Raw genomic sequence first — 56,345 nt, 5'->3', positions numbered from 1 at the left:
GACCTACCAGCACGGCGGATACCACTACGACGACAACCGGATCAGGGGATTCAGTCTGACCCACCTGTCCGGCCCGGGATGCGGCGACTTCGGCAACATCCCGTTCATGCCGGTCCTCGGCTCCTCCCCGGTAGGCAACTCGACCTTCAGTCATGCAGGCGAGTCCGCGTCGCCCGGCTACTACTCGGTGACGTTCAACAATGGCCTGCGAACCGAGCTCACTACGACGGCCCGGTCCGGGATGGGCAGGTTCACCTATCCGGCCGGGCAGCGGGCCTCGCTCTCGGTGGACGTCGCGAAGGCGTTCAATGCGGCCAGCGGATCGCTCACCATCGGCACCGACACCATCTCCGGATACACCGACAGCGGCGGCTTCTGCGGCACTGGAAACCGCTACCGGCTGTACTTCCACGCCGCGTTCGACCGCCCCTTCACCACCTCGGGAGTGGCTGCGGCGGACGGCAAGGTCGACGAGACCAAACGGACGATCGACGGCAAAAGCACCGGCGTGGCCCCCCCGGCACCGAAAACTGCGAAACAGCAAGGAGAAGCACGCGCCGCCACCGCCGAGAGCGAGGATGCCTCGGCGCTCGCCGCGTCGGCGTTCGTCTCCTTCGACACCGCCACCCGGCCAACGGTCACGGTCCGGGTCGGCATCTCCTTCGTCAGCCTCGACGGCGCCAGGGCCAACCTCACCGCCGAACAGGGATCGCGGGAATTCGATGAGATCAGGGCCGGCACCAGGACGGCGTGGAACGACTTGCTCGGCCGCATCTCGGTGGCCGGCGGGACCGACACCCAGCGGCGCACCCTGTACACCTCGCTCTACCACTCGCTGCTGCACCCCAACGTGTTCAGTGACGTCGACGGCCGCTACATCGGCTTCGACGGGCAGATCCGCACCGTGCCGGCAGGCCGCGCGCAGTACGCCAACTACTCCGGCTGGGACGTCTACCGGTCCCAGATCGCGCTGATCGCGCTGATCGCGCCGAAGGAGGCAGCCGACATTGCGCAGTCCGCGGTCAATCAGGGAGCGCACGCCGGCTACTTCGACCGCTGGACTGTCGCCAACGGCGGCACCGGGGTGATGAACGGCGACCCGCTGGCGATCATCATCTCGACCGCGCACGCCTTTGGGGCGACCGGCTTCGACAGCGCCGACGGGCTGCGCCGGATCGTCGCCGGCACCAGGGAGGTACGCCAGCGGCCGGGCTGGTTGCAGTACGACACCTACGGCTACGTGCCGACCGGGCTCGGTGACGTCTGGGGCTCGGCGTCGACCACGCTGGAGTACACCAGCGCGGACTTCGCCATCTCCCAGCTCGCCAAGAGAATCGGTGACAACGCGACCGCCGAGACGTTCCTGCGGCGGGCACAAAACTGGCGCAACCTCTTCAACTCCGGCAGCAAATACCTTCAGCCCCGCAACGCCGATGCCACGTTCCCCGCGTTCAACCCGCTCCAGCACAACGAGTACGTCGAGGGCAACGCCGCGCAGTACACCTGGATGGTGCCCTACAACCACCGCGGCCTGTTCGACGCGATGGGCGGCAACTCCGCCGTCCTGTCCAGGTTGGACACTTTCTTCACCGAACTGAACGGCGGACCGGACAAGCCCTATGCCTATCTCGGCAACGAGCCGACCCTGAACACCCCGTGGGCGTACGCCTACGCCGGCGCTCCGTACAAGACCCAAGACGTGGTGCGCCGCGCGTTGACGACGATCTTCAAGCCGACGCCGGACGGCCTGGTCGGCAACGACGACCTCGGCCAGATGTCGTCGTGGGCGGTCTGGGCGGCCCTGGGCATGTACCCGCAGGCACCCGGCAAGGCTGAGCTGGTGCTCGCCAGCCCGCAGTTCCCCGAGACCACCATCAGCAGAGGCAACGGCAAGACCATCACCATCACCGCGCCGGGTGCCTCCGACAGCGCCAAGTACGTGCAGAGCCTGCGGGTCAACGGGCAGACCTCGACCCGGCCGTGGCTACCGGAGTCGTTCGTCGCAGGCGGCGGGACGCTCGATTTCACCCTCGGCACGGCGGCGAACACCGGGTGGGGCAGCGCCGCGGGTGACGCGCCGCCGTCCTATGACGTCGGCCCGGTGCCACCGCGGTCCGGGGCGATCTCCGGGCTGTCGGCGAAATGCCTCGACGCCGATCCGGCCACCGGAGCCAACGGCGCCCAGGTCCGCCTGTGGGACTGCAACGGAACGCCCGCGCAGCAGTGGACCGTCTCTTCCGACGGGTCGATCCGCGCGCTGGGCCGCTGCCTCGACGTCTCACAAAGCGCCAGGGTGAACGGGTCGAAGGTCCAGTTGTGGGACTGCAACGGCACCGGAGCCCAGCAGTGGTGGCCGAAGTCCGGCGGGACGACGCTGGTGAACTCGCCGTCCGGCCGCTGCCTCGACGTGCCAGGCGCCAACCCCGCCAACGGAATCCAGCTGCAGATCTACGACTGCAACGCCTCGGCCGCCCAGGCCTGGCGCCTGCCGTAGAACATCGGGGTGGTCTGGCCCGCCGCGCTGGCGGGCCAGACCACCGGTCACGTCCCTCCGCCTTTCTATCCGTACTCCTCTGCACAACACAGAGGAGTACGCCGACAAGCAGTCGAGGAGGTCTTCCAGTTCCCGCTCGCGCCGCATCTCGGCACCCTTCTTCTGATGTGCCCCGAAGATCAGAAGAACGATGATTCGTAGTCATATTGCTACCGATCTGTCAATGGCCGGGTGCGTGTCGCCGCTGGTGGCCAGGAAAAAGTCCCCGGCTCTTCGTAGTTGACTACTTCTTGGTGGGTCGTCCTGGGCCTCGGGTTCGGGCCTGTCGCATGCGGAAGGACTCACCCTCGGTGACCACGACGATGCTGTGGTGTAAGAGCCGATCCAGCAGGCTGACCGCGGTGGTGTGCTCGGGCAGGAACCGCCCCCATTGGTCGAAGGGCCAGTGCGAGCCGATCCCGAGCGCGCGGCGCTCATAGGCGGCGGCGACGAACCGAAACAGCAACTGGGTGCCGGTGTCATCCAGCGGGGCGAATCCCACCTCGTCGATGACGACCAGGTCCGCGCGCAGCAGGTTTTCGATCACGCGGCCGACGGAGTTGTCGGCCAGGCCCCGATAAAGCGTCTCGACCAGCTCGGCGGCGGTGAAGTAGCGGACCTTGTAACCGGCCTGGATAGCGGCGACGCCGAACGCGATGAGGCTGTGGGACTTGCCGGTGCCGGCCGGGCCGACCGCGCAGTAGTTCTCCGCTGCATCGATCCACTCCAGCGAGGCCAGGTAGTCGAACGTCGCCCGGGGGATCGAGGAGGCGGCGACGTCGAACTCCTCGATCGTCTTGATGACCGGGAACGCGGCGGCCTTCATCCTCATCCGGGCGTTGGAGGCATCCCGAGCGGCCAGCTCGGCATCGAAAAGGCCATCCTCGCCAGTGGCCTGCCGTACACGCTGCTGCGTCACCCCTACTACAGCGAGGCGTTCCTCAACCCGGGCCTGCGCACCGCCGTCGCCACCGGCGAACTGACCGACGCCACCGGCGGACGCGGCCTCAACACCGCACTACGGGCCGACCTCGCCGAGGCCGCCGCCAACGTGCTGACCGGCGAGGGACACCTGGGCCGCGGCTACGACTTCACCGGCCCCCGGTGGACCTACCCCCAGCTCGCCCGGACCCTCACCGAGGTCTCCGGCGTCCCGGTGGCCTACCGCGAAGCACCCGACGAGGCGGACGGCGCCATGCGCTGGCTCAACGGCCAGGTCCGCGCCGGCGAACTGGAGGCCCAGACCGGCGACCTGCACCAGGTGCTCGGCCGTCCTGCCACCACCCTGCACCAGGCCGTCGCCGCCGCCCTCACCCCTTCCGCCGCCGACCAGTGGCCCGAACGCCTGAAGCCGCCGGTCGGCGCCGGCCGCGGCGAGCTCGGCCGCCTCGCCGTATCGTGCGCCGACCGTCAACGCCGAGGACTACAGGGAGGAGGCGGCGAGGACGGATTCGGCGACCGAGGTGCGGGCGTAGAGCACGGAGCGACCGGCCCGGTGGGCGCTGACCAGGCCCGCGTCGCGCAGCGCGGTCAGGTACTGGGACACCCCGGCCGGGGAGAGGCCGGTACGGCGGGCCAGTTCGGTGGTGGAGGCCGGAGTCTCCAGTTCGGACAGCAGCAGAGTCCGCGAGCGGCCGAGCACGGCGGCGACGGCGGCGGTCCTGGTGACGGGCCGAGGCTCCCACAGCGAGCCGACGCCGCGCGCCGGATAGGCCAGTTGCGGCGGCTCCGGCGGCGTCACCCGGGTGAGCGGGTCCGGTCCGGTGAAAGCCGAGGGAAGTAGCAGCAGCCCCGCGCCCGCCGTCTTCCGGGACAGGGCCCGCTGCCGGCGGAGCAGCCGCAGCGCGTTGTCGTCCCAGCTCACCGAGGGGTGCAGATCGTTGAAGAGATGGCCCGCACCCTGCTCGGCGACCTGCCGGGCCCGGTAGAAGACGTCGGCGTCGAGCACCGCCCGGATCCGCGCCCAGTAAGGAGCGAGCGCCAGCTCCCAGTAGGTCTCGATCTCTTCGACGACCCGGACGAGCCGGGCCTGCGGCTCGGCGTACAGGGTCCGCAACCGGGGACCGAGACGCCCCTGATCGTGCCCCACGCGATCCAGGTCCTGGCGCACCCGGCCGACGGGAGCCGCCAGGATCTCGGCCAGCTCCTCCGCCAGCGTGGGGGCCGGCCCGGCGGGTGCCGGGTTGAGGAAGTCGGGAACATAACCCGAGGACGGGATCAGCTCGGCGAGCCAGCCCCGATCCAGTCCGGCGGCCGCCACCCGTGGCCGTACCTGCTCGATCCAGGGCCGGTGCACGGGATGCGCGGAGCCGGAACTCAGCAGCCGGAAACTGGTCCCGACCTCCCACATCGGCGAGACGGCAAACCGCATCTGTGCCAGATCACTCGCCGAGAACGCCAGTTCCGCCGGGATGATCACTCCAAAGATTCAGATATGCCCTAATCAATGGCGGCCAGCCTACAGCGTGGAGATTATTCCGGACATGACTTCGAACATGACCTCAGAGACGATCACCGCGGCGGCCTCGGGCACCTGGAAGCTCGGCGACTTGACGGTCAACCGGATCGGTTTCGGCGCGATGCGCCTGACGCAGAACGGCGAGGCGTTCGGGACCGGCGCCGTTCCGAGCGATCGCGGCCAGGCGATCAGCGTGCTGCGCCGCGCGGTCGAACTCGGCGTGAACCACATCGACACCGCCGCGTTCTACTTCTCGTCACTGCGTTCCGCCAACGAACTGATCAACCAAGCTCTGGCCCCCTACCCGGATGATCTCGTCATCACCACCAAGGTCGGGCCGGGCCGGGACCCGTCGGGTGAATGGCTGCCCCATGCCACCCCGGAGCAGCTGCGCGGCCAGGTCGAGGAGAACCTGCGCCAGCTCGGCCGTGACCACCTCGACGTGGTGAACCTGCGCGTCGTCGGAACCGATTCGATCGCCGAACGTTTCGGCGCACTGACCCGACTGCGCGACGCCGGGCTCATCCGCCACCTGGGCGTCTCCAACGTCCGCCCCGAACACCTCGCCGAGGCCCAGGCCATCGCACCGGTGGTCTGCGTACAGAACATGTACGGCATCGGCGTGCGGCCCGGACACGACACGTTCCTACGCACCTGCGGCGAGCAGGGAGTCGCGTTCGTGCCGTTCTACTCGATCGCCGGTACCGGGCGCACCGCGGGCGCGAGTGGCGCCGACAGCGACGAGGTGCTCGCCGTCGCGCGCGCACATGGGGCGAGCGCGACGCAGGTCCGGCTGGCCTGGACGTTGCACCGAGGACCGCACGTACTGGCCATCCCCGGCACCGGCAACCCGGATCACCTGGTCGCGAACGTGGCCGCCGGCGCGCTGCGCCTCTCCGAGGACGAACTGGCCGTCCTGGACTCCGTCCACCAGGGCGGAGCATGAGCGAAAAAACCAACCACCGCTGCCCAACCGGGGCCGCCGCCACCGCCCGGCCGGCGGATCGGGCACGACCGAACCAGCTGTCACGCCACCGTCACCGGCCAGATCGACCCCGGCGCGAAGACGGACGGCGCGAACACGTCCGATCCCTGCAAGACGGCCGTGCCGCCGGGCTCCTACTGTGACGGGTATGGCACCTTCGTTCAATCTGATCGGCCTCGTCGTGGCCGACCTGCACAAGTCCCTGACCTTCTACCGCCGTCTCGGGCTGGACATCCCCACGACGGCGGACAACGAGCCGCATGTCGAAGTGACCCTTCCCGGTGGGCTGCGACTCGCCTGGGACACCGTCGACACCATCCGTTCCTTCGACCCGGAATGGGCCCCGCCACAGGGCGGTGCCCGGATCAACCTGGCCTTCGCCTGCGACGATCCCGCTGAAGTGGACCGGATCTACACCGATCTCGTCCACGCCGGCCACGAGGGGCACAAGCCGCCCTGGGACGCATTCTGGGGGCAGCGTTACGCGCTGGTGCGCGACCCGGACGGCAACGGCGTCGACCTGTTCGCACCGCTACCGGCGCCGTCCACCACCTGAGTCCGGTTCCGGGGGTGAACGGCGACCCGGCCGTCACCCCCGCCCCCGGCGGCCGGAAGCTCCGCCGGCCGCCACGCTGACGCCGGCCATGACATCGCGCCGACCCGCGCCACAGGCGATCATGGAGACGGTATCGTTCACGGTGTCGGGGGGTTGATCCACGACACCGAGGAGTGAGACGGCCATGACGGAGCCGATCACCTTGCCGGCCTTCCCGGCACCGCTGCGCTGGTTGAACCACCCGGCGGACTGGAAGATCACCAGTGCGGACACGCTCACCATCGGCGCCGGTCCGCGGACCGACCTGTTCACCGATCCCGGCGGTACGGACCGCTTCGCCAACGCGCCCGCCCTGGTCGGCCGTCTCGCCGGCGACTTCACGCTGAGCGCGCGGATCCGGCTGGACCTAGCCGCCACCTACGACGCCGGGGTCCTGCTGCTGTACGGGGACGGGGACCACTGGGCGAAGTTCTGCCTGGAGCTCTCCCCTCAGGGCAGGCCCACGATCGTGTCGGTCGTGACGCGGGGGGCGTCCGACGACTGCAACGCCTTCCCCGTCGACGGAGAGGACATCCGGCTACGGGTCTCCCGCGTCGGTACGGCCTTCGCCTTCCATGTCTCAACCGGCGGCAGGTTCTGGCACCTCATCCGCTACTTCGCCCTCGACGGCGACCCGGAGGTGGGATTCCTCGCCCAGAGCCCGCTCGGTGACGGCTGTACGGTCGCTTTTGAGGAGATCCGCCATTCGGTGAAGCGTCTGGCTGACATTCGTAACGGGGAGTGAACTCCGGCCTGCCCCTTTACGAAGTAAACTACGCAGGGAGCAGTGGAGGAGGCGGTGGAGGCACATCCCGCCGCCGTCAGCGGTCAACCCGGGTGTACGCCGTACCGGTCGGCGAGCTGGACGATCGTGGCGGCCATCCGGTCGCGCAGCTCGGCGGGCTCCAGGACCTCGATGTCGGCGCCCAGCCGCAGCAGCAGCCAGTGGGCGTGCCTGACCGACTCGATCGGCAGGCGCAGCACGACCCAGCCGTGCTCGTCGGGCGGACCGGCCCCGGCCAGCGCGGCGTCGCCGATCTCGGCGCCGACCGTGTAGCGCAGCATGTCCTCGATGCCGGGTGCCACCCGCACCAGGGCCTCGGCGGTGTACATCCGGGCCTGGAAGTCGACCGCGTAACTCTCCCAGTAGGCGGCCAGGTCGAAGTCGCCGGGCCGCTCGAAACGCCCGTCGAGGAGCCGGGCGGCGATGATCCGCGACACCCGGTAGGTGCGCGGCGCTCCCCCGTCGGCGGCGGCCACCATGTACCACGCCCCGCCCTTGAGGACGAGGCCGTAGGGGTGGGCCAGCCGCTCGACGTCGCGGGGGCCCCAGCGACGGTAGGTCATGCGCAGCGGCCGCTGGTCCCACACCGCCTCGGCGACCTCTCCCAGGAAGGGCACCCCGTCGGCGCCCCGGTACCAGCCCGGGACGTCCAGATGGAAGCGCTCACGCATCCGGGCGGCGTGGAAGCGCGGCTCGGGGGGCAGCGCGGCGAGCAGTTTCAGCTCGGCGTTGGCGGCCTCCTCCCCCAGCCCGAGCTCGGCGGCGGGACCGGGCAGCCCCGCCAGGAACAGCGAGGACGCCTCCTGGGCCGTCAGCCCGTTGAGACGGGTGCGGTAGCCGTCCAGCAGTTGATATCCCCCGGCGGGGCCGCGGTCGGCGTAGACCGGGACCCCGGCCGACGACAGGGCCTCCACGTCCCGGTAGACCGTACGGATCGAGACCTCCAGTTCCTGGGACAGCTCGGTGGCTGTCATGCGCCCCCGGGTCTGCAGGAGCAGCAGGAGTGACAACAGACGACTCGCGCGCATGGGAGCCATTGTCCCGCACGATTGCCAAAATAACATCCGCCATGTTCAAATGAACACATGGAAAGTGCTGATCGAATCCGGGCGATCACCTCCGCGCTGCGCACCAGCGACACCGTCTCGGTGACGGAGCTGGCGGTCGAGCACGCGGTGTCGGAGATGACCATCCGCCGCGACCTCGACGAGCTCGCCCAGCAGGGCGTGGTGCGACGGGTGCGCGGCGGCGCGGTGAGCCTGCTGCTGCGCGGGGAGGAGCCGCCCTTCGGGATCCGTGAGCGCGAGGCGGTGGAGGCCAAGCGGCGCATCGCCGCCGAGGTCGCCTCCCTGCTCGTCGACGGCGAGGCCGTGCTGCTGGACGGCGGCACCACCAACCTGGAGATCGCCAGGGCGATCCGCGACCGCCGGCTGACCGTCGTGCCGCTCTCCCTGCAGGCCGCCCAGGAGCTGAGTACGGCCCCGCGGATCCGGCTGGTCCTCCCCGGAGGCGACGTGCGCCCCGGGGAGCTCTGCTTCACCGGCCCTCTGACGGAGCACGCCATCCGTTCGCTACGCTTTGACACGGCGGTCATCGGCTGCTGCGGCCTGTCGGCCGAGCACGGCATGACCGCCCACGACCTGACCGACGTCGCCGTCAAACAGGCGGCGATCGCATCGGCCCGCCGCGTCGTCGCCGCAACCGACTCCGGCAAGTTCACCCGCACCGCCTTCGGCGCCGTCTGCCCTCTGGACCACCTCGACATGGTCGTCACCGACACCGCGCTCCCCCCTGCCGAACACGACGCCCTCACCGCCGCGGGTGTCATCATCCGCACCGTCTGACTGGAGCCCTCCCCCTCATGCACGTCACCACCCTCGACCGCGGCACACTCGTCCGCGGCCGGGTCGCGGTCTGCCTGCTCTTCATGCTGGCCGGCATGGCCATCGGCACCTGGACGGCCCGGATCCCCTCCATCAAACAAGGGCTGGAGCTGAGCGACGGCCGGCTCAGCCTCGGCCTGCTCGGCGTCGCCGCCGGGGCGATCACCGGCATGCAGGTGGTGGGCCGGCTGATCGACCGCTATGGCAGTGTCAGGGTGATGCTGCCCATGGCCTTCGCGCAGAGCGTGACCCTGGTCGTCCCCGCCTTCATGCCCAACCTCGTCACCCTGGCGATCGCGCTGTTCGCCTTCGGCGTGGTGCACGGCGTCCTCGACGTGGCGATGAACGCCAACGCCGTCGAGGTGGAGCAGGCCGCCGGACGACCGCTGATGTCCTCCTTCCACGCGGTCTTCAGCATCGGTGGATTCCTCGGCGCGGCCGCGGGCGGGCTGCTCGCGCATGCCGGACTGACCCCCGCGCCCACCTTCGCCATCGTGGCCGCCGTCATCGTCGCGCTGGCGCTGTGGGCCTCCCGCTGGGCGCTCACCCTCACCCCGGAGCCCGCCCGGGAGAGCGCCGCCGGCGGCACCGGCGGCACCGCGGGCAAGAACGGCGGGCTGCTGCTCCTGGGCGTGCTGGGGATCTGCTGCATGATCGGAGAAGGGGCCGCGGCGGACTGGAGCTCGGTCTACCTCCGTGACAACCTCGGCAGCTCGGCCGGGTTCGCCGCGGCGGCCTACGCCGCCTTCTCCATCATGATGACCGCCGGCCGTCTCGCCGGAGACCGGCTGACCACCCTCCTGGGCCCGGTGACGCTGGTGCGCGGCTGCGGACTGCTGGCCGCCTCGGGGCTCGGAGCCGCCCTGCTGATCGATCATCCGGTGGCCGGGGTCATCGGTTTCGGCTGCTTCGGTGCGGGGCTGTCGTGCATCGTCCCCCAGGTCTTCTCGGCCGCCGGACGCCGCGATCCGGCCCGCGCCGGGCAGGCTCTGGCCCGGGTGGCGAGCCTGTCCTACGTGGGCTTCCTCGCCGGTCCGGTGCTGATCGGCGGCCTGGCCGCACTCGTGGGACTGCCCCGTGCCCTGGCGGTTCCCGCGCTGCTGGCGGGTTTCGTCGCGGTGGCGGCGTTCGCGCTCAGGCCCGCGCGCTTTACAAAGTAGATCAGGAAATGGTCAGGAGAGGAACCGGTCGTACCCGAGCTTGGCCACCATCACGACCACCACGCAGAGCAGGACGGCGCGCACGAATCCCGCGCCCCGGCGCAGCGCCATCCGGGCGCCGAGCTGGGCCCCGACGATGTTGCAGACCGCCATGCCCAGTCCAAGCAGCCACAGCACGTGACCCTGATAGGCGAAGACGACCAGGGCGCCCAGATTCGTACAGGAGTTGATGATCTTGGAGTGGGCCGAGCCGGCCACGAAGTCCATGCCGAGGATCATGGTGAAGCCGATGATCAGGAAAGTGCCGGTGCCGGGCCCCAGGATGCCGTCATAGAAAGCGACGCCGACGCCGGTGACGGCGATCGCGGTCAGCTCCCGGGCCCGGGTGCGCAGATGGGGCCGGGGGTGGACACCGAAGGCCGGGCGGAAGGTGACGAACAGCGCCACCCCCAGCAAGATCACCATGATGAGCGGGGTGAGCACATCCTTGGAGATCGCCGCCGCCAACGACGCCCCGAGCCCGGCGGCGACCACCGCGGCCAGCCCGGCGGGCACCGCCACCCGCTTGTCGATCTTGGTGGTGCTCGCATAGGTCACGGCGGCCGACGCGGTGCCGAAGATGGCGGCGAACTTGTTGGTGGCCAGCGCCTGGACGGGCGAGAGTCCGGCCACGATGAGTGCGGGAAGCTGCAGCAGCCCTCCCCCGCCGACCACGGCATCCACCCACCCCGCGCCGGCTGCCGCAACGAGCAACAGGGCAATCTCCATCATGTCCACGCAAAACCCCCGAATTACGTATTCGCCGGGTAGATCGTACCGACACCTCCCCCGCCGGAGGGACGCGGTCCCTCCGCGGCGGGAGGGCGTCCGGCGGCGCTCCCTGAGACGATCGCGGCCGGCGCCTGGCCGTGCGCAACCGGCCCGCCCGGGAACTGCCCGACCCGGTCGGGCACGCGCTCAGCGTGGTGACGGGGCCTGAGCAGCAACCGAACGGCCAGTCACGTTAAGGAGCCCGGCGGACGCCTCTTATCGTGACCGGCCGTTCTGATGCGGATGGTCGTGGGATGGCTGGTAGAGCACCGGTCAGCCGATGAGGTTCACGGTGCGGCGGAAAGTGGCGGCGGCTTCCAGGTCCGCGAGGGTCCTGCGCCAGTCGGCGGTCTCGTCCTCGTCCATGTCGACCCCGTTCTGGGCGGCGAACTCAACGGCGTGCTCGGCGGTCTCGGCCAGCTTGTTCGGGACGGTGCCGGCGCTCATCCCGCCGCCATACCGGTGAGCTCGGGTAACCGACGTGCGCGTATTCGTGCGTGCTGCACGGGTAGCGGTCACCGTGAGTGGTGGCCTGAGGCATAGTGGACCCGGGTCTTGCCGGCTTCGGTGGCGACGCGGGCGGTGGTCTGGTCGTGGAAGCCGACCCCATGCTCCATTCGCCGAAGGCGACGAGACGGCGCCGCGGCTACGCACGAGCGGTAACCACCGATGGGCTCACCCCTGCCACCACCAGCCCCAGCAATCGCTCCGCCTCAGCCGCCGCGCCCGGATGGCGCTCCGTCGCCAGCGCGATGCCCGTGATCAGCGTGAGGAGGTCGGCTACGGCCACGCCAGGTGCTACCGCACCGGCCCGCTGGGCCCGCCGCAGCAGCGGCCCGCACGCCTTGATCAGCTTCGCCGAGCATGCGTTGTCACCGCCGTCCTCCGGGTCGAGCAGCCCCTCCTGAGTCAGCGCGAAAGCCATCCCCCGCGCCGAGGCGGCGTACGCGGCGAACGCGGCCAGCCACTCCAGCAGCGCCGCCCGCGCGTCAGCCATCTCGGCCAACTCGTCGGCACGGGTGCACAGGACCGCGATCCGCTCACGGAAGACCTCCTCCAGCAGCGCGCGGCGGCCGGGGAAGTGCCGTCGCACGGTGGCCGAGCCGACCCCCGCCGTGCGGGCGATCTGCTCCAAGGAGGCGTCGGCGCCGTGCGCGGCGACCTCCTCCATGGCCACGGCGAGGATGTGCTCGTAGTTGCGCCGGGCATCCGCACGCTGGGCGGACATCGCGTCACCTCCGGGTTTGCCTAAGTGGCGGGGGCCCTCATATATTACGGGCCATTAAATGGCGGGGCCCGCCACTTATCCGTATGCACTCCAGAGGAGCAGCCATGCCCATCGATCCCGCACCCGTCCTGGTCACCGGTGCCACCGGCCGACAGGGCGGCGCCACCGCCCGGGCCCTGCTCGCGGCGGGCGTCCCCGTACGCGCCCTGGTCCGCGACCCGACCACCGAGCGGGCCAGGTCCGTCGCGGCGCTCGGCGCCGCGCTGGTCACCGGCGACCTCGACGACCTCGACTCGGTACGCCGGGCCGCCGCCGGGGCGCGTGCCGTCTTCTCCGTCCAGATGCCCGACATGAACGACCTCCAGGGCGACTCCGAGTGGATCCAGGGGCGCAACCTGATCGACGGAGCGCGCGACGCAGGGGTGGCGCAGTTTGTGCATACCTCCGTCTCCGGCGCCGGACAGCACCGGAACGCACCCGGGTGGGCGGATGGCCGCTGGGCAGCGCAGGAGCACTACTACGAGACCAAGACGGCACTCCAGGACCGGGTCCGCGATGCGGGCTTCGAGCACTGGACGCTGCTCAAACCGGCGTTCTTCATGGAGAACTTCCTTATGGACTTCCTGTTCCCCCATGGCCCCGAGGGCGGAATCGTGACCGTCATCCAGCCCGCCAGCAAGATCCCCCTCATCGCCGTCGCCGACATCGGCACCGCTGCCGCGGCGGCCTTCGCCGCCCCGCAGCGGTTCCATACGGTCGAACTGGAGCTGGCGGGCGACCACTTGTCGATGACCCAGATCGCCGAGGTCCTCTCCAACGTCCTGGGGACCGAACTGACCGCGCCGTCCATGACGGCGGAGGAGGCCATCGCCGCCGGGATGCCGGAATGGACCGTTTCGCACGCGTGGTATAACGAGGCCGACCAGCCAGCCCGCCCCGCGTACGCCCGCGCGCTCGGCCTGCCGCTCACCGGCTTCGCAGAGTGGGCCGGGCAGCATCTGCGGCCCACGCTCTGACGCTGCCTAGACGGTTGACGTCACCATGGTCGGCGCGGGGCTAGACGGTTGACGTCACCATGGGCGGCGCGGGGTACGCAGCGCGGGCCGAGGCGGTCGCCGTCTCGGCCGTCTACTCGCATCGGAACGGCCAGTGACGATAAGAGGCGTCCGCCGGGTTCCTTAACAGTGACTGGCCGTTCGGTTGCCGCTCAAGCCCCGTGACCGGCCGGACGCCCCTCAGCGGGGCTCACCGTCGTCGAGCGGATCCCAGCCGTGGGCGTAGCGCAGCAGGGACCTGGCGAGGTCGGCGTGGCCGGCGGCCCACACGTCGTCGAACAGGAACCACTGCTGGTGACCGAAGAAGTCGTTCATGTGGACCGACATCTGGGCCAGGTGGCGGGAGTGGCGCACGAGGGACCTGCCGGGGTCGCGGCCCTGCTCCAGCCTGGCGGCCTCCAGCACCCGCAGGCAGGCGGCGTGCAGCGAACGGTGCTCGCCCATCGGGGCCGGCTCCGTCTCCGGCCACCGGTTGCAACGGCTCAGCGCCGGGCCGATCGTGTCCTCGGCGGGGGCGGTCAGCGCCCGCAGTGCCAGCAGCTCCCCCGGCCAGCCGCCCGCGCAGGGCTGGAGCGCGCGCAGGTGGCCGGCCAGCTCCGGCAGCCGCACGCCGGGAAAGGATCGCGGGACCAGTGCGCTGATGCTCTCGCTGTCGCAGAACGTCAGCAGGACCGCATAGGTGACGCCCTCTCCCCCGGCGCGGGCCGGTGCGAGCTCCTCGACCGGGACCGGCGAGGTGAACGGGCCGGGTGCCGCGCCGTCCGCGTCCTCGGGCAACGGCCAGCCGTCGTGCACCAGATAGGCCAGGCGATCCGCGCGGGTCCGCACGAGGGAGTCGTCGAGGAAGAAGTAGGCGAGCTCGACCTCGTCGTCGTCGGTCAGCACCCGCACGCTCAGCTCGTCCGCCCGCACCTCACCTTCGACGTACAGATGCCGCCGCAGGAGGTCACCGAGCTCCTGCCAGGTGCCGGGGGCCGCGAGTGCCTCCCGGCGGGCGGCCTCGAAGATCGAGCCCAACCCGTAGACGGGTCCGCCGAGCTCGGCCGTGATCCACGTCTCGGTGTCGTGCCCCTCCACCACGACGGCGGCCCAGCCGCGGCGGAACCAGTCGAGCACCGTGGCGTCGGGAAGACGGCGGACCCGCTTGCCGAGCGGGCCCTCGTAGTGGCTGCGGTAGACGAAGAGGGTCATGCCGCCAACCTCGCACAGACCTCCGACAGTCCCGGGCCGCCGGAGCGCCGAGCCGGAGCGCCGCGAGGTCGCACCGGGCGGCGCGACCTCGCGAGACGGTCAGGTCGTACGGAGCCACACGGCGGTGTCGGAGGGGAGCTCTCCGCCGTCGAGCGGTCCGCTGGCCAGCAGCACGGCGTTGTGGGGCGGGAGCCGTACCGGCTCGGGGCCGAGGTTGACCACGCAGGTGACACCTGACTCGCGGGTGAAGGCCAGCACCCCGGATGTGGTGTCGAGCCAATTCAGCGTGCCGTCGCCGAGCTCCTCCCGGCGCAGGCGCAGGGCCTCGCGGTAGAGGGAGAGCATGGAGGCGGGGTCACCCGCCTGGGCCTCGGCCGTCAGCCGCTTCCAGGCGGGCGGCTGCGGCAGCCACGGCTCACCGGCGCCGAAACCGAAGGGAGTCGCGTCTCCGGACCAGGGCAGCGGCACCCGGCAGCCGTCGCGGCCGGGGACGGTGTGTCCCGAGCGGCCCCAGATGGGGTCCTGGCGCAGCTCGCCGGGGATGTCGTCGACCTCGGGCAGCCCCAGTTCCTCGCCCTGGTAGACGTAGACGCTGCCGGGCAGCGCCATCGCCAGCAGCGCCGCCGCCCTGGCCCTGCGCTCGCCGAGCACGAGGTCGGACGGCGCTCCGTCACGGCGATCGCCGTGATCGAAGGAGGTGACCTCCCGGCCGTACTTCGTCACCGGACGCGGCACGTCGTGGTTGGACAGCACCCAGGTCGGCGGAGCGCCGACCGGAGCGTGGGTGGCCAGGGTGGTGTCGATCGAGCGGCGCAGCGCGACGGCGTCCCAGGCGCAGGCCAGGAAGTCGAAGTTGAACGCGGTGTGCATCTCGTCGGGCCGCAGGTAGAGGGCGAACCTCTCCTGGTCGGGCAGCCACACCTCGCCGATCAGGATCCGCTCGCCGTACTCGTCGGCGACCTGCCGCCAGGCGCGGTAGATGTCGTGCACCCCGTCATGATCGGTGTAGGACTCCTCGACGCTGCCGAAGTCCTTGAGCAGCACGGCCGCCGAGTCGATCCGGATGCCGTCCACGCCCCGGTCGAACCAGAACCGCAGCACGTCGTGGAACTCCTGCACGACCTCCGGGTTGGTCCAGTTGAAGTCGGGCTGCTCGGGAGCGAACAGGTGCAGGTACCACTCACCGTCGGCCACCCGGGTCCAGGCCGGGCCACCGAAGATCGACTGCCAGTCGTTCGGCGGCAGCTCTCCGTGCTCGCCCCTGCCGGGCTGAAACCAGAACCGCCCGCGCTCGGCGGAACCGGGCCCGGCCGCCAGCGCCTGGACGAACCACTCCTGCTGGTCGGAGCCGTGGTTGGGCACGATGTCGATGATCGTCCTGATGCCGAGGGCGTGCGCCTCCTCGATGAACTTCTCCGCTTCGGCGAGGGTGCCGAAGGACGGTTCGATGTCGCGGTAGTCGGCCACGTCGTAGCCGCCGTCGGCCATCGGCGAGGGATACCAGGGGTTGAGCCAGATCGCGTCGACTCCCAGGTCGGAGAGGTACGGCAGGCGCGCCCGGAGACCGGTGAGGTCGCCGACGCCGTCACCGTTGCCGTCTGCGAAACTCCGCAGGTAGACCTGGTAGATCGCGGCTCCCCGCCACCACGTTGCAGACATGCTGGGACAACTCCTTGCGGTTGAGGGTGGGTGACGAGGTCAGCCCTTGAGGCTGCCGGCGGTCAGGCCGGCCATGATGCTGCGCTGGAAGACGAAGAAGACGATGATGGCCGGAAGGCTCGCGATGACCAGTGCGGCGATGAGGACGTTCTGCGGCATCTGGGCCGACAGCGAGGCGATCCCGACGCTGATCGACATGTTCTCGCTGTCCGGCAGCACGAGCAGCGGCCAGACGAAATCCTTCCAGACGGTGACCACCGAGAGAATGGACACCACGCCGATGATCGGCCGGGAGACCGGCAGCACGATCGACCACAGGATGCGGACCGCGGAGGCGCCGTCGATCTGGGCGGCTTCCAGCAGTTCTCTGGGGATCGAGTCGAAGAAGCGCTTGAGCAGGAAGATGTAGAACCCGTTGGCGGCGGCGGGCAGCCAGATCGCCCACGGCGTGTTCAGCAGGTCCCAGCCGAAGATCGGCAGATCCTTGACCGTCAGGTAGGCGGGCAGCAGGATGACCATCGGCGGGATCATCAGCGTGGCCAGCATCAGGCCCAGCACCAGGTTGCCCAGCACGGGCCGCAGCTTGGACAGGGCGTAGGCGGCCGTGACGTCGATGGCCAGCGTGAACAGCAGGGCACCGCCGGCGTACAGCAGCGTGTTGCCGAGGAACCGGCCCAGGTTGAGCTGGTCCCACGCCTCGGCGTACACCCCGAAGTCGAGCGAGGTGGGGAGGAAACCGGGCGGTATCTGGGCGAGCTCCTCGGGCGTCTTCAGCGCGCCGGTGATCATCCAGTAGAGCGGGAAGACGAAGGCCGCGGTGAAGCTCACCACCACCACGACCAGGACGATCCAGTAGATCACCCGGCCGCGGGGGGACTTCAGCGTGTGCGGGGAGACCACTCCGCGGAACTGCGGTGCGTGCTCCTTCACGCGGCGCCTGCGCGGGCCGTGCCCGCCCTTGGCCGGCGCGGAACCCGGCCGTGGGGCAGGGGCCGGGCGGCTCGGTTGAACGGTGGCGTTCGACATGGGTGCTGCTGCCTCCCTAGCTCTGGTTGTCCCGCGAGATGCGCAGGTAGAAGGCGGAGAACACCATCAGTACGACCATGAGCATCAGCCCGAGCGCGCCGCCGGCGCCGAAGTCCCCGAAGTTGAAGGCGTACTGGTACATCAGGTAGGCGACGGTGAGCGTCGCGTTCTCCGGGCCGCCACCGGTCAGCAGGTACGGCTCGATGAAGACCTGCATGGTCGCGACGATCTGCAGCAGCAACATCACCAGCAGGATCAGCTTGGTCTGCGGGATCGTGACGTGCCAGACCCGCTTGAAGAGCCCGGCGCCGTCCAGCTCGGCGGCCTCGTACAGCTCACCCGGGATGCTCTGCAGGGCGGCGAGGTAGATCAGGGTCCCGGTGCCCAGATTCATCCAGGTGGAGACGATGACCAGGGAGATCAGCGCGGTGTCGGCGGAGTCCAGCCAGCTCAGCGCCGGGATGTGCGCCAGGTCCAGGATCTGGTTGAACAGGCCCGCACCCGGGTCGTAGAACCACTTGAACAGCAGCACGCCGACGGCCGGCGGCAGCATCACCGGCAGGTAGACCACGAACCTGAGGTACGCCTTGGCGTGCCGCAGCTCGTTGAGGACGATCGCCGCCACGAACGGGACGACGTATCCGAAGACGAGCGCCAGACCGGTGAACGCGGCGGTGTTGAGCCAGGCGTCGACGAACGCCGAGTCCTCGATCACCGTGCGGAAGTTGTCCAGCCCGACCCAGGTGGGATCGTCGACGAAGTTCGTCTGCTGGAAGCTGAGCAGGATCTCCCGCACCATCGGGTACCAGGAGAAGAACGCGAAGCAGATCAGCGCCCCGCAGAGGAAGCCGTACGCCGTGAGGTTACGCCGCACGCCGCGCCGGAACCCCCCCGGTGTCCGGCGCCGGGATCCCTTCACGGTCATTGTGGTCATCCGTTGACTTCCGATCTCGACGTGACTGGCGGGGTGCCGGCCTGCCGGTCGGCACCCCGGGTATCAGAGGATCAGCTGGACTTGGCCAGCACCTTGTTGGCCTTCGCCTCGGCATCGGCGAGCAGCTTGTCGATGTCGGCGTCCTGCCTGGTCAGCACCGCCGACATCGCCACGTCGAGGATGGCGTAGAGCTCCTGGGCCCTGGGCGGCTCGATCTTGTTCTGGATCGTCGTGGAGGCCTCCGCGTAGGGGGCGAAGTGCTCCACCGGCACGGTGGCGAACTTCTTGCGCGTCTCGACGATCTGCTTGCCGGGGGCGGCGTCGCCGTACAGGTCCGGGGTGGGGAGACCGACCGGACGGCCCTGGCTCTTGTTCCGCTCGTAGTTGAACTGTCCCTGGTCCGGAGTCAGCTCGTGGAACTCCAGCCAGAGGAGGCCGGCCTTGATCTGCTCGGGCGTCGCCTTGGGGTTGAACATGTAGCCGTCGCCGCCGCTGAGCGAGGCCTTGGCCTCCGGAAGCGCCGCCACGCCGTAGTCGTCGAACTTGCCCTTGAAGTCGTTGTTGACCGACTGGACGACGTCGGGAGCGCCGATCATCATGCCGAGCTTGCCGCCGCCCATCATGCGCATCAGGTCCTCCCACTGCAGGAGCTGCTTGGCGCCCATGCTGTTGTCGGTCCAGCGCATCTGCTTGAGGTTCTCCAGCACGGCCTTGCCCTCGGGGCTGTTGAAGGCGGCCGTCTTGCCGTCGGGGCCGACCATCTCGCCGCCGCGGCCGTACAGGGAGGCGGTGAAGTGCCAGCCGCCGGTGTTGCCGGCGCTGTACTCGCCGAAACCGACGTAGCCGGGGCCGAGCCCGGCGATCTTCTTGGCCGCGGCCTGTACCTCGGCCCAGGTCTTGGGCGGGGTGTCGGGGTCCAGGCCGGCCTGGGTGAACAGCTTGCGGTTGTAGACCAGACCCGTCGAGTAGTTGGTCCTGGGCAGGCCGTAGGTCTTCTCACCGCTCTTGAAGACGCTCATGACGTCGGGGCGCAGGTCGCCCAACTTGGTGACACCGCTGACGTACGGGCTGATGTCGGCGGCCTGACCCGCCGCGACGATCTTCTGGATGTCGGTGAAGTAGACGTAGAAGACGTCCTCCATCGTGCCACCGGCCAGCTTGGCCTGGAAGGTGTCGGGGTTGATGCAGGGGAAGGCGTCCTTGCTCTCGATGGTGATGTTCGGGTGCAGCTTCTGGAAGGCGGCGACGTCCTCGTCCCACGCCGTGCGCTCGAGCGGGTTGCTCTTGGGCGGCTGGCAACCCACGGTGATCGTGACCGGGGCGTCGGCGGCCACGGTACCCGGCTTGGTGTCAGCAGGCTTGGCGCTGCCGCTGTCACTGCCGCAACCTGCGGCGGTGAGGACGATGCCCGCGGCGAGCAACATCGAGAGGTTGCGGGGTTTCACAGAGGGACTCCTTGGCGGGTCGGTTGCGAGAAACATATAGAGGCGTGCATGGGCTAGCAAGAGGCCGTCATACATGATGCAAAAAAGTGACAGTGAGCTAACCGCCACCACCCCGCAACGCCCTTGCAACAGAAATGACATGGATTGACCTGCGACAACGCACCCGTTGCGACAGACGCCGCCGACGGTTTGCAGACATCCGACCGATGACGTCATTTTCTTGCCATGGTTTCTGGCGGCGGGACGTACGGCAGCCGGAACGCGCCCGCCGAGCCGACCGGCGGGCGGAGGCGCTACCGGGGGTTCAGCCAAGCTGGTGGCAGACCCCGCATCGCATCGTGAACAGGCACCGCATGGGGGGTGCGGCGCCGGCAGGGGTCGCGGGATCGCCTGATCGCCGGCAGAGGCCGGTGATCAGGTCGCGATGAGAGAGGTTGTCAGCGGGGTCGCCAGGTGGTGCCGCCGGGCGGGGTCGTGGTCGGCGAGTGCGGCGACGGCCGGCTTCGGTGCCGATGTCGACGTGGACGGCCCGGCTGCGGTCAGGGGGCCAGGGCGGGTGGTTCGCCGGGGAGGGTGCCGGGATCGGGGATGCGCAGGCCGTCCAGGACGACCTGGAGGTTGCGGTCCCACTGGCGGGCGCCCGCCTGGAGGCCCAGGGTGTGGGGTCCGGTGGACGCGGCGACCATGAGGAACGCCACGTCTTCCCAGGTCACGTCCGTACGCATCGATCCGGCCTGCTGGGCTCGCTCCGTCAGGAGCTGGATGCGGTCGCGCAGCTCGGCTCGGGAGTGGTCCAGAACGTCGCCGACGCGCTTGTTGACGTCGCACAGCTCGTTGCGAAGGTGAATGTAGGAGAGGGCGAACGTCGTGAAACCCGACCAGGGGTCCGGATCGGCCAACCCCTCGTCGCCCTTGGCGACGATCTCCCCCAGCACCTCGCCCAGGACCGCCTCGAGCAGGGCCTCGAGGGAGCCGACCCGGCGGTAGAACGTGCCGATGCCCACACCGGCGCGGCGCGCGATCTCGTGGGCGGTGATCTCGCCGCCCTCGACGGCGACCTGACGGGCGGCGACGACGAGGCGTTCCAGGTTGCGCCGGGCGTCGGCGCGCGGACGCCGGCCCGAACCGTCGTCCAGGAGCCGGTCCACCGCAGGTGCTGCTGGTGTCATGCGGCCAGCTTAGCAAAAGCGGAGTGATCTGGTCCGATTTAAGTGGACAAGTGGCGTCCGGTTGCACTAGCGTCTGGATCCGGACGCATGGCGTCCATTTAATTCCGGAAACGCGAGGTCGATCATGTCCAAGATCCCGTCAGGCGCGATGAAGATCACGGCGTTGGCCGCCGGGTTCGTCATGGCGAGCCTGGACACCACCGTGATGCAGGTTGCCGGGGCCACGATCCAGGAACGCCTGCACGCCTCCCTCTCCCAGCTCACCTGGGCCGTGGACGGCTATGTCCTCACCTTCGCCGCCCTGCTGATGCTGGCCGGCGGCCTGGCGAACCGGGTGGGCGCGAGACGGGTCTACATGTGGGGCATGGCGGTCTTCGGTGTCGCGTCGCTGGTCTCCGCGCTGGCACCGGGCATCGAGGTCCTGATCGCGGCGCGGCTCCTCCAGGGGGCCGGGGCCGCACTGTTCATGCCGAGCTCGCTCGCCCTGCTGGTGCGGGCCTTCCCGGACGCGCGCGAACGCACCAAGGTGCTGGGCGTCTGGTCGGCGATCGTCTCCTCGTCCATGGCGCTGGGCCCGACGGTCGGCGGCGCCATGGTCGGCGCGTTCGGCTGGCCGAGCATCTTCCTGATCAATCTACCGATCGGTATCGCGGGCATGCTCCTCACCCGCCGGCACATCGCCGGGGCCGGAGGGGACGCCCAGCCGCTGGCGGCTTCCGGACACGCCGCCGTCATCGTCGGACTGGCCGGCATCAGCTTCGCGCTGATCGAGGGACCGCAGCTCGGCTGGACCGCGGCCCCGGTGATCGGCGCCCTCGCCGCCGCGGCACTCGCCACCGTCCTGCTCATCGGCCGCGAGCGCCGGACGGACAACCAGGTGATGCCCTGGACGCTGTTCCGCAGCGCCGGATTCGCCGGCGCCAACGCCATCGGCTTCCTGTTCAACGCCGCGTTCTACGGCTCGCTCTTCATGATTGGCCTGTACTTCCAGCACGCCCGCGGCGCGAGCCCTCTCCAGGCCGGGCTGGAGATCCTGCCCCTGACGATCTTCATCCCGGTCAGCAACATCGTCTTCGCCCGCATCTCCGGGCGAGTCGCGGCCGGTCCGCTCCTGGCTGTCTCCTTCCTGGTCGCGGGGGGCGCCTCGCTGGCCCTGGTCGCCCTGTCACCCTCCACCCCGTACTGGATGCTGGCCGTCGCCCTCGGCCTGACCAGCATCGCGGGCGGCATCATCTCCCCCGCCATGACGGCGGCCATGATGAACGCGGCGGGCACCCGGCACGCCAACACCGCCGGTTCGGTCCTCAACGCCAACAGGCAGATCGGCTCTCTCATCGGCATCGCCACCATCGGCGCCGTCCTGGCCGTCATCCCCGGTTGGACCGCCGGAGCGGCCCTCTCGTTCCTCCTCGTCGGCGCCGCCTACATCGCCGGGGCCCTGATCGCCTGGCGCCTCATCCACCTGCCCGAACGCCGCGAAGCCACTGCCGCGACCGCGGCCGCCACGTCCGGACCGGCCCCCGAGCCGCAACCCTGCCACGCCCGGTAGGCGTCGGCCGGCCGCTCGGCCCGGCGGACCAGGATCAGCTCATGGCGGGTTTCCGGCATACCTTGGCCGGATCCCTGCTAACCGGAGCCGGAAGGGGAAGGGGCCGGACCATGACGGAACGACTGGTGGTCATCGGCGGCGACGCCGCCGGAATGAGCGCGGCATCACAGGCACGGGACCGGCGCGACCCACAGGACCTGCGGATAGTCGCCTTCGAGAAAGGCGCGCACGCCTCCTACTCCGCGTGCGGGATCCCCTACCTCGTAGGTGGGGAGGTGCCCGACGCCGAGACGCTGGTCGCCCGCAGGCCCGAGGTCTTCCGCGACGAGCTGGCCATAGACCTGCGGCTGCACAGCGAGGTCACCGAGATCGACCTCGACCGCCGCTCGGTGGCCGTGCGCGACCACCGGGACGGCCGCGATTACCGGGAGCCGTTCGACCAGCTCGTCATCGCCACCGGAGGCCTGCCCAACCGTCCCGACCTGCCCGGGGCGCAGGCCGAGGGCGTGTACGGCGTGCAGACCCTGGACGACGGCGAGGCACTGCTGCGGGCCCTGGAGTCCGGGCATCCGCGCAGCGCGGTGGTGGTCGGCGGCGGATACATCGGCCTGGAGATGGCCGAGGCACTGGTACGGCGGGGCCTGGAGGTATCACTCATCGACGCCGGCGAGCAGCCGATGAGCACGCTCGACCCGGACATGGGCGCCCTGATCGCCGACGCCCTGCGCGACCTGGGGGTCAAGGTGCTCCTCGGTGAACCCGTCGAGGGCTTCTCCGAGGCCGCGGGGCGGGTCACCGGGGCTCACACGGCGGGCCACGACGTGCGGGCGGACCTGGTCGTCCTCGGGCTCGGCAGCCGCCCGAACACCGCGCTGGCCGCCGCGGCCGGCGTACCCGTGGGCGAGACCTCGGGGATCAGGACCGACCGGCGGATGCGCACCTCCGTCGAGGGGGTCTGGGCGGCCGGCGACTGCGTGGAGACCTTCCATCTGGTCTCCCGCCGCCCGGTCGCGATCGCGCTCGGCACCCATGCCAACAAACAGGGGCGGGTCGCGGGCATCAACATCGGCGGAGGGTACGCCGGTTTTCCCGGCGTCGTCGGGACGGCGGCGTCGAAGGTGTGCGAGTACGAGGTGGCGCGCACCGGCCTGACCACGGCCGAGGCGGCACAGGCCGGCTTCGAGACGGTCGAGGAGATAGTGAAGTCCACCACGCGCGCCGGTTACTATCCCGGCTCGCGCGAGATACGGACCAAGGTGATCGCCGACCGCCGGACCGGCCGGCTCCTGGGCGCCCAGATCGTCGGGCAGGAAGGGGCGGCCAAGCGCATCGACGTCCTGGCCGTGGCCGTATGGCACGAGATGACCGTGCAGGACATGACCGGGCTCGACCTGGCGTACGCTCCCCCGTTCTCCCCGGTGTGGGATCCCGTTCTGATCGCCGCGCGCAAGGCCGCCGAACGCGTCGAACGGCTCAGCGGGCACGACTGATCCCCCATCTGCCCAGGAGATGGTTGGGCCGCTTCAGAGCGGGCAAGGGCGTAGAAATCCCAACCCCGATCCCGACAAGGAGTCACAATGCTTACATTGACGGACACCGCAGCCCAGGTGATCCGGGACCTCAGCTCCCAGGTGACGGACTCCACCGATACAGGTGTCCGCATCTCCTCGCAGGCTGACGGCACAGGATCCCTTCTGCTCTCGGTCGTGGACGGCCCGGAATCCAACGACAAGGTGGTCGAGACGGAAGGAGCGAAGATCTTCCTGGACGCCGCCGCCGCGGACATGCTCGACGACAAGTCCCTGGACGCGGACATCGACGAAGGCGGCTCGGTGGCATTCCTGGTCACCGAGCAGCGTCCCTGACACGGACCCCCGGGTGAGACACCGGGGAAACGCGCGGCCCCGGCCTCCATGAGGCCGGGGCCGCCTGCGTGCCGGGCCGGTGCGAAAGTCCGGCCGGCGACTCCCCGCCGCGCTCCGGCCGCCGGAAGTCCTTCCGGGCGGCTCACTCCTGCGGAGCGAACCGCCCGGGGGCGTGGCGCCGCTACGCGGAGGCGCTGCTCACCGCGAGCGGATCACCGGGCGCCTGGGACTTGGCCTTCTCCATCCGCTCGCCGATCTCCTGGAGCCGGTTGCGCCCCATCGCCTCCCGCACCTGCGGGAACCACTCCTCTTCCTCCTCCTCCACGTGATGGCGCACGTTCTCCATCAGCACGGTGACCTTGGCGTCGAACCGCTCGTCCCGAGGGTCCATCTCCTTGAGTTCGGAGAGCATCCAGACCACCACATGGTGCTCCTCCACACTCTCCAGGATGTGATCCGTGGTGTCGGGAGCGCCCTCACGGGCGGCCGGATAGAAGATCTCCTCCTCGATGTAGGTGTGCGTGACAAGCTCATCGATGATCTTGTCGACGATGTCCCGCTTCTTCTTGTAGGCGCCGTCCCCGGCCTTCTCGAACTCCTTGAACAACTTCTCGACGGTCTTGTGGTCGTCCTTGAGGAGAACGATGGCATCCATGTGTTCCGCGTTCCTTCCGGTGGACTCTCGTCGTACGGTCAGGGGTTGAGCAGGACCTTTATGGCCCCGTCCTGCTTCTTCTGGAAGATCTCGTAACCGTGCGGGGCCTGCTCCAGCGGCAGCCGGTGGGTGGCCAGGTCCATGACCCCGAGCGGGTCGGAGTCGTCGGTCACCAGCGGCATCAGGTCGTCGATCCAGCGCTTGACGTGGGCCTGACCCATCCGCAGGGTGATCCCCTTGTCGAACATCTTCAGCATCGGCATCGGATCGGCCATGCCTCCGTAGACGCCGGAGATCGAGACCGTGCCGCCGCGCCGTACCGTCTCGATGGCCTGGCCGAGCGCGGCCAGCCGGTCCACGCCCGCGGTGGACATCAGCGGGGCGGCGAGGGCGTCGGGCAGTATCCCGGTGACCGTCTGGGCGAGCTTGGCGACCGGAGAGCCGTGCGCCTCCATGCCGACCGCGTCGATGACCGAGTCGGGACCCCGGCCACCGGTCAGCCCGCGGATCGCATCGGGAACGTCGTCGGTCACCGAGGCGTCCAGCACCTCCACACCGTGCCTGCGCGCCATCGCGAGCCGTTCCTGCACCCCGTCGACGCCGATGACCCGGTAGCCGCGGTGCTTGGCGATCCTGGCGGACATCTGCCCGATCGGCCCCAGGCCGAAGACCGCGACGGTCCCGCCGTCCGGGACGTCGGCGTAGGCGACCGCCTGCCAGGCGGTGGGCAGCACATCGGACAGGTAGACGAACCGCTCGTCCGGCGGCCCCTGGGGGACCTTGATCGGGCCGAACTGGGCCTGCGGAACCCGCAGGTACTCCGCCTGCCCGCCCGGCACCTCGCCGTACAGCCTGGTGTAGCCGAACAGGGCGGCGCCCATGCCGTGGTCGCGGACCTGGGTGGTCTCGCACTGGGCGAACAGCTTCATCCCGCACATGTGGCAGTGGCCGCAGGAGATGTTGAACGGGATGACGACCCGGTCGCCGGGCTTGATGTGGGTGACCTCCGCGCCGACCTCCTCCACGATGCCCATCGGCTCGTGGCCGAGGATGTCACCCGGTCCTATGAAAGGTCCCAGGACCTCGTACAGGTGCAGGTCGGACCCGCAGATGGCGGTAGTGGTGATCTTGACTATCGCGTCGGTCGGTTCCTTGATCGACGGATCGGATACCTCCTCGACCCTTACGTCGCGCTTTCCGTGCCAGGTGAGAGCCCTCATGGTCTTCTCCTCTCCGGATGGTTCCCGACGGCCGGCACCCGTTTCGGGTGGACGTGCCGCTCAGCGCACGCGCGGCAGGACCTCCTTGGCGTAGAAGTCGAAGAAGGCGTCCTGCTCCTCGCCGATCTGGCTGATGTAGATCTCGGTGAAGCCCGCGTCGACGTACTCCCTGATCGCCTGCGCGTGGACCTCGGGATCGGGCCCGCAGGGCGTCGAGGCGGTCGCCTCCTCCTCGGTCACCATCTCGGCGAGCTGCTCGAAGTGCCTGGGCAGCGGCAGCAGTTGGGACGCCTCGCCCTTGATGCCCTGGGTGGGCCAGAGCCGGTGCACGGTCTTGCGCGCCGAGGCCTCGTCGGCGGCGTAGCAGACCTTCAGGCCACCCTGCGTCGGCTTGCCCTCTCCCCCGGCCTCGCGGAACTTCCGTACCAGGTCGGCGCTCGGGCCGGTGCAGATGTAACCGTCGGCGATCCGCCCAGCCAGGTCCACCGCCTTGTCCCCGAACGCGGACATGTAGACCGGCGGAGGCTCGTCCGGAAGCGTGTACAGCCGGGCGTTGTCGACGTTGTAGTGGACGCCGCGGCGGGTCACCAGCTTGCCGCTCCACAGCTCGCGCATCAGCTCGACCGCCTCCTCCAGCATCTCCAGGCGTTCCGACGCCGGAGGCCAGCGAGAGTCGAGGATGTGTTCGTTCAGGGCCTCGCCGGTGCCCACGCCGAGCTGGAACCGGCCACCGGTCAGCACCGCGCTGGTCGCGGCGGCCTGGGCGATGATCGCGGGGTGGATGCGCACCAGCGGACAGGTCACCGCGGTGGTGACGGGCAGCGGGGTGGCTTCGGCCAGCGCGCCGATCACCGACCAGACGAACGGACTGTTGCCCTGGACGTCCAGCCACGGGTGGAAGTGGTCGGAGATCCACAGTGCCTCGAACCCCGCCTGCTCGGCGCGTCCGGCCTGCCGTACGAGCTCCTTGGGGTCGTGTTCCTCACTGGACAAGAAGTATCCGAACGTGGCCATGTTCGCCTCCTCGTGGGCATGTGAGCTGCACTGATGCCCTCCATACCCACTGTGCCGGACTCAAACGGATCACTTTCGGCGGACCGTCTCCGGCCGCGGCCCGTCAAGATTCGGCGCGGCTCAGTACGGCCAGGCCCAGTCGCGGATCTCCACGGGATCCTCGCCGTACTCGCGGGTGTGGGCGCGGGCTCTCAGCCGCTCGTCCTCCATGTGCTGGCGCAGGTGCGCGGCCTTGACGCCGAGGCCGGGCACCCGGTCGACGACGTCCATCACCAGGTGGAAGCGGTCGATGTCGTTGAGCATGGCCATGTCGAACGGCGTGGTGGTGGTCCCCTCCTCCTTGTAGCCGCGCACATGGATGTTCTCGTGGCCGTGCCGCCGGTAGGTGAGCCGGTGGATCAGCCAGGGATAGCCGTGGAAGTTGAAGATGATCGGCTTGTCGGAGGTGAACACGGTGTCGAACTCGGCGTCGGACATGCCGTGCGGATGCTCCGACGGGGGTTGCAGCCGCATCAGGTCGACGACGTTGACCACCCGGACTCTCAGCTCGGGAAGATGCTCGCGCAGCAGCGCGGCGGCGGCGAGCGTCTCCAGCGTGGGCACGTCACCGGCGCAGGCCAGCACCACGTCGGGCTCGGTCCCCGCGTCGCTGGAGGCCCACTCCAGAATGCCCAGGCCCCGGGTGCAGTGCGCGATGGCCTCGTCCATCGGCATCAGGTCGAGCACCGGCTGCTTGCCGGCCACGACGAGGTTGACGTAGTCGCGTGAGCGCAGGCAGTGGTCGGCGACCGAGAGCAGGGTGTTGGCGTCCGGCGGCAGGTAGGCCCGCACCACCTCGGGCTTCTTGTTCATCACCACGTCGAGGAAGCCCGGGTCCTGGTGGCTGAAGCCGTTGTGGTCCTGGCGCCACACGTGCGAGGACAGCAGGTAGTTGAGCGAGGCCACCGGCCGCCGCCAGGGGATCTTCTTCGACGACTCCAGCCACTTCGCGTGCTGGTTGAACATCGCGTCGATGATGTGGATGAACGCCTCGTAGCAGTTGAACAGGCCGTGGCGGCCGGTCAGCAGATAGCCCTCCAGCCACCCCTGGCACAGGTGCTCGCTGAGCACCTCCATGACTCGCCCGTCCTGGCCCAGGTTCTCGTCGGTCGGCAGCGTCTCGGCGTCCCAGGCGCGGTCGGTGGCCTCGAACACCGCCGACAACCGGTTGGAGGCGGTCTCGTCGGGGCCCATCAGCCGGAAGGTGTCAGGGTTGGCGGTGATGACGTCGCGCAGGAAGCGGCCCAGGACCTTGGTGGGCTCGCTCGACTGCACGGCGGATGACTTGACTTCGACGGCGTAGTCGCGGAAGTCGGGAAGTATGAGCGGTTTGAGCAGCTCACCGCCGTTGGCGTGCGGGTTGGCGCTCATCCGGAGCGGACCGTCGGGCACCGTGCGCAGGATGTCCTCGACGGGCCGCCCCAGGTCGTCGAAGAGCTCCTCGGGCCGGTAGGAGCGCATCCACTCCTCCAGCATGGCCCGGTGGTCGGCGTTCTGGCGGACCCCGGAGAGCGGCACCTGATGGGACCGCCAGGTGCCCTCCACCGGGAGGCCGTCCACCACGCGCGGGCCGGTCCAGCCCTTTGGGGGTGCGCAGCACGATCATCGGCGGACGCTCCGCGCGGCCGTCCTTGAAGGCGGCGATCTCGTCGAAGACCTCGTCGAGCGTCTCGGCCATCAGCGGGTGCATGCGGGCCGGGTCGTCGCCGGAGACGATGTGCGGCCGGTAGCCGTATCCCTCGATGAGCTTGACCAGCTCGTCTTCGGGAATGCGGGCCAGCACGGTCGGGTTCGCGATCTTGTAGCCGTTCAGGTGCAGGATCGGCAGGACCACACCGTCGCGCTCGGGGTTGACGAACTTGCCGGAGTGCCAGCTGGCGGCCAGCGGCCCGGTCTCCGCCTCACCGTCGCCGATCACGCAGGCCACCACCAGGTGCGGGTTGTCGAAGGCGGCGCCGTAGGCGTGGGCCAGTGAGTAGCCGAGCTCGCCGCCTTCGTGGATCGAGCCGGGCGTCTCGGGTGCGACATGGCTGGGGATGCCGCCCGGGAAGGAGAACTGCCGGAACAGCCGCTGCATGCCTTCGGCATCCTGCGATACATCCGGGTACTTCTCGGTGTAGGAGCCCTCCAGCCAGGAGTGGGCCACCGCCGCCGGGCCACCGTGGCCGGGCCCGGCGATGTAGATCATGTCCTGGTCGCGCTCCCGGATGATCCGGTTGAGGTGCGCGAAGCAGAAGTTCAGTCCCGGAGTGGTGCCCCAGTGCCCGAGCAGCCGGGGCTTGATGTGCTCGGCGGCCAACGGCTCGGTCAGCAGCGGGTTGTCCAGCAGGTAGATCTGGCCGACCGACAGGTAGTTGGCCGCCCGCCAGTAGGCATCGACGTGCGCGAATGCTTCCATACCTCGGACAGTTCCTCCGGGGCGGGATTCAAACCCCAAAACCGCCGACTCTCTGAGGCCGTCGCGGGGAGACGGCCCTGCGAGCCGCCGAGGCCGGGACCGCCGGAGCGGGCACGCCGGATGACCGGCGCCAGAACCGGGGCGGCGCCGGTCGGCACCGGCGTCCGCCCGTCGGCGGTCGGTGGCCGCGGGGACCTCAGCCGGTGACCTCCACACCCTTCCAGAAGGCCACGTGGTCCTTGATCTGGGCGGCCTCGGGCTTGGGGTCCGGGTAGTACCAGGCGGCGTCGGGGTTGTCCTCGCCGTCGACCTGCAGGGTGTAGTAGCTCGCCGTTCCCTTCCAGGAGCAGACCGTGGTGGTCTCCGACGGCCGCAGATACTGCGAGGACACCGATTCAATGGGGAAGTAGTGGTTGCCCTCGACGATCCGGGTGTCGTCGCTCTCCGCGATGATCTCGCCGTTCCAGCGCGCAGTTGCCATACCCCAAGGCTGGCACATCCACGTTCTCCGCGCGCACCGGACTCCTCTCCGCGACAGGCGGGGCCGGACGACCCGGCCGGCGCCACGCCGCGGCGTACGGCCGCGCCACGGGCACGCAGCCCGCCGGGACGGCTCCGGCCGCCGCGGTGTGCGGACCTCTGGACCCGCGCCGGCACCGAAATCTCCCGACACCGCCGGCCGGTCCCGACGGGACGGTCCGGGTGCGGGCACCGTACGGCAAAGCCATGGCCGCCGGTGGTTCGACGGCCATGCCACGGGAACGCGTTATCCATGCGTGTAGTAGTCATCGGTGCGAGTGGGAACGTGGGCACGAGCGTGGTGTCGGCCCTCGTGTCCGATCCGTCCATCACCTCCGTTGTGGGCCTGGCCCGCCGGGTGCCGGACTGGCATCCGGAGAAGACCACCTGGCGGGCCGTGGACGTCTCCGGCGACGACCTGGCGCCCCACCTCTCCGGAGCGGACGCGGTGATCCATCTGGCCTGGCTGTTCCAGCCCACGCGTGACCCGGTGGCGACCTGGCGGGCCAACGTCCTGGGCAGCGACCGGGTCTTCGCGGCCGCGGCGGAGCAGAACGTCCCCGTCGTGGTCCACGCCTCGTCGGTGGGCGCCTACTCTCCGGGGCCGAAGGACCGGCCCGTCACCGAGGACTGGCCCACCCACGGCTGGCCCGGCGCCGCCTACGGCCGGGAGAAGGCATACGTGGAACGCCTGCTCGACGTGTTCGAGCGGGACCACCCCGGCATCAGGGTGGTGCGGCTGCGCCCCGCCTTCATCTTCAAACGGGAGGCGGCGACCGGGCAGCGGCGGCTGTTCGGCGGGCCGCTCGTCCCCCAGCGGCTGGTACGGCCGAAACTGATCCCCTTCGTTCCCGACACCCCCGGACTCACGTTCCAGGCGGTCCACAGCGAAGACGCCGCAGAGGCCTTCCGGCTGGCGGTCACCCGGCCGGTGTCGGGCGCCTTCAACATCGCCGCCGACCCCGTGATCGAACCATCGGTGCTGGCAGAGCTGCTCGGCGCCCGGCTGGTCCCCGTCTCCGGCTGGGCCCTGCGGAACACCGCGGCACTCGCGTGGCATCTGCATCTGGTCCCGGCCGCGCCCGCCCTGGTCGACATGGTGCTGACCATGCCGGTCATGGACGTCACCCGCGCCCGTACCGAACTCGGCTGGCAACCGCGCCACACGGCGGTCGACGCGTTGACGGAACTGCTGGAGGGGCTGCGCGCCTCGGCGGGCATGGACACCCCGCCGCTGTCGACCGAGACCGGCGGCCCCGCACGGGTCGGCGAGCTGGCGAGCGGGATCGGACAGCGGCCGTAGGGACCGCAGGAGAAGGACCGGCACCCGCGGAGTCATCGCCGCGGAGGTGACAGCCTCTTCCGGGAGGGCAGGAATGCCGGCATGACGGCACAGCCCATGCTGGACGGGATCACCTGGCCGGCCCCGAGCACCGGAGATCACCGAGGAGGTCTGGCAGCGCTTCCTCGGCGCACTCGGGCCGTTGCACGAGGCCGGAAAGCTGGGAGCCGTGCTTTTCCAGTTCCCTCCGTGGTTCCCGATCGGGCGGGACAACAGGCGATACATCCTCGAATACGTACGGCGCTGCAGTCCCATGCGCATCTGCGTCGAGTTCCGCAACCGCACCTGGATGGAGCAGGAGAACCGCGCCGAAACCCTCGGCTTCCTCGCCTCGCACGACATCCCCTACGTCTGCGTCGACATGCCCCAGGGGCACCCGTCGTCGATCCCGCCGATCCTGGCCGCGACCTCCGACCTCGCCGTGGTCCGTCTGCACGGCCACTCCGACAGATGGACCAGCAAGAAGATCGAAGAGCGGTTCGCCTACCTGTACTCCGAGGAGGAACTCAGGCGGTGGGCGGACCGGATCGGCGAACTCGCCGGACAGGTCTCGCTCACCCACGTGCTCGTCAGCTTCTCGGCCGTAAACGACCGAGCTTGCAGCTCCTCGCCGTCGATGGCTTCGACGGTCCGGTCCGCGTCAGGCAGCGTGACTCACTGCCCAGCCCGTCTCGCCGCGTGCGGCGATGTTCCGGGCTGCGTTGACGTCGGCGTGCTCAGCGAAACCGCACAACGTACAGGAGAAGGTGGCCTGGTCAGGCCGGTTGCGCTTGTCCACATGCCCACAGTGCGAGCACTGCTGTGAGGTGTAGGCCGCATCCACGAGAATCACCGCCACCCCTGCCCGGACCGCCTTATAGGCGATGAAAGCTCCGAGCTGGTGGAAACTCCAGGAGTGCAGCATGACCCGCTGGGGCTTGCGAAGCCGTACCCGTTCGCGGATGCCCTGGAGATCCTCCAGAGCGATCCCGCGCCCGGTGCGTTCCGCCTCGGTCACGATGCTTTTGGCGATGATGTGGTTGACGTTCGCGGCGAACCGCGCCTCGCTACGACGCCGCCGTTTCAGCAGCCGCTTGGCGGACTTGGTCTGCTTGGCCTGCAGGCACCGGTCGTCATACGGCTGGGCCGCCAGCGATCGGAAGGAGATCGGCTGGGCTTCGATTGTGACCCGACGCGGCGATCCGGGCCTGCCCAGGTTCCCGGCGGCCAGGTTGGCATGCAGAGTGCGATAGGCGTCGCACACCTTCTTGATCACATGCTGGGCGGCCTGGGCGGCCAGCCCGAACTCGGTCTTGATCCGGTCGTAGGTGTGCTTGCGCAGGTCGAAGGTGCGGAAACAGTGGTGCTGGAACGCCAGTGCCGCGACCAGATTCGCCGCTCGGTTGGCGGCGTCCAGGGTGGCTTCCAGCGCCGCTGCCTGCTGCGGCGTCGGCAGGAGCCTCACCTGCACCACCTGTTTCACAATTGAACACACTACCGTCAGGTCCCTGTCACCGCGCTGGGAACCCAACCGCCGGTATCAGGCGGGCCGTAGCGTGGCCTACAGCCTGCATGCGCATTTGGTCTTCACGCCCAAGTACCGGCGCAAGGTGTTCACCGACGAGATCCTGCGCCGCCGCGAAGACATCATGATCGAGGCGTGCGACAGCTTCGGTGCCACGCTGGTGGAGTTCAACGGCGAGCACGACCATGTCCACCTGCTCGTGCACTATCCGCCCAAGGTGGCGCTCTCGACTCTGGTCACCTCTCTCAAGGGCGTCTCGGCGCGGCTGCTACGCAAGGAGTTTCCGCCCCACATCCGCCGGCATCTGTGGCGCGGCCATTTCTGGTCCCCCTCGTATTTCGCCGCGTCCTGCGGCGGGGCACCCCTGTCGATCATCAAGGAGTACATCGAGAACCAGAAGCGGCCCGGCTGAGCCACCCCCAGAGACCGACTGTCAGAGCACCGCTCGGGCCTGGGGGCCTCCCGCGCTGTCGCTTCCCCCCGGGCGTAAACGCCCGGGGTCCCACGCCAGATCACGCTGAACAACTGCTGCGGGGACAACTCCCAGCGCAACGCGGCGCGGCTCGCCGTCTTACTCGGCGCGTCCGGGACGGGACGGAGCCCCGGCCGGGGTTGAGGCGGCCCCGCGCAGGCGATCCCGCCCGCACGGGAGGAGAGACATCACCTGGCTCCGCGTTTCATCCCCGCCATGGCGCCCCTGCGCTCGTCGGGGGTGGTGCCTCCCCACACGCCGTACAACTGGTGGGTGTTCAGGGCGTAGTCCAGGCAGCGCAACCGGACCGGGCAACGGCGACAGACGGCCTTGGCCTGTTCGTACTGCTCCCGGCCCGGCCCCTCGGTGGAGACGGGAAAGAAGAGCTCGGGGTCCTCGCTGAGGCATGAGGCACGGCGGGACCAGTGAATGATGGGAATGACATTGCCCTGGATAGACATATGCGGGATCCAATGAAAGGGAGAAGTGCGGCGGTTGGCGGCTCGGCTGCTGAATCGGGTGCCCGCAAGAAACACATTCATACCTTTTCGGGCGAAAAATCACCCGGTTTTGACCGCGGCTTTCCCCCGGCTCCGGCCACCGTGGAACGGCAGGAACTCCGCTCCGGCCGGGGGTCCTCTCCCCCGGCCGGAGCCGCCGTCATCCGACCGTCTGCGCCCGCTCGTTGGGGACGCCGTGGGTCATCTTCAGGCCGCTCACGTCGCGCGGTCCGTTCTTGCCGAGGTTGGACAGCCGCCCGCGTTCCTCCTCGCTCAGGTCCTGGGTCGCCAGGGGCTCCAGGTGCGCGACGTCCTCGGGACCGATCCCGAGTCCCTCCCCGACACGTAGCCCGAGATCGTCCTCGACCATCAGGAAGTGCCAGACCATGCGTTCCTGGACGGGACGCACGGCCTGCGACAGCATGGTGACGAGGTTCAGCACGAGGTCGTCGCGCTCCCACTGCTCCATCAGCAGGTAGCGCTGGCCGGCCTGCGTGTAGTCGTTGGTCCTCGGGATGCGCTTGCGGGTCAGCCGTCCGGAGACGACCGGCCCCTGCTCGTCGTGAGTGGGATACCGATCCTCACGCAGCCCCCCGGTGATGGACGGCTCATAGTTGACGTGCGGACTCTCCCCCTGGCCGTCGACGTGGTAGGTCATCTGGCCGTCGCGCTGGTTGGTGCGCACCTCTGCGTTCTTGGCCTGGTTGACCGGCAGCTGCAGGTAGTTCGGCCCCACCCGGTGACGCTGGGTGTCGCTGTAGGAGAACGTCCGGCCCACCAGCATCTTGTCGTCGGAGAAGTCGAGCCCGTCGACCAGGACACCGGTGCCGAAGGAGATCTGCTCGTTCTCGGCGAAGGCGTTGGCCACGTTCCGGTCCAGCACCATCCGACCGACCGGCATCGCCGGGAACTCGTTCTCCGGCCACACCTTAGTGTCGTCCAGCGGGTCGAAGTCCAGCTCGGGGTGCTCCTCGTCGGTCATGATCTGCACCAGCAGCTCCCACTCGGGGAAGTCGCCGCGGTCGATCGCCTCGCGCAGGTCCTTGGTGGCGTGCCCCAGCTCCTGGCCCTGTACGGCGGCCGCGTCGGCGGCGGTCATGCTCCGCACGCCCTGCTTGGGCATCCAGTGGTACTTCACCAGGTGGGTCACACCCTCGGAGTTCACCCACTTGTAGGTGTTGACGCCGAATCCCTGCATGTGCCGGTAGTCGGCCGGGATGCCGCGCGGGCTGAACAGGTTCACCAGCATGTGCATGCTCTCCGGCGTCTGCGACATGAAGTCGAAGATCCGGTTGGGCTCCTGCCGGAAGGTCACCGGGTCGGGCTTGAGCGCGTGGATCACGTCGGGGAACTTGATGGCGTCTCTGATGAAGAAGACCGCCAGGTTGTTGCCGACGAGATCCCAGTTGCCATCCTCGGTGTAGAACTTCACCGCGAATCCACGGGGGTCACGGGCCGCCTCGGAGGAGTCCCGGCCGCCGATCACGGTGGAGAACCGCACGGCCACATCGGTCCGCTTGCCTGCCTCCTGGAACAGCTTCGCCCTGGTGTAGCGGCCGACCGGCTCGTCGCCCAGCTTGCCGTAGGCCTCGAAGTATCCGTAGGAGGTCGCCCCGCGGGCGTGCACCACCCGCTCGGGGATCCGTTCCCGGTCGAAATGGCTGATCTTCTCCAGGAACTGGTAGTTCTCCAGCGTGGCCGGGCCTCTCGCGCCGACCGTGCGCTGGTTCTGGTTGTCGTAGACCGGATGCCCCTGCCGGTTGGTCAGCACCGATCGCTCGTCACCCGGCTGGGGCCCCACGCCCGACACGTCCGTCATGATGATGCTTCCCTCCTTGCGGTGATCATTTCCGGCGTACCGAAACTTGCCGGTACGCATGGCTTCCCTATCCACCAAAAAGCGGCTTATAGCACCAAATGGAAAGAATCTCCGCAAGAGGGAAGGTCGCATGAATGGAATCCGGTAGGGCTCCGCCGATCAGCGGGACTTCGCCGTGGCCTTGCGATTGGCCTTCTTGATGGCGTCGACGAGCTGGTCCTTGGTCATCGCCGACCGGCCGCCGACCCCCAGGCGCTTGGCCACGTCATACAGATGCTGCTTGGACGCCTTGGCGTCCACCCCCTCGGCGGTCTTCCCCGGCTTCGGGGTGTGCCTGGCCGCCTGCGCGTCGGAGGGGCCCTTGCGCCCCTTCGGCTCCCAGTGGTCGCCGATCTTCTCGAAGGAGTGCTTCAGGGCGGCGAAAGCCGTACGGTGCGCCCGCTGCCCCTCGCCGTAGGTCTTCACCGCCGAGTCATGGGCCTTGCTCCAGGTGTCCTGCGCCTTCTTCGGGGAGCGCTGCAGGGTCGACGGGAGTTCCTGTCGTGCCGGCATCTTCAGCTCACCTCTCTCATGTCGCCTGTCAGTTGCCCCATGCCCCCTGCCTTTCCGTTCATTCACGCTGTTCCCATCACCCGAACGCCTCAGGAGGGGGTTGTTCGTTGGCGCCGATCCCATGGGCGGTCGCGGTGGTGGAGGCGGCGAAGAGGCTCAGTCCCGTGCCGACTCCCATATCCCTCGCTGCCGCCCTCGGCTGGACGGTGATGACGATGTACGCCGGCGTGCGCCACGTCTCCGTCGGTTCTCAGACGCACACCACCGCGGTGTGAGCGTGCCCGCGGCTGCCACCGACCTCCACCTTGACGGCGCTCTTGGCCTTGCGCACGCTGCGATCGTTCTCCTTGACCGACTTCACCGGCCAGGGCAGCGTGATCTTGACCTCGTCAGCGGTCCTGGAGGGGTCGGAGACCGCGAGCCGTACTCGATTGTTGTCGCGGCGGATCAGCAGCGTGCACGGGCCGTCGGCGGCGAGCGGCCCGTCCCCGGTCTCGACGATTCCCGCGCGCCAGAAGACGGCGGCGATCATGTTGTCGCGGGTGACGGCCTGCACCGCTCCGGAGTTGGCGAGGATCTCGGTCCTGTGCCGGTAAGCCGCGGTCTGCGTGATGGAGGCGTCGGGCAGTACGGCATAGGCGTAGCGCGCCTTGCGCGGATCAATGCCATGGTCGATGAGGATCGTCGTGTAGTGCCGGGTGACAGGGGTTCCGTCGCCTCCGGTGGTGGCGCCCTTGTCGATGTCGCGCCAGCGGCCGGTGCGCTTCTTGCGGATCACCTTCGCGTCGCCGCCGTCGAGCAGCACGTAGCCGGCCGCACCGGACAGGTGGACCCAGCCGTCGCCCCGGGTCAGCGGCGGATGCCCGTCGTGGGTGTTGCGGTTCTCCATGATGGTCTCGACGCGGCGGCCATCGGAGGCGGTGATGCCGGTGCCGAGGGCGATCACCGCGTCATCGAGGAGGAACCACGCCTTCTTGGCCCGCAGTGAGGAGCCGCCGGCGATCAGCTTCATGGCCGCCACGCCGTACTCGTCGAGTGCCACGCCGCCCGCCCATGGGGTGGGTGGCAGGCGGCGCTTGCCGTGCGGGAGATCGGCGCGTCTGCGGGTGTCGACCGTTGTGCCCGGCAGCCGGTACGGGTCGATCGTGGGCCACAGGTCGTCGTTCCAGTGGGTGAGGTCGCCGGTGTAGAGGTAGGTCATGCCGTCGCCGGTGTGCCAGCCGTGCAGGTTCTCCCGGTTCATGGCCTCGGCCGCGCCGATGCGCTCCGAGCTCATCGCGATCGCGTAGGCCCAGGTGGGACGGCGGTGCACGACCCGGTCCATGTCGGCGAAGACGTACGTTCCCGTCGTGCGCGGGCCGACCGGCACCGACGGGTCCTCCAGCAGGGCCGTGGCCCGTGCGATGCTCGCCAGCGGTGCGAGCGTGTCGTAGGGGATGGCCTGGTTGCGGGTGAGCCAGCCCTTCACCAGCGGTCGCCACTGCTGGGCATGGAGTTCGGGCGCCGACTCCAGCAACGTGAGGATGGCCTCGACCGCCTTCTGCCCCGAGTGGTAGTCGCGGTGACCCTGCACCGAGATCTGCCGGCCGCGTACGCAGTCCATCATGAGCCCGTCGAAGATGAACGGCGTGAACGAACGATCCACGAGGTCGTAGACGTTCTCGATTCCGGAGATCTCCCACGGTGACCGCGCGAGCATGGCGATCAGCTTGGCCACGCTCTCCAAGTAGTCCACGCCGTAGCTGCCGGTATAGGGGTATACGTCGTGCTGGATGAACGACCCGTCACGGTAGAAGCCGTCGCCCGGCCCCCCGGTCGGCCGCAGCAGGTCGGAGACCGCGTTCCTGGCCCGCTTGATCAGGCGTGCGTCGTGGGTGAGCAGTCCGCGCATCGCCACCACCATGGCCTTGCCCGCGCGGTTGGCTCCGGTCTCGACGACACCGGGGTGGCTGACGCGGTGCTCCGGGTCGGGGCACCAGCGGCGCAACGGCCGCAGCCAGCGCTCCAGGCGGTCCTTGGGCAGGCCGTCGTAGAGCAGGGCGCAGGTGTCGGTCAGTGCGCGGGGGACGCCGATCTCCCACCAGTACCAGTTGCTGCCGCGCCGGTCGAGCCCCTCGTGGTAGGCGTGCTCGTACAGGAAGTCCAGCGCCCTGACCGCGGTCTCGGCGACCTGGCTGTCCCGGTGCATGGCGGTGCCCGGCGTGGCCCAGCCCAGCGCCAGCGTGCGCATGCGGTTGTAGGCACGGTTGAAGTTGCCCGTCCCCGGCTCCGCGAGCGGCAGGTCGGGCCAGAGGCTCGGGCGATCGGGAACGGGCTTCAGCTTGCGCAGCACCGCGTTGGCCGAGCCCTCGACCGCCTGCGTCCTGTCGGTGTAGGCGGGGTTGTACGACCCGCCGGCCAGCAGGCTCACCCACCGCTCACGCGTGGCGTCGAACGCGGCGGTGGCGACCGCCTCGGCCGGTCTGTCCCACAGAGCGAGGCCGGCCACGGCCGCTGCGCCCAGCAGGGTGGATCGCCGGCTGAGGGGGTTGGTCATGGCGGCCTTTCCGACAAGCAGGCAGGTATCAGATGGAAGATCATATGGTGCACAGGCGCTTGAGTCCGGCCCTGGTCCTCTGGCTCCACAGCCTCCAACCCGCATGATCAAACACAGAGCAGCCCTAGATGGGCGAGCCCTCGTCCTCTTCGCCCGGCCGCGGTCCGGGCGTCCCCGTCCCGCTCCGCGAGGGCGACGGCCCCGTGGTGGGCCGTTCCGGCATCGGCGACGCGGGGATCGGCGGCGGGGTCGGCACGAACGACGTCAGCGGCAACGGCCTCGGCGGCGGCTGGACGTCCTCGTCCCGGCGCAGCAGCAGCCAGGCCATCACGGCGAGCAATACCAGCAGCACGGTCAGTATGACCCCGGCGACGATCACCGACCGGCGGGTCTCGGTGGGCGGCGGCGCGGCCTTGGGCGGCGGAGGCAGCGCGGGCGAGCGGTCGCTCACCCAGTAGGGAGCGAAGTCCGGCCCGTGCCGCTCGCCGATGAGCATGCCGCCCACCAGCACCGGTTCCAGGAAACGCTCCGCCCCCGCCCGGTTCGGCTCGTACGGCGTGGCCACCCAGGGCGCGCTGCCGCCGTCCATGGCCAGCACCTGAGGGACCGCGCCGCCCACCGCGGCACGGCCGCGCGTCGCCCTGGCCATCCAGCCCCGTACGCCCGAACGGGCGCTCGCCGCCTCGCGGACGCCGGTGACGAACCGATCGCGGGCCACCGGGTCGAGTGCGGCACCCCTGGTCAGCACCGCGACCGAGACCGCCCGGCCGTCCGAACCCTGCCCGAGGTAGACCAGCCCCGCCGGCCCGACCCGCAGCCGGGCCTGGAGCACGAAAGGCCCCAGGTGGGGCGGATCATCGTATTGGAGCGGACTGGCCACGTTGCCATGAAAGCATATGGCGACGATCACACGGCTCCCGTGTGGGTACTAACAGGAAAATACGCACCCGCCGGTTGTGCGGCGCCGCATTTCGTTTGGTGGAATATCAACATGACCGTCGCCGAAGAACTGCCGAGCGAGACCGGTACCGGACTGCTACGCGAAGTCCTGGCCGAGGTCCAGCGGGTCATCGTGGGCCAGGACCACATGGTGGAACGGCTCCTCGTGGCGCTCCTCGCACGTGGCCACTGCCTGCTGGAAGGCGTGCCCGGCGTCGCCAAGACCCTGGCGGCCTCCACGCTGGCCACCGTGGTCGGCGGCGCGTTCGCCCGCATCCAGTTCACCCCCGACCTGGTCCCCAGTGACATCGTGGGAACCCGGGTCTACCATCCCTCCCGCGAGGCGTTCGACGTCGAACTCGGCCCGGTCTTCGTCAACTTCCTGCTCGCCGACGAGATCAACCGGGCCCCGGCCAAGGTGCAGTCCGCGCTGCTGGAGGTCATGGCCGAGCGGCAGGTGTCCCTGGCGGGGCGGACGCACCCGCTGCCCAAGCCGTTCATCGTGCTGGCCACCCAGAACCCGATCGAGTCCGAGGGCGTCTACCCGCTCCCGGAGGTCCAGCGCGACCGGTTCCTCTTCAAGATCCGGGTGGTCCACCCCAACGCCCATGAGGAGTTGGAGATCCTGCACCGGATGAGCGTGACCCCTCCCACGCCCAGCGCGGTGCTCGACCCCGTGCGGCTGACCGCGCTGCAGGCGATGGCCGACCGGGTCTCGGTCCACCAGCTCGTCGCCGACTACGTGGTCCGGTTGGTGATGGCCACCCGTGCCCCCAGCGAGTACGGCATGACCGAGCTGGAGGAGAACATCGAGATCGGGGTCAGTCCCCGCGCCACGCTCGGCCTGGTCGCCGCCGGGCGCGGCCTGGCCCTGCTCCGGGGGCGCGACTACCTGCTCCCCGACGACATCCGCGACGTCGCCGTGGACGTGATGTCCCACCGGCTGATGCTCACCTTCGACGCGCTGGCCGACGGCGTCGACCCCGAGGACGTGGTCAGGCAGATCCTGGCCGTCGTCCCCCCGCCCCTGGTGGTGTGGAACCAGGGGTCCCCGTGACCCGCGGCGCCGCCACGAACGCTTCCGAGCAGGCGCTGCGCCGGCTCGAACTGACCATCGTCCGCCGGTTGGACGGGCTGCTGCACGGCTCCTACCAGGGCCTCCTGCCCGGACCGGGCAGCGAGTACGGAGACAGCCGGGTCTACGTCCCCGGTGAGGACGACATCCGCCGGATGGACTGGGCCGTGACCGCCCGTACCACCGTCCCGCACGTGCGGGACCTGATCGCCGACCGGGAGCTGGAGACCTGGGCGCTGGCCGACCTGTCGCCCAGCATGGACTTCGGCACCGCCACCATGGAGAAGCGCGACCTGGTGGTGGCCGCGATCGGCGCCGTCGGCTTCCTGACCGGCCGGATCGGCAACCGCTTCGGCGCCTATGTCCTGCACGACGAGCACATCCACCGGATGCCCGCCAGAGGCGGCCGTTCCGCCCTGTACGGGCTGCTGCACTCCCTGATGGAAGCCCCTCGGGGACGGCCGGTCGCCGGTGCCCCCGACCTCGCCGAGGCGATCGAGGTGCTGGCCTCCGCGCGGCGGCGGCGCGGCATGCGGGTGATCGTCTCCGACTTCCTGGACGCCGAGCCCACCCTCGACCCCGGCCTGGAGCTGCCCTGGGAGCGGCCGATCCGCCGGCTGGCCACCCGCCACCAGGTGCTGGCCATCGAGGTGATCGACCCACGCGAGCTGGAGCTGCCGCCCGTGGGACTGGTCAGCCTGACCGACCCGGAGTCCGGGCGGAGCCGCCAGATCCGGCTCACCCCCAAGGTACGCGCGGCCTACGCGCAGGCGGCCGCCACCCAGCGGGCGACGACCCGGATGGCGTTGCGCCGCTGCGGGGTGGCGCACCTGGTGCTGCGCACCGACCGCGACTGGATCTTCGACATCGCCCAGTTCGTGTTGCGGCAGCGGCGCATGGCACACCTGACGCACCGGCGCCCGACCTCAGGAGTGACGCGGTGACCTTCCTCTCTCCGGCCCTGCTGTGGTTGTTCGCCGTCCTCGCACTGGTCGTGGCGGGTTACGTGGCCGCCCAGTTCGCCCGGCGGCGCTACGCGGTGCGCTTCACCAACCTGCCGCTGCTGGCGCTGGTGGCCCCCGCGGGGCCGGGCTGGCGACGGCACGTCGCGCCGGCCCTGTTCCTGCTGATGATGAGCCTGCTGATCGTCGGCGCGGCCCGGCCCGCCGACTCGGTACGCGTGCCCCGTGACCGCGCGACCATCATCATCGCGCTGGACGTCTCCCTGTCGATGGAGGCCGCCGACGTCCAGCCCAACCGGATCACCGCCGCGAAGGAGGCCGCCCAGAAGTTCGTCAGGGACCTGCCGGAGCGCTTCAACGTCGGGGTGGTCGCCTTCGCCCGCTCCGCCTCGGTCGTGGTCGCCCCCACCACCGACCACCAGGCGGTCATCACCTCCCTCGGCACCCTGACCACCCGGGCGGGCACCGCCATCGGCGAGGCGGTGTTCAACTCCCTCGACTCGATCCGCTCCTTCGACCAGCAGGCGGTCACCGACCCGCCGCCCTCGGCGATCGTGTTGCTGTCCGACGGGGACAACACCTCCGGCCGGTCGGTCGCCGAGGCGATCGACGCGGCGACGAGCGCACGCGTGCCGATCTCCACGATCGCCTACGGCACCCAGGACGGCACCGTCTCGATCGACGGCCGCGACGTGAACGTGCCGGTGAACAAGGCCACCCTGCAGACCCTCTCGGGGGGCACCTCCGGCCGCGCCTACGAGGCGGAGTCGGGCACCCAGCTGCGGGAGGTGTACGAGCAGATCGGCACCTCGCTCGGCTACCGGACGGTCAACCAGGAGATCAGCCAGTGGTTCGTCGTGGCGGCGCTGCTGACCGGCCTCCTGGTCGCCGCGGCGGGCCTGCTGCTGGGGTCGCGGCTGCCCTGACCGGGTCGCGGCCGTTGGTAACGTTCTACGACGTGGCACATTACTTCGAGGAGCGTCCCGAGGCCGTCAGCCGTCCCGGTTCGGTCACGCTCGTGCTCCCCGACCTGCATCTGAAGCTGGAGACCGACAGCGGGGTCTTCTCCCCCGAGCGGATCGACCAGGGCACCCGGATCCTGCTGGAGACCGTCCCCCCTCCCCCGGCCGGCGGCGACCTGCTGGATCTGGGCTGCGGATACGGGCCGATCGCGTTGACGATGGCCTCGCGCGCGCCCGGGGCGACGGTCTGGGCGGTGGACGTCAACCGGCGGTCGGTCGAGCTGTGCGCCAGGAACGCCCGGGCCGCCGCCCTTGACAAAGTAAGGTCAGTGCACGTCGACGACGTGCCGCCGGAGGTCCGTTTCACCACCATCTGGTCCAACCCGGCGATCCGCATCGGCAAGACGGCGATGCACGAGATGCTGACCCGCTGGCTGTCGCGGCTCACCTCCGACGGCGTCGCCTACCTGGTGGTCCAGAAGCATCTGGGCTCGGACTCCCTGCAGCGGTGGCTGAACGAGCGGGGCTGGCCCACGGACCGGACGGCCTCCCGGTCCTCCTACCGGGTCCTCCGGGTGGGTGCCCGGCCCGGCGAGTCCGCCGCGGCGGATCAGGCGCGGTGAGCCCCGCGCACCGAGCCGTGCGCGGGGAGCGGAACGGCGGGCGAGGCACGGGCCTCCCGCGAAACGATCGAGAAACGGTGAACGAACGATGACTGCAAACCCGCGCCGGCAGCTGCGGCCGACCGACGTCAAGCGGCTCAACCGCACCTGGCGCCGGAACACCGAGAGCCGGATCGCCCTGATCGTGGAGTCGGTGACCGGTCCGTTCAACATCGGCTCCATCTTCCGTACGGCCGCCGCCTTCGGGGTGGAACGGATCTGGCTGGCGGGCAACGCCACTCCCCCCACCAACCCCAAGGCGCAGAAGACCGCCCTGGGCACCGACCGCCTGGTGGCCTGGGAGGAACCGGTCCCCGTGGTGGAGGCCGTACGGGCCGCGAAGAAGGACGGGTTCACCGTCGTCGCGGTGGAACTGACCGGGGACGCGGCGCCGCTGCACGAGGCGGCACTCGGCGGCGACGTGTGCCTGGTGGTCGGCAGCGAGGACCACGGCTGCTCCCCGGCGCTGCTGGAGGCCGCCGACGGCGTCTGCTACATCCCGCAGGTCGGCCGGGTGGGCTCGTTCAACGTCGCGGTCGCGACCGCGATCACCCTGGCCGAGGTCCGCCGCCGGGAGTGGTCCGGCAAGGAGTCACCGGCCGGGGACTGAGGGCGTTCCAGGCTCCTGTGATCCAAATGTTCACCCCCGCGCGATGACGGGCCGTGCTCGCAACGGGCATACTCCTGCACGTGCAGCGTCGCTATCCCTTCCTCGACCATCCCGGCCCTCTCGCCTTCGCCCACCGGGGCGGAGCCGCCGAGGGCCGGGAGAACACCCACGCCGCGTTCGCCCGCGCCGTGGAGCTCGGCTACACCTACCTGGAGACCGACGCGCACGCCACCGCCGACGGGGTGCTGCTGGCCTTCCACGACCACACCCTGGACCGGGTGACCGACCGCCGGGGCCGGATCGCCGACCTGCCCTACCGTCTGGTGCGTGAGGCGCGGATCGGCGGCGTGGACGAGATCCCGCTCATGGACGACCTGCTGGGCTCCTGGCCGCAGGTCCGCTTCAACATCGACATCAAGGAGTCCGCGGCCATCGCGCCGCTGGCCGAGGCGATCAGGCGGACCAACGCCTACGACCGGATCTGCCTCACCTCCTTCTCCGACGAGCGGCTGTTCCGGGCCCGTGCCGTGATGGGCCAAAAGGTGTGCTCCGCGCTCGGCCCGCGGGGTGTCGCGGCCCTGCGAGCCGCCGCCACCACGTCCGGCTACGGCCGCCTGCTCACCCGCCTGGCCCGTGCCGGGGTGCCGTGCGCACAGGTGCCGCTGGGCTTCCGTGGCCTGCGCATCACCACGCCTCCGCTGATCCGGACGGCGCACGCCCTCGGCATGCAGGTCCACGTGTGGACCGTCAACGACGTCCAGGTGATGGAGCGCCTGCTCGACCTCGGTGTGGACGGTGTGATGACCGACAACATCTCCGGCCTCCGCGAGGTCCTCCAGAGGCGCGACCAGTGGCACCCCGGCCGGCTCGCCGCCTGAGCCGTACCCCCCGCCCCCCGCACCCCCGTGAACGTATCCCTCACCTCCCCCGTGAACACATCCCCCAGTGAACCGAGGACCGCCCATGACCGCCGGACAGGACGTCGAGGACTCCCCCAAGGCCCGCCGCCGCGAACAACGCGGCTGGTACTTCTACGACTGGGCGAACTCCGCCTTCCCCACCACGGTCCTGACGGTCTTCCTCGGGCCGTACCTGACGACGATCGCCGAGACCGCCGCCCAGGGCCGCCCGTACGTGGACGTGTTCTCGTTCGACGTGCGGCCCAGCGCCTACTACTCCTTCGTGGTGGGCGTCGCGGCCATCCTGCAGATCATCCTGATGCCGATCGCCGGCGCCCTGGCCGACCACACCGGTCGCAAGCGGGAGCTGATGGGCCTGTTCGCCTACCTGGGCGCCGGGGCCACGATGTGCTTCTGGTTCGTCTCCGACGGGCGCTACCTGCTGGGCGGCGTACTGTTCGTGATCGCCAACCTCGGCTTCGCCGCCGCGTTCGTCATCTACAACTCGTTCCTGCCGGAGATCTCCACACCGGACGAGCGTGACCGGGTCTCCGCCCAGGGCTGGGGCTTCGGCTACCTCGGCGGCGGCCTGCTGCTCGCCGTCAACCTCGCCCTCTTCCTCGGCCACGAGTCGCTCGGCGTCTCCGAGGGCGAGTCCGTGCGCATCGCCCTGTCCTCGGCGGGCCTGTGGTGGGCCGGGTTCACGATCATCCCGCTGCTGCGGCTGCGCAACCGGCAGACCTTCGCCTCCGGTGCCGAGAACGCCGCCCAGGCCGTGGCCGGGAGCTTCCGGCAGCTCGGCCGTACGATCAGGGAGCTGCGCTGTTACCCGCTGACGCTGGGATTCCTGATCGCCTACCTGATCTACAACGACGGCGTGCAGACCGTGATCTCCTTCTCGGCCACCTACGCCGACAAGGAACTCGGCCTGAGCCAGACCGTGCGGATCGCGGCGATTCTCATGGTGCAGTTCGTCGCCTTCGGCGGCGCTCTGCTGCTGGGCCGCATGGCCGCCTCCTACGGGGCGAAACGCGTCGTGATGGGCGCGCTGGTCGGCTGGACGGCCGTGGTGGGGGTGGCCTACTTCCTCCCCAAGGGCTCGGCGCTGCCGTTCTTCGCGCTCGGCTTCGCCATCGCCATCGTGATGGGCGGCACCCAGGCCCTGTCACGGTCGCTGTACTCCCACGTGATCCCGGCGGGCAAGGAGGCGGAGTACTACAGCCTGTATGAGATCAGCGACAAGGGTTCGACCTTCCTCGGCTCGTTCACCCTCGGCCTGGCGCTCCAGCTGACCGACAGCTATCGCCTCGGCATCATCTCACTGGTGATCTTCTTTGTGCTCGGTTTCGTCCTGCTGGCCGCGATCAACCTGCCCAAGGCCATCCGAGCGGCCGGAAATCCGGTGCCGGAGCGCATCTGAGAACCTCTCCGAAAAGGCTCCACCGCAGACCGGGTCAAGAACGCGCGATTGGATCACCCCATGTGTGGGAATCCACACACGGTATCAAGCGTTGTACGCCGTGGGAGACAAACCCCTCACGACGGGGCCCTCAGGAGGCATTCAGACATGGGCGAGCGTGCGCTACGCGGTACCCGGCTCGGGGCGACCAGCTACGAGAACGACCGCAACACCGATCTGGCTCCGCGCCAGGAGGTGTCCTACACCTGCCCGAAGGGCCATCGATTCGACGTTCCGCTGGCCGCCGAGGCTGAGATCCCGGCGACCTGGGAGTGCCGCATGTGCGGCGCGACCGCGATCCGGGTCGACGGTGAGCTGCCGGAGGCCAAGAAGGCCAAGCCCCCACGGACACACTGGGACATGCTACTGGAGCGTCGCACGATCGAGGACCTGGAGGAGGTGCTCAACGAGCGCTTGGCGATCCTACGCGCCCAGCGCCGCAAGAGCGCCTGACCGACTCAGGAGACCCCCGGTGCCCGAGAGGGGACCGGGGGTCTTCCGCTGCCCTGCACCCACCCGGACCGCCTTGGGGCGCCGAGCGCGAGACATGCGGGACCGGGCGTCCGGTGCGCCGCGAAAGTGGACCAAACGATCGCTCCGACGGTGGACCTTACCGCCGGGCCGCCGGCTTTCTATGATCGTTCACGGCGCCCTCTCCACCGCCGCGGCCGGGAGGACGCGGATCACGCGGCGACCATCCCCCGCCCCTGCCCGCCGAAGGCCCGGGGCCCACACCGGAGGCATGCAATGAACACGGCGACCACCCAGAAGGCGATGGCGCTGCGTGCGCTGCATGTGCCGGGCGATCCGCTGGTGGTGCCCAACGTCTGGGACGCCGCGTCGGCCCGTACCGTCGAGTCGGCCGGATTCCCGGTGATCGCGACCGGGAGCGCGGCGATCGCCCCGGTGCTCGGATATGACGACGGGGAGGCGGCGCCCGCCGGGGAGATGCTGGCCGCGGTCGCCCGGATCGCCCGGGCGGTCGGCGTCCCCGTCACCGCCGACCTGGAGCGTGGCTACGGGATGGAGCCGGCGGAACTGGTGGAGCGGCTCGCCGCCGCCGGCGCGGTCGGCTGCAACCTGGAGGACTCCGACCCCCGCACGGGCACCATGGTCGACGCCGGCGAGCAGGCCGCGTTTCTCGCCGCCGTCCGCGCCGCGGCCTCGGAGGCGGGCACCGGCCTGGTGATCAACGCGCGGGTCGACACCTACCTGCACGGTGAGGGGACCCCGGACGAGAGGCTCGCCGAGGCGGTCCGGCGTGGCCGCCGCTACCTGCAGGCCGGCGCCGACTGCGTCTATCCGATCCTCGCCTCCGACCCGGCCGCGATCCGCTCACTGGCCGAGGAGATCGACGGTCCGATCAACATCGCGTTCCACCCCGGCACCCCGTCACTCGCGGAACTGGCCGGGCTCGGGGTGGCCCGGGTGAGTTTCGGCCCCGGCCTGCACCGGGCCGTCCAGGCGTACACGGCCCGGATGGTCGCGGCCATCAAGATCGGACAGAGCCCCTACGGCCCGGATCTCCCGGCCCGCTGACCCCGGGCTCCGGCGCCGTGGGTCCGGACCGCGTGGGCGCCCACGGCCGCGTCCCTCGGGCGTCCGGCGGCGTTCATCCCCCTGCGGCCTGGGAAGCCACCTGCCGGAGGGCAGGCCGTACGGCCGTGCGAGGATCGTCTGGGGAGGAGACTCACATGCGTGTGGTCATCGCGGGTGGACACGGGAAGATAGCTCTGCACCTGGAGCGGCTGCTCGCCGGACGGGGCGACGAACCGGTCGGCCTGATCCGCAGACCGGACCAGGAACCGGACATCCGGGCGACCGGCGCCGAGGCCGTCCTGTGCGATCTGGAGAAGGCCGGCGTGGACGAGGTCGCCGCCCACCTCGCCGGAGCCGACGCCGCGGTGTTCGCCGCCGGGGCGGGGCCGAACAGCGGGGCGCCCCGCAAGGACACCGTCGACCGCGCGGCGGCCGTCCTGCTGGCCGAGGCGGCGGAGCGCGCCGGGGTCCGCCGGTTCGTCCAGATCTCGTCGATGGGAGCGGGCAAGCCGCCCGAGCCGGGAAGCGACGAGGTGTGGGCGGCCTACCTCACGGCCAAGACCGCGGCCGAGGACGACCTGCGCACCCGTGACCTGGACTGGACGATCCTGCGCCCCGGAGCGCTCACCGACGATCCCGGCACCGGCCTGGTCGCCCTCTCCGATCCCCCGTCGCCCCGTGGGCGGGTGCCCCGCGAGGACGTCGCCGCGGTGATCGTCGCGCTGCTGGCCGCTCCCGGCAGCCACGGCCGGACGCTGGAACTCATCGGCGGGGACACGCCCGTGCCGGAGGCCGTGCGGGCCCGGTGAGCTTCTGACACCCGGGCGACCGTACCGGGACAACTCCGGACGGCGGCGTCTCCCCCGCGTCCCCTAAGATGTCCAGATGCGCGATCTTGGTGAAGACCCCCGGCCGTCCCGGGGCGTGGTCCGCGAGGTCCACGGCGTCGACCGGGCGGCAACCCTGGCCTACTCCCCCGACCTGGACGGGCTCGCCGACCCCGGTGAGATCGTCTGGGCCTGGGTTCCCTACGAGGAGGACCCGGGCCGCGGCAAGGACCGGCCGCTGCTGGTCGTGGGCCGGCACGGGCGGAGGCTGCTCGCGATGATGCTGTCCAGTCGCGGTGGCGAGGGTGACCCCCGCGAGTGGCTGGAGATCGGCGCCGGCCGCTGGGATCGGGAGAACCGTGTCTCCTACCTGCGTCTGGACCGGGTCTTCGAGCTCGACGAGGACGATCTCCGGCGGGAGGGGGCGGTCCTGGACGGCGACCAGTTCGCCCGCGTGGCCGCCGTCCTGAAAAAGACCCGGGGCTGGGCCGTCGGCAGCTAGTAGTACTTCGTACGGCTGGTTCAGGCGGGGGGTGTTCTGGCCATGCTTCCTCGTGCTCGTCCCAGGCAGCCGTGATCACGCCGGAGAACTGCGAAGGGACGCCGCGGAGGCATTGCAGCCGATGGGTCTTCGCCTGTCGGTGGAGAGGACGAGGATCACCGTGGCATGAGTCCGAACGCCGAAGCGGACATGTCTCTGGCGGAATGCGCCCGTTACCATCTCATTGATCCTCAACCATTCCAATAAATGCCCTAAAACTCAAGAAAAAGGACAAATGGCTTATGGGACGATGGGCTGCCCTGGCGGTCGCCGTACTGATCACGTCCGTGCCGGTCGCCACAAGCCCCGCCGCCGCGCAGGCAGGCGCTGCTGATCCGGCATCCGCGCTCAAGCGGCAACTCCGAAACGAGCACGGCGTTCGGATTTCCGAGACCAACCGCTACTCCTTCGGTAAGGAGTCGAAGGTCTCCGGAACCGGGACCCGGATCAGCGGTAGTCTCCAGCTCGCCCCGCCGGGCCCGGTAGCCGCGGATTTCACTTGGTGGGACCTTTCCCGTCCCCGGGCTGACGGGCTCCCGTCCAAGAAGCCGGATCCCTACCGTGTGATCCGCGTCGGTAAAGACGTGTACGACGACGACGGCCGGTACCCCGGGCCGGTCCCGGAGGGTAAGAAGTGGATCCGGTTTCCGAACAACCACAGGGGAGGCATGGCCCAAGACATGGCCCAGGACGCCAGCCTGCAGCCGATCAACGTGTACGAACCGTCCATGATGAAGACCGTGCTGAAGCGCTCGACAAGCACGCCCGTCTCCGGCGGTCACCTCTACCGGGGCACCATGAGCTACGAGGAGCTGAGCAAGGTCTTCAAGGGCGCGTTCATCAACTGGACCTCGGGTAAGCCCATCGACGGGAAGAGCAAGGGGAAGATCTCTTGGCGGTTGTGGACCGACCGTGATGGTCTGCTCAAGCGCCTGATCACTTCCGATACCGCGGGAGTGGGGAAGGATCCGCTGGTCAAGTGGAGCGACACGCGCTACACCGGCTGGGGATTCCACCTCGCCATCGCAGCCCCGCCCGCCGACGAGGTCATCGACGAAGATGATCTGTTGGAGTACGTCCGTACGCAGAACACGCCCATTCCGACAGACGCCGGGAACACCTGAGACGCCCCGGCGGACACGGAACGGCCCTACGCGACGAAGCGTTCGAGGCTTCGCGAGAGCGAAGCACACCGGGTGAACTCGACCCGGTTGCCCGGGACCGGAAGGGTATGCGGCCCGGTTCGACGGCGGTCAGTTCAACGCCTCTCGAATTCGGGGGCGGTGACCCCAGGCGTCCCCGCCCGGTCCCGGCTCCGTACTCGTCAACACAGGTAGAGGCGGAGCAGGTCCTCCTCGGTCTCCCGGCGCACGATCACCTTGGCGGCCCCGTCGCGGACGGCGACCACCGGGGGTCGCGTCACGTGGTTGTAGTTGCTCGCCATCGACCGCTGGTAGGCCCCCGAGGCGGGGATCGCCAGCAGGTCGCCGGGCCGTACGTCGGCGGGCAGCGGCAGGTCCCGGATAAGCACGTCGCCGCTCTCGCAGTGCTTGCCGACCACGGTGACCTTACGCGAGGGGGCGTCTGAGGAGCGGGAGGCCAGGAGCGCGGTGTAGGCGGCGCCGTACATGGCGGGGCGCGGGTTGTCGCTCATCCCGCCATCCACGCTGACGTAGGTGTTGACGCCGGGGATCTCCTTGACTGTGCCCACCTCGTAGAGGGCGACGCCGGTGGGACCGACGATCGAGCGGCCCGGCTCGACGGCAAGCCGCACCCGGGCCGGTACGGCTTCACGCAGCGCCGCGACCACTTCGGCCGGGCTGGGCGGGACCGGGTCACCGGGCCGGTAGACGATGCCCAGGCCGCCGCCGAGGTCGATCTTGGGGATCGTCACGCCGTGCTCGCGCTCGCATGCCTGCAGGAAATCGGCCATCCGGCGGGCGGCCAGGGTGAAACCGCCCAGATCGGTGATCTGCGAGCCGATGTGGGAGTGCAGCCCGGTCAGCTCCAGCGAGGCGGCGGCCAGGACCCGGCGGACCGCCTCGGCCGCCAGCCCGGCGTTCAGCGAGAACCCGAACTTCGAGTCGTCGCCGCCGGTGGCGATGAACTCGTGGGTGTGCGCCTTCACCCCCGGGGTGACCCGGATCATCACGCGCTGCCGCACCCCCGCCTCGCCCGCGAGAAGGGCCAGCCGCTCGATCTCGGCGAAGGAGTCCACGACCACGCAGCCGACACCCCAGGTGACGGCCCGGCGCAGCTCGGCGACCGACTTGTTGTTGCCGTGGAAGACCACCCGCGCGGGATCCATTCCCCCGGCCACGGCCACGGCCAGCTCGCCCCCGGTGCACACGTCGAGGCAGAGGCCGGCCGCGTCCAGCCAGCGCACCACCTCAGGACAGAGGAAGGCCTTGCCTCCGTAGTGGACCTCCCCGCCGGGCAGCGCGTCCCGCCACTCCGCGCAGCGTGCCTGGAACTCCGCCTCGTCGAGGACGTAGGCGGGCGTGCCGAACTCGGCGGCGAGCTCCCGTACGCCGATCCCGCCGATGTGCAGTTCCCCGCCGGTCCATGCCGCGGTGCGCGGCCAACCGTTCTCGATCACCAAGCTCATGAGGTCGAAGGTAGAGCTTTATGGCTTTCGTCCGGTCTCAGGGTCGAAGTTTTCGATGCTAAGACTCGCAAGCATTCATGACTGTTGGGGCCGTTATCTCCCGTCGACACCATAAACTCAACTATTCGCAAACCGGGAGGTTCTATGACAAAGCGCCTGTATTCGGTCATTGCCGTCGCGCTGGCCGTATCGGCGTTCGCCGGCGGCTGCGGGCGCTCGTCGTCGGAGACCAGCGCCGGCGCCGGCGCCGCTTCGGCGGCCGGCAAGACGGCCAAGGACCTCGTGCCCGAGGCCGTGCGTAAGACGGGCGAGCTCCGGATGGCGACCTCGGAGGGCTACCCGCCGATGGAGATGTACAAGCCGGGCACCCAGGAACTCACCGGCGTCGACCCTGACCTCGCCGCCGCGATCGCGGCCAAGCTCGGCCTGAAGGCCAAGGTGACCAACGCCGCCTTCGACGGCCTGATCCCGGGCCTGCAGGCCGGCCGCTGGGACATGGTGATGTCCTCGATGAGCGACACCGAGGAGCGCCGGGCCGCCGTCGACTTCGTCGACTATTTCAACGCCGGCGGAGCCATCATGGTCAAGAAGGGCAATCCCGAGGGTATCAAGACCCTTGAGGACCTGTGCGGCCGCACCGTCGTGCTGGCCAAGGGCAGCTCGAACCTCGCGATCGGGCAGCGGCAGGACGAGAAGTGCGCCAAGAAGATGCAGATCATGCAGAGTGAGGACGCGCCGACCGGCCTGCTGAGCATCGACTCCGGGCGTGCGGTCGCCACCATCGTCGACTCGCCCGTCGCGGCGATGTACGCCAAGGACACCGGCAAGTACGACGTGCTGCCCGAACAGTACGACGCCGGTCCCTGGGGCATCGCGGTCGACCGGCGCACCACCGCGCTGCGCGACGCCGTGGCCAAGGCCATGCAGGAGCTGACGGCCGACGGCGGCTACAAGGCGGTCCTGGAGAAGTACGGCGTCGCGAGCAACGCCGTACCCGAGGTCATGGTGAACACCAAGCCGTGGAAGTGACCAAGACACCGCAGGCCGCCGACGTCGCGGACCTGCCGATCGACGCGGTCCGCCCGCCGCGGCCCGGCCGATGGGTCGCGGGGGTGGTCGCCGGATTCGCCCTGATCTGGCTGGCCTACACGATCATCGTCAACGAGAACCTGCACTGGGACGTCATCGCCGAGTACCTGACGGATGGCAGGGTCCTGGGCGGCCTGTGGGTCACGATCCAGCTCACCGTGCTGTCGATGGTGATCGGCCTGGCACTGGGCATCCTCGCCGCCGTGATGCAGCTGTCCGGCAGTCCGGTGCTGCGGGGCACCTCCGCGCTCTACACCTGGTTCTTCCGCGGCACCCCGCTGCTGGTCCAGCTCATCTTCTGGTTCAACATCGGGCTGGTCTTCCCCTCCTTCGGCATCGGCGTGCCGTTCGACGGCCCCAAGCTGATCGAGTGGCAGGCCAACGAGCTGATCACGCCCTTCACCGCGGCCCTGCTCGGCCTGGCGATCAACGAGGGCGCCTACATGGCCGAGATCGTCCGGGCGGGCATCCGCTCGGTGGACCCCGGCCAGCGCGAGGCGGCCGAGGCGCTCGGTATGTCACACCGGCAGGTGCTCCGCCGGGTCGTGCTGCCCCAGGCGATGCGGGTGATCATCCCGCCCACCGGCAACCAGTTCATCTCGATGCTCAAGACCACCTCGATGGTCTCGGTCATCGCCGGCGCCGAGCTGCTGACGGTCTCCCAGCGCATCTACCTCGGCAACTTCGAGGTGATCGCGATGCTCATCGTGGCCTCCATCTGGTACATCGTGCTCACCACCATCGCAAGCGTCGGCCAGCACTTCATCGAGAAGCGTTTCGAGCGCGGCCACCACGCGCTGCAGGTCAGGGTCCGCCGCAACCTGCGGCCGTTCGGCAGGGGGAACGCGTGATGGTCGAACCCAAGGTGAGGATCCGCTCGGTCCGCAAGTGCTTCGGCTCCGTGGAGGTGCTCAAGGGCATCAGCCTGGACGTTCCCGAAGGCGGCGTGGTCTGCGTCGTCGGCCCGTCCGGGTCCGGCAAGTCGACGCTTCTGCGCTGCGTCAACCGGCTGGAGACCATCGACTCCGGCCGCATCTGGGTGGACGGCGACCTGATCGGCTACGCCGAACAGGAGGACCGGCTCCACCACCTGCGCCCCGCCCAGCTCTGCCGCCAGCGGCAGGACATCGGCATGGTGTTCCAGCGCTTCCATCTGTTCCCGCACCGCACGGCGCTGGAGAACGTCATGGAGGGCCCGGTCGTCGTCAAGGGCGTCGCGAAAGGCCAGGCCAGGAAGAGGGCGCTGGAACTGCTGGAGCGGGTGGACCTCGCCGACCGCGCGGACCACTACCCCGCCCAGCTCTCCGGAGGCCAGCAGCAGCGCGTGGCGATCGCCCGCAGCCTGGCCATGGACCCCAAGCTGATGCTCTTCGACGAGCCGACCAGCGCGCTCGACCCCGAGCTGGTCCAGGAAGTACTCGCGGTCATGCGGGACCTGGCCGCCAGCGGCATGACGATGATGGTGGTGACCCACGAGATGGGGTTCGCCCGCGAGGTCGGCGACGACCTGATCTTCATCGACGGCGGCGTGATCGTCGAGCAGGGACACCCCCGCGACGTGCTCGCCAACCCGCGCCACGAGCGCTTCCGCTCCTTCCTCGGGCAGGTCCTGTGACCCACTTCGACCTGCTGCTCCGGGGCGGCCTGGTGGTCGACGGTACGGCGGCGACCGCCGCCCGGCACGCCGACGTCGGCGTGCTCGACGGCCGCCTCACCCTACTGCCGCCGGGAGCCCCCGCCGCCGCACGCGAGACCGCGGACCTGACCGGTCTCGTCCTCGCCCCCGGCTTCATCGACGTGCACACCCACTCCGACGGCGTCACCCTGATCGATGGGGAGCTGGGCGGCGACATGGTCCGGGCCTCCGTCCTGCAGGGGGTCACCACGGAAATCTGCGGCAACTGCGGTTCCAGCCTCTTCCCCGCCCTGCCCGGACGGCTGGCCGCGATGCGCGCCGAGACCCGGGTCTACTTCGGCGGCGACGTCGGGATGTACGAGGGCTTCGCCGAGTTCGCCGCCGCGCACGCCGCGGTGCCCCGCGCCAACCATCTCACCTCCCTGGTCGGGCACGGCACGCTCCGCGCCGGGGTGATCGGCCCCGGTGACCGTGCCGCCACTCCCGGCGAGCTGGACACCATGTGCGCGCTGCTCGACCGGGCGCTGTCGGCGGGGGCGGCGGGGCTGTCGACCGGGCTCATCTACACCCCCGGTACTTACGCGAGCACCGATGAGGTCGTCGCGCTGGCGGCTGTGGCGGCGGCGCACGGCAAGCCGTACGTCACCCACCTGCGCGATGAGATGTCGCGGGTGGAGGAGGCGCTGGAGGAGGCCGTCGAGATCGGGCGCAGAAGCGGTGCCTCGCTGCACGTCTCCCACCACAAGACAGCGGGCAAGTACGCCTGGGGACTGACCCGGCGCACCCTGCCGAAGCTCGCTGCCCTGCGCGCCGAGGGCATGGACGTGACCTGCGACGTCTACCCCTACACCGCGGGGAGCACGGCACTGGGCGCGATGCTTCCGCCCTGGGCCTCGGACGGCGGGATCGCCGCGCTGACGGCGCGGCTGGCCGATCCCGGACAGCGTGACCTGATGCGCCGGGCCATCGCCGAGGGCGTCCCCGGCTGGGAGAACACCGTCGGCAACGGCGGCTGGGACCGCATCTCGATCGCCTGCGCGCCGCGCCACCCCGAGACGGAGGGGCACATGATCGCCGAACTGGCCGCCGTGCGCGGCCAGGACCCCCTCGACATGGTCGCCGAGCTGCTGATCGCCGAGCAGGGCGAGATGACGATCATCAGCCACTCCATGATCGAGGACGACGTGCGGCGGGTGCTGGCCGCGCCGTACTCGATGATCGGTTCCGACGGCGTGCCCAAACCCGGCGGCCGGCCCCACCCCCGCTGGGCGGGGACGTTCCCGCGCGTGCTCGGGCACTACGTCAGGGAGCTGGGACTGCTGAGCCTGGAGACGGCGGTGCACAAGATGACGGGCATGGCCGCGGCCAGGTTCGGGCTGGCGGGGCGCGGCGTCATCAGCGACGGCGCCCACGCCGACCTGGTCGTCTTCGACCCCGGCACGGTCGCCGACGGCGCCACCTTCACCGACCCGCTGGTCCCGCCGTCGGGGATCCACTCGGTGATCGTCGCCGGTCGGACCGTGGTCCGGGACGGGACCGAGACCGGTGCCCGGCCCGGGGCGGTGCTGTCCACGTGAGCGGTGACCGCGTGATCGACCGTGATCGCGGCCTCTGGAAGGATGACGGGCCCGGGAACGA

General features: G+C 69.8%; 54 protein-coding genes and 2 pseudogenes (2 of these 56 only partly in view). 31 read left to right on the top strand and 25 right to left on the bottom strand.

Annotation, left to right across the window (positions count from 1 at the left end):
* Positions 1-2,494, top strand: the 3' portion of a protein-coding gene (locus OHA77_RS39040; RefSeq protein WP_406314302.1) for a lectin. 224 nt of this gene lie to the left of the window's left edge; only the last 2,494 of its 2,718 coding nucleotides appear in the window; its start codon lies off the left edge, out of view; it ends in the stop codon at positions 2,492-2,494.
* 283 nt (positions 2,495-2,777) lie between these two features.
* Here the strand turns inward: OHA77_RS39040 and istB are convergent, their stop codons facing one another.
* The 3 genes from istB to OHA77_RS39025 all read right to left on the bottom strand — a co-directional run bounded on the left by istB (position 2,778) and on the right by OHA77_RS39025 (position 4,952).
* Positions 2,778-3,452: an IS21-like element helper ATPase IstB gene (gene istB / locus OHA77_RS39035; RefSeq protein ID WP_406314300.1), complete on the bottom strand. Its 675-nt coding sequence runs from the start codon at positions 3,450-3,452 to the stop codon at positions 2,778-2,780.
* 99 nt (positions 3,453-3,551) lie between these two features.
* Positions 3,552-3,947 carry a hypothetical protein gene (locus OHA77_RS39030; protein ID WP_406314298.1) on the bottom strand — a complete coding sequence of 132 codons (396 nt, stop codon included), beginning with the start codon at positions 3,945-3,947 and terminating at the stop codon, positions 3,552-3,554.
* A 9-nt stretch (positions 3,948-3,956) separates the two neighbouring features.
* Entirely contained in the window at positions 3,957-4,952 is a 996-nt protein-coding gene (locus OHA77_RS39025; protein ID WP_406314296.1) for an ArsR family transcriptional regulator, read from the bottom strand.
* A 64-nt stretch (positions 4,953-5,016) separates the two neighbouring features.
* Here OHA77_RS39025 and OHA77_RS39020 point away from each other — a divergent pair, with 64 nt between their 5' ends.
* The 3 genes from OHA77_RS39020 to OHA77_RS39010 all read left to right on the top strand — a co-directional run bounded on the left by OHA77_RS39020 (position 5,017) and on the right by OHA77_RS39010 (position 7,316).
* A complete protein-coding gene (locus OHA77_RS39020; protein ID WP_406314294.1) occupies positions 5,017-5,937 on the top strand; it encodes an oxidoreductase in 921 nt (306 codons plus the stop codon).
* A gap of 187 nt (positions 5,938-6,124) precedes the next feature.
* On the top strand, positions 6,125-6,532 hold the full coding sequence (locus tag OHA77_RS39015) for a VOC family protein (RefSeq protein ID WP_326823153.1): 408 nt from the start codon (positions 6,125-6,127) through the stop codon (positions 6,530-6,532).
* A 184-nt stretch (positions 6,533-6,716) separates the two neighbouring features.
* Entirely contained in the window at positions 6,717-7,316 is a 600-nt protein-coding gene (locus tag OHA77_RS39010; protein WP_406314292.1) for a DUF1349 domain-containing protein, read from the top strand.
* 83 nt (positions 7,317-7,399) lie between these two features.
* On the opposite strand, the gene OHA77_RS39005 is transcribed toward OHA77_RS39010, so the two are convergent.
* Entirely contained in the window at positions 7,400-8,383 is a 984-nt protein-coding gene (locus OHA77_RS39005) for a helix-turn-helix transcriptional regulator (protein ID WP_406314290.1), read from the bottom strand.
* A 57-nt stretch (positions 8,384-8,440) separates the two neighbouring features.
* Here OHA77_RS39005 and OHA77_RS39000 point away from each other — a divergent pair, with 57 nt between their 5' ends.
* Together OHA77_RS39000 and OHA77_RS38995 are read left to right on the top strand one after the other, a co-directional pair.
* On the top strand, positions 8,441-9,199 hold the full coding sequence (locus tag OHA77_RS39000; protein WP_326823156.1) for a DeoR/GlpR family DNA-binding transcription regulator: 759 nt from the start codon (positions 8,441-8,443) through the stop codon (positions 9,197-9,199).
* Between the two features lie 17 nt (positions 9,200-9,216).
* Positions 9,217-10,398, top strand: coding sequence for an MFS transporter (locus tag OHA77_RS38995; protein ID WP_406314288.1), 1,182 nt, complete (start codon positions 9,217-9,219; stop codon positions 10,396-10,398).
* Positions 10,399-10,410: 12 nt separating this feature from the next.
* On the opposite strand, the gene OHA77_RS38990 is transcribed toward OHA77_RS38995, so the two are convergent.
* The 3 genes from OHA77_RS38990 to OHA77_RS38980 form a co-directional block, all read right to left on the bottom strand.
* Entirely contained in the window at positions 10,411-11,175 is a 765-nt protein-coding gene (locus OHA77_RS38990; RefSeq protein ID WP_406314286.1) for a TSUP family transporter, read from the bottom strand.
* 306 nt (positions 11,176-11,481) lie between these two features.
* Positions 11,482-11,655, bottom strand: a complete 174-nt coding sequence (locus OHA77_RS38985; protein ID WP_406314284.1) for a hypothetical protein — start codon at positions 11,653-11,655, stop codon at positions 11,482-11,484.
* Positions 11,656-11,854: 199 nt separating this feature from the next.
* Positions 11,855-12,436 (bottom strand): TetR/AcrR family transcriptional regulator, encoded by a 582-nt coding sequence (locus tag OHA77_RS38980; RefSeq protein WP_406314282.1) that lies wholly within the window; start codon positions 12,434-12,436, stop codon positions 11,855-11,857.
* A gap of 104 nt (positions 12,437-12,540) precedes the next feature.
* Between OHA77_RS38980 and OHA77_RS38975 the strand changes: the two genes are divergently transcribed.
* Complete coding sequence (locus OHA77_RS38975; protein WP_406314280.1) at positions 12,541-13,452, top strand: NmrA family NAD(P)-binding protein; 912 nt, start codon at positions 12,541-12,543, stop codon at positions 13,450-13,452.
* Between the two features lie 219 nt (positions 13,453-13,671).
* Here OHA77_RS38975 and OHA77_RS38970 read toward each other — a convergent pair whose 3' ends face one another.
* From OHA77_RS38970 to OHA77_RS38945, 6 genes are all read right to left on the bottom strand, one after another.
* The gene (locus OHA77_RS38970) at positions 13,672-14,682 is read right to left on the bottom strand and encodes a hypothetical protein (protein ID WP_406314278.1); all 1,011 of its coding nucleotides are present in this window, start codon (positions 14,680-14,682) and stop codon (positions 13,672-13,674) included.
* Between the two features lie 99 nt (positions 14,683-14,781).
* Entirely contained in the window at positions 14,782-16,341 is a 1,560-nt protein-coding gene (locus OHA77_RS38965; RefSeq protein WP_406314276.1) for a glycoside hydrolase family 13 protein, read from the bottom strand.
* A 39-nt stretch (positions 16,342-16,380) separates the two neighbouring features.
* Entirely contained in the window at positions 16,381-17,271 is an 891-nt protein-coding gene (locus OHA77_RS38960; protein WP_326823163.1) for a carbohydrate ABC transporter permease, read from the bottom strand.
* Between the two features lie 112 nt (positions 17,272-17,383).
* The gene (locus OHA77_RS38955) at positions 17,384-18,241 is read right to left on the bottom strand and encodes a carbohydrate ABC transporter permease (protein WP_406314275.1); all 858 of its coding nucleotides are present in this window, start codon (positions 18,239-18,241) and stop codon (positions 17,384-17,386) included.
* A 131-nt stretch (positions 18,242-18,372) separates the two neighbouring features.
* Positions 18,373-19,746, bottom strand: a complete 1,374-nt coding sequence (locus OHA77_RS38950) for an ABC transporter substrate-binding protein (RefSeq protein ID WP_406314273.1) — start codon at positions 19,744-19,746, stop codon at positions 18,373-18,375.
* A gap of 539 nt (positions 19,747-20,285) precedes the next feature.
* A complete protein-coding gene (locus OHA77_RS38945; RefSeq protein ID WP_406314271.1) occupies positions 20,286-20,915 on the bottom strand; it encodes a TetR/AcrR family transcriptional regulator in 630 nt (209 codons plus the stop codon).
* A 124-nt stretch (positions 20,916-21,039) separates the two neighbouring features.
* On the opposite strand from OHA77_RS38945, the gene OHA77_RS38940 reads away from it, so the two are divergent.
* The 3 genes from OHA77_RS38940 (at position 21,040) to OHA77_RS38930 (ending at position 24,329) form a co-directional block, all read left to right on the top strand.
* Positions 21,040-22,464, top strand: a complete 1,425-nt coding sequence (locus OHA77_RS38940) for an MFS transporter (protein ID WP_406314270.1) — start codon at positions 21,040-21,042, stop codon at positions 22,462-22,464.
* 110 nt (positions 22,465-22,574) lie between these two features.
* Positions 22,575-23,954 (top strand): FAD-dependent oxidoreductase, encoded by a 1,380-nt coding sequence (locus tag OHA77_RS38935; RefSeq protein ID WP_406314269.1) that lies wholly within the window; start codon positions 22,575-22,577, stop codon positions 23,952-23,954.
* Positions 23,955-24,041: 87 nt separating this feature from the next.
* Positions 24,042-24,329 (top strand): Fe-S cluster assembly protein HesB, encoded by a 288-nt coding sequence (locus OHA77_RS38930; protein WP_326823169.1) that lies wholly within the window; start codon positions 24,042-24,044, stop codon positions 24,327-24,329.
* A gap of 181 nt (positions 24,330-24,510) precedes the next feature.
* On the opposite strand, the gene OHA77_RS38925 is transcribed toward OHA77_RS38930, so the two are convergent.
* From OHA77_RS38925 to OHA77_RS38905, 5 genes and pseudogenes are all read right to left on the bottom strand, one after another.
* The gene (locus tag OHA77_RS38925) at positions 24,511-24,984 is read right to left on the bottom strand and encodes a hemerythrin domain-containing protein (RefSeq protein WP_406314266.1); all 474 of its coding nucleotides are present in this window, start codon (positions 24,982-24,984) and stop codon (positions 24,511-24,513) included.
* A gap of 38 nt (positions 24,985-25,022) precedes the next feature.
* On the bottom strand, positions 25,023-26,204 hold the full coding sequence (locus tag OHA77_RS38920; protein WP_406314264.1) for a zinc-dependent alcohol dehydrogenase: 1,182 nt from the start codon (positions 26,202-26,204) through the stop codon (positions 25,023-25,025).
* 60 nt (positions 26,205-26,264) lie between these two features.
* Complete coding sequence (locus tag OHA77_RS38915; protein WP_406314262.1) at positions 26,265-27,218, bottom strand: LLM class F420-dependent oxidoreductase; 954 nt, start codon at positions 27,216-27,218, stop codon at positions 26,265-26,267.
* Positions 27,219-27,338: 120 nt separating this feature from the next.
* Positions 27,339-29,655, bottom strand: a pseudogene (locus OHA77_RS38910) (phosphoketolase).
* Positions 29,656-29,851: 196 nt separating this feature from the next.
* Complete coding sequence (locus OHA77_RS38905) at positions 29,852-30,136, bottom strand: DUF427 domain-containing protein (RefSeq protein ID WP_406314261.1); 285 nt, start codon at positions 30,134-30,136, stop codon at positions 29,852-29,854.
* Positions 30,137-30,427: 291 nt separating this feature from the next.
* Between OHA77_RS38905 and OHA77_RS38900 the strand changes: the two genes are divergently transcribed.
* Both OHA77_RS38900 and OHA77_RS38895 read left to right on the top strand, forming a co-directional pair.
* Positions 30,428-31,477 carry an NAD-dependent epimerase/dehydratase family protein gene (locus OHA77_RS38900; RefSeq protein WP_406314259.1) on the top strand — a complete coding sequence of 350 codons (1,050 nt, stop codon included), beginning with the start codon at positions 30,428-30,430 and terminating at the stop codon, positions 31,475-31,477.
* 181 nt (positions 31,478-31,658) lie between these two features.
* A pseudogene (locus OHA77_RS38895) lies at positions 31,659-32,030 on the top strand (DUF72 domain-containing protein); the annotation flags it as partial.
* Positions 32,031-32,156: 126 nt separating this feature from the next.
* Here OHA77_RS38895 and OHA77_RS38890 read toward each other — a convergent pair.
* Positions 32,157-32,978: an RNA-guided endonuclease InsQ/TnpB family protein gene (locus OHA77_RS38890; protein WP_406314257.1), complete on the bottom strand. Its 822-nt coding sequence runs from the start codon at positions 32,976-32,978 to the stop codon at positions 32,157-32,159.
* Positions 32,979-33,003: 25 nt separating this feature from the next.
* Here OHA77_RS38890 and tnpA point away from each other — a divergent pair, with 25 nt between their 5' ends.
* Positions 33,004-33,432 (top strand): IS200/IS605 family transposase, encoded by a 429-nt coding sequence (gene tnpA, locus OHA77_RS38885; RefSeq protein WP_406319948.1) that lies wholly within the window; start codon positions 33,004-33,006, stop codon positions 33,430-33,432.
* A gap of 248 nt (positions 33,433-33,680) precedes the next feature.
* Here tnpA and OHA77_RS38880 read toward each other — a convergent pair whose 3' ends face one another.
* The 3 genes from OHA77_RS38880 to OHA77_RS38870 all read right to left on the bottom strand — a co-directional run bounded on the left by OHA77_RS38880 (position 33,681) and on the right by OHA77_RS38870 (position 36,363).
* Positions 33,681-33,923: a WhiB family transcriptional regulator gene (locus tag OHA77_RS38880; RefSeq protein WP_406319947.1), complete on the bottom strand. Its 243-nt coding sequence runs from the start codon at positions 33,921-33,923 to the stop codon at positions 33,681-33,683.
* 229 nt (positions 33,924-34,152) lie between these two features.
* Complete coding sequence (locus OHA77_RS38875; protein ID WP_406314255.1) at positions 34,153-35,811, bottom strand: catalase; 1,659 nt, start codon at positions 35,809-35,811, stop codon at positions 34,153-34,155.
* Between the two features lie 159 nt (positions 35,812-35,970).
* Positions 35,971-36,363, bottom strand: a complete 393-nt coding sequence (locus OHA77_RS38870; RefSeq protein ID WP_406314253.1) for a ChaB family protein — start codon at positions 36,361-36,363, stop codon at positions 35,971-35,973.
* A 107-nt stretch (positions 36,364-36,470) separates the two neighbouring features.
* Between OHA77_RS38870 and OHA77_RS38865 the strand changes: the two genes are divergently transcribed.
* A complete protein-coding gene (locus OHA77_RS38865; RefSeq protein WP_406314252.1) occupies positions 36,471-36,638 on the top strand; it encodes a hypothetical protein in 168 nt (55 codons plus the stop codon).
* Here the strand turns inward: OHA77_RS38865 and OHA77_RS38860 are convergent.
* Positions 36,614-38,899 (bottom strand): polysaccharide lyase 8 family protein, encoded by a 2,286-nt coding sequence (locus OHA77_RS38860; protein WP_406314251.1) that lies wholly within the window; start codon positions 38,897-38,899, stop codon positions 36,614-36,616. The two genes, OHA77_RS38865 and OHA77_RS38860, sit on opposite strands and share 25 nt — an antisense overlap.
* Before the next feature lie 124 nt (positions 38,900-39,023).
* Entirely contained in the window at positions 39,024-39,779 is a 756-nt protein-coding gene (locus tag OHA77_RS38855; protein WP_406314250.1) for a hypothetical protein, read from the bottom strand.
* Positions 39,780-39,890: 111 nt separating this feature from the next.
* Here OHA77_RS38855 and OHA77_RS38850 point away from each other — a divergent pair, with 111 nt between their 5' ends.
* The 12 genes from OHA77_RS38850 to OHA77_RS38795 all read left to right on the top strand — a co-directional run bounded on the left by OHA77_RS38850 (position 39,891) and on the right by OHA77_RS38795 (position 50,498).
* The gene (locus OHA77_RS38850; RefSeq protein ID WP_406314249.1) at positions 39,891-40,895 is read left to right on the top strand and encodes an AAA family ATPase; all 1,005 of its coding nucleotides are present in this window, start codon (positions 39,891-39,893) and stop codon (positions 40,893-40,895) included.
* On the top strand, positions 40,892-41,857 hold the full coding sequence (locus tag OHA77_RS38845; RefSeq protein ID WP_406314247.1) for a DUF58 domain-containing protein: 966 nt from the start codon (positions 40,892-40,894) through the stop codon (positions 41,855-41,857). Before OHA77_RS38850 ends, OHA77_RS38845 begins: the two co-directional genes overlap by 4 nt.
* Positions 41,854-42,801, top strand: a complete 948-nt coding sequence (locus OHA77_RS38840; RefSeq protein ID WP_326823185.1) for a VWA domain-containing protein — start codon at positions 41,854-41,856, stop codon at positions 42,799-42,801. The genes OHA77_RS38845 and OHA77_RS38840 overlap by 4 nt, the downstream gene beginning before the upstream one ends.
* 32 nt (positions 42,802-42,833) lie before the next feature.
* Positions 42,834-43,460: a class I SAM-dependent methyltransferase gene (locus OHA77_RS38835; RefSeq protein ID WP_406314245.1), complete on the top strand. Its 627-nt coding sequence runs from the start codon at positions 42,834-42,836 to the stop codon at positions 43,458-43,460.
* 88 nt (positions 43,461-43,548) lie between these two features.
* On the top strand, positions 43,549-44,109 hold the full coding sequence (locus tag OHA77_RS38830) for a TrmH family RNA methyltransferase (RefSeq protein WP_326823187.1): 561 nt from the start codon (positions 43,549-43,551) through the stop codon (positions 44,107-44,109).
* Positions 44,110-44,189: 80 nt separating this feature from the next.
* Positions 44,190-44,987 carry a glycerophosphodiester phosphodiesterase gene (locus OHA77_RS38825; protein ID WP_406314244.1) on the top strand — a complete coding sequence of 266 codons (798 nt, stop codon included), beginning with the start codon at positions 44,190-44,192 and terminating at the stop codon, positions 44,985-44,987.
* An 85-nt stretch (positions 44,988-45,072) separates the two neighbouring features.
* Positions 45,073-46,428: an MFS transporter gene (locus OHA77_RS38820; RefSeq protein WP_406314242.1), complete on the top strand. Its 1,356-nt coding sequence runs from the start codon at positions 45,073-45,075 to the stop codon at positions 46,426-46,428.
* A 147-nt stretch (positions 46,429-46,575) separates the two neighbouring features.
* Positions 46,576-46,920: an RNA polymerase-binding protein RbpA gene (locus OHA77_RS38815; protein WP_012892001.1), complete on the top strand. Its 345-nt coding sequence runs from the start codon at positions 46,576-46,578 to the stop codon at positions 46,918-46,920.
* 294 nt (positions 46,921-47,214) lie between these two features.
* On the top strand, positions 47,215-48,006 hold the full coding sequence (locus tag OHA77_RS38810) for an isocitrate lyase/phosphoenolpyruvate mutase family protein (protein ID WP_406314240.1): 792 nt from the start codon (positions 47,215-47,217) through the stop codon (positions 48,004-48,006).
* A 155-nt stretch (positions 48,007-48,161) separates the two neighbouring features.
* A complete protein-coding gene (locus OHA77_RS38805) occupies positions 48,162-48,815 on the top strand; it encodes an NAD(P)H-binding protein (protein WP_406314238.1) in 654 nt (217 codons plus the stop codon).
* A gap of 76 nt (positions 48,816-48,891) precedes the next feature.
* Positions 48,892-49,335: a type II toxin-antitoxin system PemK/MazF family toxin gene (locus OHA77_RS38800; protein ID WP_326823192.1), complete on the top strand. Its 444-nt coding sequence runs from the start codon at positions 48,892-48,894 to the stop codon at positions 49,333-49,335.
* Positions 49,336-49,661: 326 nt separating this feature from the next.
* Positions 49,662-50,498: a hypothetical protein gene (locus OHA77_RS38795; protein ID WP_406314236.1), complete on the top strand. Its 837-nt coding sequence runs from the start codon at positions 49,662-49,664 to the stop codon at positions 50,496-50,498.
* A 200-nt stretch (positions 50,499-50,698) separates the two neighbouring features.
* Here OHA77_RS38795 and lysA read toward each other — a convergent pair whose 3' ends face one another.
* Positions 50,699-51,982 (bottom strand): diaminopimelate decarboxylase, encoded by a 1,284-nt coding sequence (gene lysA, locus OHA77_RS38790; protein ID WP_326823194.1) that lies wholly within the window; start codon positions 51,980-51,982, stop codon positions 50,699-50,701.
* Between the two features lie 144 nt (positions 51,983-52,126).
* Here lysA and OHA77_RS38785 point away from each other — a divergent pair, with 144 nt between their 5' ends.
* The 5 genes in view from OHA77_RS38785 to OHA77_RS38765 are tightly spaced (at most 11 nt apart) and all read left to right on the top strand, a layout consistent with a single transcriptional unit that may run on beyond the window.
* Complete coding sequence (locus OHA77_RS38785; protein ID WP_406314234.1) at positions 52,127-53,011, top strand: ABC transporter substrate-binding protein; 885 nt, start codon at positions 52,127-52,129, stop codon at positions 53,009-53,011.
* Positions 53,002-53,922, top strand: coding sequence for an amino acid ABC transporter permease (locus OHA77_RS38780; protein ID WP_406314232.1), 921 nt, complete (start codon positions 53,002-53,004; stop codon positions 53,920-53,922). The genes OHA77_RS38785 and OHA77_RS38780 overlap by 10 nt, the downstream gene beginning before the upstream one ends.
* A complete protein-coding gene (locus OHA77_RS38775) occupies positions 53,922-54,686 on the top strand; it encodes an amino acid ABC transporter ATP-binding protein (protein ID WP_406314230.1) in 765 nt (254 codons plus the stop codon). Before OHA77_RS38780 ends, OHA77_RS38775 begins: the two co-directional genes overlap by 1 nt.
* Positions 54,683-56,284, top strand: a complete 1,602-nt coding sequence (locus OHA77_RS38770) for an amidohydrolase family protein (protein WP_406314228.1) — start codon at positions 54,683-54,685, stop codon at positions 56,282-56,284. The genes OHA77_RS38775 and OHA77_RS38770 overlap by 4 nt, the downstream gene beginning before the upstream one ends.
* 11 nt (positions 56,285-56,295) lie before the next feature.
* Positions 56,296-56,345, top strand: the 5' portion of a protein-coding gene (locus tag OHA77_RS38765) for a serine hydrolase (protein WP_406314226.1). 859 nt of this gene lie beyond the right edge of the window; the window shows 50 of its 909 coding nt (coding positions 1-50); its start codon is at positions 56,296-56,298; its stop codon lies off the right edge, out of view.

Source organism: Streptosporangium sp. NBC_01639 (genome assembly GCF_045209755.1).
Lineage (GTDB): Bacteria > Actinomycetota > Actinomycetes > Streptosporangiales > Streptosporangiaceae > Streptosporangium.
The sequence above is the reverse complement of the archived record's forward strand: the minus strand, read 5'-3'. Positions and strand labels throughout refer to the sequence as shown.

Coding starts and splice junctions, on each gene's coding strand:
- OHA77_RS38905 (WP_406314261.1), bottom strand. CDS start 30,136: ATGGCAACTGCGCGCTGGAACGGCGAGATCATCGCGGAGAGCGACGAC.
- OHA77_RS38815 (WP_012892001.1), top strand. CDS start 46,576: ATGGGCGAGCGTGCGCTACGCGGTACCCGGCTCGGGGCGACCAGCTAC.
- OHA77_RS38995 (WP_406314288.1), top strand. CDS start 9,217: ATGCACGTCACCACCCTCGACCGCGGCACACTCGTCCGCGGCCGGGTC.
- OHA77_RS38870 (WP_406314253.1), bottom strand. CDS start 36,363: ATGCCGGCACGACAGGAACTCCCGTCGACCCTGCAGCGCTCCCCGAAG.
- OHA77_RS38935 (WP_406314269.1), top strand. CDS start 22,575: ATGACGGAACGACTGGTGGTCATCGGCGGCGACGCCGCCGGAATGAGC.
- OHA77_RS39010 (WP_406314292.1), top strand. CDS start 6,717: ATGACGGAGCCGATCACCTTGCCGGCCTTCCCGGCACCGCTGCGCTGG.
- OHA77_RS38805 (WP_406314238.1), top strand. CDS start 48,162: ATGCGTGTGGTCATCGCGGGTGGACACGGGAAGATAGCTCTGCACCTG.
- OHA77_RS38945 (WP_406314271.1), bottom strand. CDS start 20,915: ATGACACCAGCAGCACCTGCGGTGGACCGGCTCCTGGACGACGGTTCG.
- OHA77_RS38810 (WP_406314240.1), top strand. CDS start 47,215: ATGAACACGGCGACCACCCAGAAGGCGATGGCGCTGCGTGCGCTGCAT.
- OHA77_RS38970 (WP_406314278.1), bottom strand. CDS start 14,682: ATGACCCTCTTCGTCTACCGCAGCCACTACGAGGGCCCGCTCGGCAAG.
- OHA77_RS38860 (WP_406314251.1), bottom strand. CDS start 38,899: ATGACCAACCCCCTCAGCCGGCGATCCACCCTGCTGGGCGCAGCGGCC.
- OHA77_RS38775 (WP_406314230.1), top strand. CDS start 53,922: ATGGTCGAACCCAAGGTGAGGATCCGCTCGGTCCGCAAGTGCTTCGGC.
- lysA (WP_326823194.1), bottom strand. CDS start 51,982: ATGAGCTTGGTGATCGAGAACGGTTGGCCGCGCACCGCGGCATGGACC.
- OHA77_RS38985 (WP_406314284.1), bottom strand. CDS start 11,655: ATGAGCGCCGGCACCGTCCCGAACAAGCTGGCCGAGACCGCCGAGCAC.
- OHA77_RS38965 (WP_406314276.1), bottom strand. CDS start 16,341: ATGTCTGCAACGTGGTGGCGGGGAGCCGCGATCTACCAGGTCTACCTG.
- OHA77_RS38915 (WP_406314262.1), bottom strand. CDS start 27,218: ATGGCCACGTTCGGATACTTCTTGTCCAGTGAGGAACACGACCCCAAG.
- OHA77_RS38830 (WP_326823187.1), top strand. CDS start 43,549: ATGACTGCAAACCCGCGCCGGCAGCTGCGGCCGACCGACGTCAAGCGG.
- OHA77_RS38785 (WP_406314234.1), top strand. CDS start 52,127: ATGACAAAGCGCCTGTATTCGGTCATTGCCGTCGCGCTGGCCGTATCG.
- OHA77_RS39000 (WP_326823156.1), top strand. CDS start 8,441: ATGGAAAGTGCTGATCGAATCCGGGCGATCACCTCCGCGCTGCGCACC.
- OHA77_RS38875 (WP_406314255.1), bottom strand. CDS start 35,811: ATGACGGACGTGTCGGGCGTGGGGCCCCAGCCGGGTGACGAGCGATCG.
- OHA77_RS38800 (WP_326823192.1), top strand. CDS start 48,892: ATGCGCGATCTTGGTGAAGACCCCCGGCCGTCCCGGGGCGTGGTCCGC.
- OHA77_RS39020 (WP_406314294.1), top strand. CDS start 5,017: ATGACTTCGAACATGACCTCAGAGACGATCACCGCGGCGGCCTCGGGC.
- OHA77_RS39005 (WP_406314290.1), bottom strand. CDS start 8,383: ATGCGCGCGAGTCGTCTGTTGTCACTCCTGCTGCTCCTGCAGACCCGG.
- OHA77_RS39015 (WP_326823153.1), top strand. CDS start 6,125: ATGGCACCTTCGTTCAATCTGATCGGCCTCGTCGTGGCCGACCTGCAC.
- OHA77_RS38920 (WP_406314264.1), bottom strand. CDS start 26,204: ATGAGGGCTCTCACCTGGCACGGAAAGCGCGACGTAAGGGTCGAGGAG.
- OHA77_RS38940 (WP_406314270.1), top strand. CDS start 21,040: ATGTCCAAGATCCCGTCAGGCGCGATGAAGATCACGGCGTTGGCCGCC.
- OHA77_RS38930 (WP_326823169.1), top strand. CDS start 24,042: ATGCTTACATTGACGGACACCGCAGCCCAGGTGATCCGGGACCTCAGC.
- OHA77_RS38850 (WP_406314249.1), top strand. CDS start 39,891: ATGACCGTCGCCGAAGAACTGCCGAGCGAGACCGGTACCGGACTGCTA.
- OHA77_RS38980 (WP_406314282.1), bottom strand. CDS start 12,436: ATGTCCGCCCAGCGTGCGGATGCCCGGCGCAACTACGAGCACATCCTC.
- OHA77_RS38820 (WP_406314242.1), top strand. CDS start 45,073: ATGACCGCCGGACAGGACGTCGAGGACTCCCCCAAGGCCCGCCGCCGC.
- OHA77_RS38925 (WP_406314266.1), bottom strand. CDS start 24,984: ATGGATGCCATCGTTCTCCTCAAGGACGACCACAAGACCGTCGAGAAG.
- OHA77_RS38975 (WP_406314280.1), top strand. CDS start 12,541: ATGCCCATCGATCCCGCACCCGTCCTGGTCACCGGTGCCACCGGCCGA.
- OHA77_RS38900 (WP_406314259.1), top strand. CDS start 30,428: ATGCGTGTAGTAGTCATCGGTGCGAGTGGGAACGTGGGCACGAGCGTG.